A 56372-nucleotide genomic window follows, 5' to 3' on the forward strand; every position below is an offset into this window, starting at 1 on the left:
CGTCGAGATCAGCACCGCCGGCACCACCATCAGCACCGAGTTCATGAAGAAGGGCTTCAGGCCGCCGCAGTCGGTGCCGGTGCAGGCGCTGGTCCAGGCCTTGGACCAGGCCTCCAGCGACGGGCTCAGCGGCAGCGACAGCAGCGTGCCATTGCGCACCTCGTCCATGCTCTTGAGCGAGGTGCTCAGCATCACGTACAGCGGCGCCAGGAAGAAGGCCGCGAACACCAGCAGCACTGCCCACAGCAGCAGGCGCTGCGCGGTCAGGCCGCGGCCGCGGACGGGAGAGGAAACAGAGGCACTCATGTCGCGTCGCTCCGGCTTACTGCTTCGAGCGGAGCTCGGAATAGAGATAGGGGACGACGATGGCCGCGATGGTGGCCAGCATCATCGTGGCGCTGGCCGCGCCCAGGCCGATCTGGCCGCGCGAGAACGCCATCGTGTACATGAAGGTCGCCGGCAGGTCGGTGGCGTAGCCGGGGCCGCCGGCCGTCAGCGCCATCACCAGGTCGAAGCTCTTGATCGCGATGTGCGCCACCACCATCAGCGTCGAGAAGAACACCGGCCGCAGCGTCGGGATGATGATGCGCCAGTAGATCCGCGGCAGCGACGCGCCGTCGACCTGCGCGGCCTTGATGATCGAATCGTCGATGCCGCGCAGCCCCGCCAGGAACAGCGCCATCACGAAGCCCGACGACTGCCACACGCCGGCGATGACGATGCAGTAGATCGCCATGTCGGGATCGACCAGCCAGCCGAAGCTGAAGTGCTCGAAGCCCCATTGCTGCATCAGGTGCTCGATGCCCAGGCCCGGGTTGAGGATCCACTTCCACGCGGTGCCCGTGACGATGAAGGACAGCGCCATCGGGTACAGGTAGACGGTGCGCAGCACGCCTTCGCCGCGGATCTTCTGATCCAGCAGGATCGCCAGCAGCAGGCCCAGCGCCATCGCGCCGCCGATGAACAGCGCGCCGAAGAGGCCCAGGTTGGTCAGGGCCAGCCACCAGCGTTCGTTGTCGAACAGCGCGCGGTACTGCGCCAGGCCGACGAACTCGTAGTTCGGCAGCAGCCGCGACGCGGACAGCGACAGGTAGCCGTTCCAGGCCATCAGGCCATAGATGAAGAGGAAGGAGACGAGGAAGGTCGGCGCGACCACCAGCTTCGGAAGCCAGGGACTGCGCGGGGCTCGGGAGGCGGACATGCGGAGCGGGCCTGCAAGGGCGCCGGCGTGGCGCGTGGGAAGGAACGTGGCGAAACGCGGCCAAACCTGGCCGAACGCGGCGAGATACGGGCGCGGGCCCGTGAACGCCCTCTCCCGCGCGCGGGAGAGGGCAGGGGGCCTTACTTCGTCTTGGCGGCGGCCACCAGGCGGGCCTGCGCGTCCTTGGCGCTCATCTTGTCACTGTTCCAGAACTGGCTCACGACGTCCTTCATCGCGCCTTCGGCCGCGGCCGGGACAGCCATGCCGTGCGCGATCGAGGGTACCAGCGTGCCGGACTTGGCATCGGCGGCGAAGTCCGTGGCGGACTGCTTGGCGCAGTCGTCGAACTTGTCCATCTTCATGCCGGTGCGCACCGGGATCGAGCCCTTGTTCAGGTTGAACAGCTCCTGGAACTCCGGCGACATGATCGCCGTGGCCAGGTCCTGCTGCGCCTTCTCGTTGGCGGCGTTCTTCAGCTTGAACAGCGCGAACGAGTCGATGTTGAAGGTGAAGGACTTTTGCGTGCCGGGCGCGGCGACGCACAGCACGTCCTTGCCCGGCGTCTTGCCGGCGGCGACCCATTCGCCCTTGGCCCAGTCGCCCATCAGCTGCATGCCGGCCTCGCCCTTGATCACCATCGCGGTGGCCAGGTTCCAGTCACGGCCGGGCGCGTTCTTGTCGGTGTAGTCCTTGATGCGCTTGAAGGTGGTGAGCACCTTCTCCATCTGCGGACCGGACAGCGTCGCGGGGTCGAGCTGCACCAGCGCCTTCTTGTAGAAGTCCACGCCGCCCACGCCCAGCGCCACCGATTCGAAGGTGGTGAAGTCCTGCCAGTTCTGGCCGCCGTGCGCGACCGGCACGATGCCCGCCTTCTTCAGCGCCTCGGCGGTGGTGAAGAACTCGTCCCAGGTGGTGGGCAGCTTGGCGCCCGCCTTCTTGAGCGCTTCGGGATTGACCCACAGCCAGTTCACGCGGTGCACATTGACCGGCGCGGCGATGTAGTGGCCCTGGTACTTCATGATGCTGGCCACCACCGGCGGGATCACCTCATCCCACTTGCCGGCCTTGGCGACGCTGTCGACGTTGGTCAGCACGCCCTCGGCCGCCCATTCCTGCAGCGAAGGGCCCTTGATCTGCGCCGCCGCGGGCGCGTTGCCCGAGACCACGCGCGACTTCAGCACCGTCATCGCCGAGTCGCCGCCGCCGCCGGCGACCGCGAAGTCCTTCCAGGTGTGGCCCTGCTTCTGCAGCGTCGCCTTGAGCGCGGTGGCGGCCTTGGCCTCGCCGCCGCTGGTCCACCAGTGCAGGACCTCGACCTCGCCGGCCTGCGCCGCGCCGGCGGCCATCAGCGCGCACAGCGCGGCGGCCCGGGAAAGTTGCTTGAATTGGTGCATGCCGTTGTCTCCGTGTCGTCGGGGGGTTGGAGCGAATGTTGTCATGGGATGTCGGACGAGCCGGGGCGGGAGGCCGCCCATCGGACTCGCGCGGCGCAGCGTCAGAACCAGACCTCGACCTGGGCGCCGAAACTGGTGCCGGAGGTCTGGCCGTCGTAGCCGGGCTCGCCGGTCACGTTGCCGGCGGCCTTGTTCCACTTGGCGTGGGTGACGTAGAGACGGAACTCGGGTCGGTCCATCAGGCCCGGACCGGTCGACAGCGTCGGGGCGAAGGTCACCTTGGTCAGGCGCGCGCGCTGGCCGCCATCGGGCTTGTATTGCGACACGCCGGCCTCGGTGAGCAGCTTGAAGTTGCGGGTGACCCCGTAAGACACGCGACCGCCGATGGAGGTGGACACCGTGGCCTTGCCGGCGTTGTCCTTCTCGTTCGCCCACAGCAGCATGCCCATGCCGCCCCAGGCGCCTTGCTGGAAGTTGACCGATTCGACGATGCGGAACTTCTTGGCGGCCGAGGTATCGGTCTGATTGCCGAAGTTGGAGTTCAGTCCGGCCGAACCCTGGGCGTACTGCACCCACAGCACGTTGTTCAGGGAGCTGCCGAAGAGCTTCTCCTGCACATGCTTGGCGGTCAGGCCCCAGCCGTTGGTGCCGCCGCTGAACTGCGACTTGGTGACGGTGCCGAAGAAGTTCAGCGTGCCGCCCGGGTTGGTGGGCAGGTCGACGTATTCGACGTTGCCGCGATGGCCGGGACGCTGGTTGTTGTCCTTGTCGTTGGTGTAGTACGCCACGCCGAGCTTGCCCGGGCCCAGGGCCAGGCCCTTGATGCCGGCGCCGATGCCGGCCATCTCGGTGAAGTAGGTGTCGACGATGTGCACGTCGCCGCGGCGGCCGCGCTCCTTGCCGGCCCAGACGGTGGCCTCGGGAGCGAAGTCGAAGCCCTTGGCCTCGGCGTACATCTGCGCCAGGCGCATGTGCTTGGCGTCGTCTGCGTCCGAGTGGGGGTTCCAGTAGTCCGTCATCAGCACGACCTTGTAGTCGATGCCGTCCTTCTTGAAGCCCTGGGCGAGCTGGAATTCGCCGTAGATGTCGCACTCGTTGCCGAGGCGGTACTTCATGCCGCTGGTGCCGCCTTGCAGGGCGTAGCAGGCGCGGCTGACGCCGCCGTCGGTGGTGCCGCCGGGGCCGGCGCGGAAATAGCCGGTGAAGTCGACGGCGTGGGCGGAGCCGGCGGCCAGCAGCAGGCCGGCAGCCGTGGAAAGCGTTGCGCGCAGGCGCGGGGTGCGAGTCATGTTCAGTCTCCGGTGTGGTGTCCGATCAGTGGCGCTCCGGGCGTGCAGCCGTTAATCAGACGTTCATTTTTCTTGCATGCGGGCTGAACTTTAATTTTCCATTAATGAAACTATATTGGTGCTTACCACTAGCGATGTCGCCCCTGAAAGGGATGTCGTCCGGGCGAAACGCACGCGCGCCGCGCCGCCTTGGGGCGTGTGGGCGATCTGCGAATGAGGCGGTGGGAAGCCGGCCCAGGCGGACCGGGGCAGATCCAGGCAAGAAGAAGCAGGCCGGAAGAAACAGGCAGAGACGGCGGAGCGCCGCTCAGCCCGCCAGCGGCAGGCTGATGGAGGCCCGCAGGCCGCGCGGCTGGGCGCCGGAGAGCGCGATGTGGCCGCCATGGCGCTCGACGATCTCCTTGACGATCGCCAACCCCAGCCCGCAGCCGTTGCCCTCATGGGTGCCGCGGAAGAAGCGCTCGAAGGCCTGTTCGCGGATCGCCTCCGGAATGCCGGGGCCGTTGTCGGTGACGACCAGTTCGGCGCGGCCGCGCGCGCGGTGCACCTGCACCGTGATGCGCGCGCCGCGGCCGGCGTAGCGCAGCGCGTTGTCGACCAGGTTGACCAGCGCCTCGCGCAGCAGCAGCGGGATGCCGACGATCTCGACGGGACGCTCGGGCGCGTCGTCGAGCGGCATGCCGGCCTCGCGCGCACGTTCCTCGAGCTGCGAGGCGGACAGGCAGTCCGGGTCGCCGTCGGGTCCGTCGTAGCCGAGGTCCACGTTCTGCTGCAGCGCGCGCGGCACCAGCTCCGCGGTGACCTCGCGGGCGAGCCGGCCCAGGTCCACGCGGACCGGCGTCTGCCGGGTCACGGACTCCGGCTCGGTGCGCGCCAGCGCCAGCAACTGATTCACCAGGTGCGCGCTGCGCGTGGCGCTCTCGTGCACGCGGGCCAGCCGCATCGTCAGCGGGCCGGGCGGCGCCTCGGCCAGCGCGAGTTCGCTCTGGCTCTTCAGGCCGGCCAGCGGCGTGCGCAGCTGGTGCGCCGCGTCGCTGATGAAGCGGCGCTGGCCCTGCACGTTGTGCCGCACCGCCTCGAGCAGATCGTTGATCGCCTGCGCCAGCGAGCGCAGTTCCTGCGGCGCCGCGTCGAGCTCGATCGGACGCAGGTCGTTGGGCTTGCGGCCCTCGACCAGGCGGCGCAGCCGCATGATCGGTGCCAGGCCCGCGCCCACGCCCGCCCACACGATCATGCTCATCAGCACGATCAGCACCGACAGCGGCAGCATGGTGTCGATCAGCAGCCGGCGCGCCAGCAGCTCGCGGTTGGCGCTGGAGCGCGCCACCTGCACCAGCATGGTCTGCTGGGCCTTGGGGTTCTCGCCGAACTGCAGATAGAGCGCGGCCACGCGCACCGGCGCGGCGGGGCGGCCGTCATCGGCGTCGAGCTCGCCGTCATAGAACTGCGCCTGGCCCAGCGGAGGGCTCGCCGGCATGGCGGGCGGACTGGGCAGGTTGCGGTTGCCGAGGATGAACTGCCCGGGCGGCGAGCTGACGGTGTAGAGCAGCTTGTCGCTGGGATCGGCCTCGAGCACGTCCTGCGCGGCGCGCGGGAAGTCGATCAGCAGGCCGTTGCCCATCGGCTTGACTTGGCGCGCGAGCGAGCGCGTGGCCTGCAGCAGCGCGGCGTCGACGGCCTCGTTGGCATAGCGGCCGGCGAGCCGGTAGCTGAAGACGGCGCCGGCCAGCCACAGCACGATCTGCGGCAGCAGCAGCCACAGCAGCAGCTGGCGCTTGAGCGAGAAGCGCGAGGGGGCCATGGGTCGATCGGGGCGGACGGGGCGGACGGAGCGGGGCGTGGGCCAGGGGCGGGGCGCGCGCCGTCAGGCGCGTTCCAGCTCCAGCAGATAGCCCAGGCCGCGCACGGTGCGGATGGCCACCTGCGCGCCCTCGAGCTTGCGGCGCAGGCGATGGATGTAGACCTCGACGGCATTGGTTGCCGCGCCGCTGTCGCTGACGGCGTTGCCGGCGCGGTCGCCCGACCAGGCCTGGTTGATCTGCTCCTTCGTGATGACGCGGCCCTGGTGCGTGAGCAGCAGGTCGAGCAGGTCGAACTCGCGCGGACTGAGCTCCAGCATCTCGCCGCGCACCTGGGCGCTGCGGGTTTCGCGCTGCATGCTGAGCTGACCCAGCTCGGTGCTGGCCTTGGAGGCGCGGCTGCGGCGCAGCAGCGCGCGCAGCCGGGCCTCGAGCTCGGGGAAGTCGAAGGGCTTGGTCAGGTAGTCGTCGGCCCCGGCGTTCAGGCCGGCGACGCGGTCCTCCAGGCTGTCCAGCGCGGTGAGGATCAGCACCGGCAGCGAGGCGTCGGTCTGGCGCAGCTGCTTGAGCACCTCGATGCCGCCGACCATCGGCAGCCCCAGGTCGAGCACCACCACGTCGAACTGCTGCTTGGCCAGCAGGTATTGCGCGACCGCGCCGTTGGGCGCGTGCTCCACGGTGAAGCCGCTGGCGCGCATCTGTTCGCACAGGGCGTCGGCCAGGATCGCATCGTCTTCGGCGAGCAACAGGTTCATGAAAGGAAGATTAACAGGGCGCCGCGGGGCACCTCCCTGGGGCAAGCCCGGGTCGGCAGTCCTGCACGGGGCCCGCGGATGTAGGGCAATGCCCGACAGGCGCTGGCGAAGAACACCTCTCGCGCGGGAGCGGGGCGCTTCGGAATACTCCGGCCCAACCATGAATGCCGCCGACCTGAAGCAGACGCTGTGGCGCGTCGTCTACACGAAGAACGCGAACCTGCAGAGCGCAGGGGACGCGGCGGGGCCCTGGCATCCCGACAGGCGGCACATCGAGCAATGCGCCCGGCTGCTGCAAGGCCTGGCGCAGGAGGTCGGCATCCAGAGCAATGCGCAGGCGGCCAAGAACGCGTCGACCTGGCCCTCGCAGGGCTGATGAAAGACCCCAGGACCTCGCGGCCCGCATAAGCACAGTCGAATATCTCGCTTCGGTTCACGCCGGGCGGCGGGAACACTCGGCGGCATCGCGCTTTCCGCGCCTGATTGCCACCGCCGATGACCGCCTCCACGCTGCAGCGTCCCGATGACGCGCCCGCTGTCCCCGCATCGCCCTCGCTCGCGCAGGTCCTGGGGCCGGGCCTTGACCAGCTCGCCGATCAACTGGCCGCCACGGCGGTGCAGCGCGACCGGCAGGGCGGCCACGCCGCGGAGCAGCGCGAACTGATCCGCGCCAGCGGTCTGCTCGCGCTGACCATTCCCGAGGCCCACGGTGGTCTGGGCGGCGGCCTCCCAGAGTTCTACGAGGTCGTGCGCCGGCTCGCGCGCGTCGACAGCGCGCTCGCTCACGTGCTGGCCTTCCATCACCTTCAGCTCTATGGCGTGAGCCTGTATGGCGGACCCGCCGCGACGGCCCATGGCGCGCGCCATCTGCGCGAGACCGCCGAGCAGCGCCTGTTCTGGGGCAATGCGCTGAACCCGGCCGACACGCGGCTGACGGCGGTGCGCGAGGGCACCGGCTGGCGCCTGGAGGGCGTCAAGAGCTTCTGCTCCGGCGCGCTGGGCTCGGACCGGCTGACCGTGTCGGCGGCCACCGACGACGGCGGATTCCTGATCGGCATCGTGCCGACGCGGCGCGAGGGCGTGCAGGTCGAGCAGGATTGGGATGCCTTCGGCCAGCGGCAGACCGACAGCGGCACGGTGCGCTTCGAGGCCGTGCGGCTGGACGACGACGAGCTGCTGCAGCAGCCTGGCCACGGACCCACGCCGCGCGCGACGCTGCGCTCGCAGATCGCTCAACTGATCATGACCCAGCTGTACCTGGGCATCGCAGAAGGCGCGTTCGACGAGGCGCGCCGCTACACGGCCACGCGCGGCCGTCCCTGGTTCGCGTCGGGCGTGGACCGTGCGGTCGACGATCCGCTGCTGCAGCACCGCTACGGCGACCTGTGGCTGAAGGTGAGGGCGGCGCAGGCAGTGGCCGGCGAGGCCATCGGGCGGCTGCGCGCGGCGCTCGATCGCGGCGACGCCCTGACGGCGCGCGAGCGCGGCGAGGTCGCCATCGCGGTCGCCGAGGCCAAGGTGCTGGCGCATCGCGCCGGCGTCGAGGTCAGCAGCCAGCTGTTTGAGCTGACCGGCGCGCGCAGCACGGCGGCGGCCTTCGGGCTCGACCGCTTCTGGCGCAACGCGCGGGTGCACACGCTGCATGACCCGGTCGACTACAAGCTGCGCGACCTGGGCCGCCATGCGCTCGAAGGCCGGATCCCCGATCCGACGGCCTACTCCTGATCGCGGAGGGACAGATGAGCGATCCGCTGATCCGCCTCGACGGTGTTTCCAAGTCCTTCGCGCTGCCCGGCTGCGGCCGCTTCGACGCGGTGAGCGAGCTCAGCCTGTCGGTGCAGGCGGGCGAGATCCTCGGCCTGATCGGCAAGAGCGGCGCGGGAAAGTCCACGCTGCTGCGGCTGATCAACCTGCTCGAGCGGCCCGATGCGGGCCGCGTCCAGGTGGGGGGCAGGGACCTGACCGCGATGAATCCGGCCGAACTGCGCCGCGAGCGTCAGCGGCTGGGCATGATCTTCCAGCAGTTCAATCTGCTGCAGAACGCCACGGCGGCCGAGAACGTCGCGTTCCCGCTGCGGCTGCATGCGGGCCGCTCGCGGCGCGAGATCGCCGAGCGGGTCGAGGAATGCCTGTCGCTGGTCGGCCTGGCCGACAAGGCGGACCACCATCCGGCGCAGCTCAGCGGCGGCCAGAAGCAGCGCGTGGCGATCGCGCGGGCGCTGGCGCCGCAGCCCGACGTGCTGCTGTGCGACGAGCCGACGTCCGCGCTCGACGCGGAAACCACGCGCGAGCTGCTCGCGACGCTGGCCGGCATCAACGCGCGGCTCGGCGTCACGATCGTGATCGTCACGCATGAGCTGGAGGTGGTGCAGACGCTGTGCCGGCGCGCCGCGGTCATCGCGCAAGGCCGCCTGGTCGAGACCTTCGACGTCGCCGACGCCTCGCGCCACGCGCGCTCGCCGCTGGGGCTTGAACTGGTGCGGCTGCAGCAGCAGGCCGCGCGGCTGGCGGCGCTGGAGGCCTCGGCGCGCGAGACCTCGCAGGTCATCGCCTCCATCGGACGCCGCGAGGTCCGCCATGCTTGAAAACCTTGTCGAGCTGTTGCCCGAGATCGGACTCGCGCTGGGCCAGACCGCGCTGATGCTGGGCATCGGACTGAGCGCGGCGGTGTTGCTCGGCGGTCCGCTGGGCGTGCTGCTGTTCCTGCTGAGTCCTGGCCAGTCGCTGTCGGGCCACCGTGGAGCGGCGATCGCGCATCGCCTGATCGATGCGGTGGTGAACACCGTGCGCAGCTTCCCCTTCATCATCCTGCTGGTGGCGCTGGTGCCGCTGACGCGCGTGGTGGCCGGCACCTCGATCGGTCCGCTGGCCGCCGCGGTGCCGCTGTCCTTCGCGGCGATCCCGTACTTCGCGCGCCTGGTGGAGCAGTGCCTGCGCGAGGTGCCGCGCGGCGTCATCGAGGCGGCCCAGGCGATGGGCGCGTCCGAGACGCAGATCGTGCTGCGCGTGCTGGTGCGCGAGGCGCGCGCCGGACTGGTGGGCGCGCTCACGGTGCTGGCGATCAGCTTCCTGTCCTATTCGGCGGTGGCTGGCGTCGTCGGTGGCGGCGGCATCGGCGACCTCGCGATCCGCTACGGCTATTACCGCTTCCAGACCGACGTGATGGTGCTCACCGTCGCGATCCTCGTCGCGCTCGTGCAGCTGATCCAGTTCACCGGGCACCGGATCGCGCGGCGGCTCGACAAGCGCTGAGCCGCGAGCGCCGGCAGCTTCCCTTTCCGCTTCCAGCTTCCCGCTTTCCCTTCCTCCGGACCTCAAGGACCCCCATGACCATTGCCCGCCGCGCGCTGCTCACCCTGGCGCTGTCCGCCGCCGCGCTGTCCGCGCCCGCCGTTCACGCGCAGGACAAGAAGGAACTCACGATCGGCGCCACCGCCGGCTCCAACATCGAGGTGCTGAGGCTCGGCATCAAGCCGCTGCTGGAGAAGCGCGGCTACAAGGTCAAGCTGGTCGAGTTCAACGACTACGTGCAGCCCAACATCGCGCTGGCGCAGGGCGCGCTCGACGCCAACTTCTTCCAGCACATCACCTACCTGAACCGCTTCCGCGAGGACCGCGGCCTCGACATCGTGGACGTGGTGCAGGGGCCGATGGCGCCGTTCGGCATCTATTCGAAGAAGCGCAAGAGCCTGGCCGAGGTCAAGCCCGGCGACCGCATCACGCTGGCCAACGATCCGGCCAACCTCGCGCACGGGCTGGCGCTGCTGGCTGATCAGAAGCTGCTGACGCTCAAGCCCGGCGCCGACGCTATCCGGGTCACCGAGAAGGACATCGCCAGCAACCCGCTGCATCTGAAGCTCCAGCCGATCGAGGCGGCGCAGATCCCGCGCACGCTCGACGACGCGGAGTACGCGATCGTCAACGGCAACTTCGCGATCTCGAGCGGGCTCAAGCTGACCGACGCGCTGCTGCTGGAGAAGACGCCGGATCACTACATGCTGGTGCTGGCGGTGAAGGGCAAGGACCGCGCGCAGCCCTGGACGCAGGCGCTTGCCGACGCGTTCCGCGCCCCGGAGTTCAAGACGGTGCTGGACCAGAAGTTCCCCGGCTACGCCCGGCCGGCGTTCCTGCAATGAGCGCCGCCGGGGCGAGGGCGCCCAAGCCCGTGCGCTTCAACGCCTTCGCGATGAACACGGTGGGCCATCAGTCGCCGGGGCTGTGGACGCATCCGCGCGATGAGTCGCACCGCTACACCGATCCCGATTACTGGATCGAGCTGGCGCGCCTGCTGGAACGCGGCGGCTTCGACAGCGTCTTCCTGGCCGACGTGCTCGGCGTGTACGACGTGCACGGCGGCACGCCCGACGCGGCGCTGCGCCATGCGGTGCAGGTGCCGCTGAACGACCCGCTCGCGCTGGTGCCGCTGATGGCGGCGGTCACCAGGCACCTGGGCTTTGGCGTGACGGCGGCGCTGACCTACGAGCCGCCGTACAGCTTCGCGCGGCGGATGTCGACGCTGGACCACCTGACGCGCGGCCGTGTTGGCTGGAACATCGTGACCGGCTACCTCGACAGCGCGGCGCGCAACCTGGGCCACGACGCGCAGCGCGCGCACGACGAGCGCTACGACCTGGCCGACGAGTACCTGGACGTCGTCTACAAGTTGTGGGAGCTCAGCTGGGAGGACGGCGCGGTGAAGCGCGACAAGACCGGCCGCGTGTTCGCCGATCCGGCCAAGGTGCATGCGATCGGCCACCGCGGGGAGCACTACCGCGTGCCTGGCGTGCATCTGTGCGAGCCCTCGCCGCAGCGCACGCCGGTGCTGTTCCAGGCCGGCACCTCGAGCCGCGGCCGGGCCTTCGCGGGCCGCCACGCCGAGTGCGTCTTCGTCAGCGGGCCCAGCGTCGCGGTGGTGAAGGGCTATGTCGACGGCCTGCGCGCCGCGGCGGCCGAGGCCGGCCGCTCGCGCGATGACGTGCTCGTCTACGGCCAGGCCTTGATCGTGACCGCGGCGACGAGCGCCCAGGCGCATGCCAAGCATGAGGACCTGAAGCGGCACGTCGACATCGAGGCGGCGCTGACGCTGCTGTCGGGCTGGACCGGCGTGGACTTCAGCCGATATCCGCTCGACGCGACGATCGACTATCTCGACACGCAGGCGGGCCGCACGGCGTTGGCCTCGTTCAGCAGCGCGGATCCGACGCGGCGCTGGACGGTGGGCGAGGCGGCCGCGTTCATCGGCCTGGGCGGGCGCGGACCGGTGTTCGTTGGCGATCCGGCGGAGATCGCGGATCAGCTGATCGCGTGGCAGGACGCCACGGGCCTGGATGGATTCAACCTCGCCTACGCGCTGGCGCACGAGACTTTCCGCGACGTCGTCGATCTCGTGGTGCCGGAGCTGCGGCGGCGCGGACGCTACCGGCCCGGGCAGGGGCAGGGCGCCGATGACGACACGGCCGCGCGGACGCTGCGGGCCCGGCTCTTCGATCGCGGCGACCGGCTGCCCGCGAATCACGCGGGTCGGCAGGTGCGCCTGGGCGGCCCCGTCGATGCCTCCTTGCCCTCACTGACCATTCCCTTGACGGAGCCTGTTGCATGACCCGTGAGACTTCTCCGACGCGCCGTGAGGCGCTCGCCCTCGGACTTGGCATCGCCGCCGGCCTGGCCGCGGGCCCGGCGCGCGCGCAGGGCGCGGGCGCGCCCAAGGAGCTGCGGCTCGACTACGCCTATTACTCGCCGACCAGCCTGGTGCTGCGCCGCTTCGGCTGGCTGGAGGAGGACCTCGGCAAGGACGGCATTCCGGTGCGATGGGTGTTGAGCGCCGGCAGCAACCGGGCGCTGGAGTACCTGAATGCCGGCAGCATCGACGTCGGATCGACCGCCGGCCTGGCGGCGCTGCTGGCGCGCGCGAACGGCAATCCGATCCGCGCGCCCTACATCTTCTCCAGGCCGGAATGGACCGCGCTGGTCGTGCGCGGCGACTCGGGCATCCGCTCACTGGCGGACCTGAAGGGCCGCAAGGTGGCCGCGACCAAGGGCACCGACCCGTATCTGTTCCTGCTGCGCGCGCTGCACACGGCCGGCCTTCAACGCGCCGACATCGAGCACGTGGCGCTCCAGCACGCCGATGGCCGCGCCGCGCTGGAGCAGGGCCGCGTGGACGCCTGGGCCGGGCTCGACCCGCTGATGGCGGCGAGCGAGCTCGACGCGGGCTCGCGGCTGCTGTATCGCAACGTCGGCTTCAACACCTATGGCTTCCTCAACGTGCGCGAGGAGTTCCTGACCCGCCATCCGCAGGTCGTGCGCCGCGTGATCGCGGCCTACGAGCGCGCGCGGGCATGGACGCTGGCGAATCCGTCCGAGGCCGCGAGGATCCTGTCCGAAGAGGCCAGGGTGAGCCTGCCGGTGGCGCTGCTGCAGGTGAAGTTGCGCACCGACTTCTCGCATCCGCAGCCCTCGGACGAGCATGTGAAGGCGCTGCAGGCCGCGGCGCCGATCCTGAGCGCCGAGCAACTGGTGCGGCCCGGCGTCGACCTGAACCGCACGATCGCGGAGCTGGTCGACACGCGCTTCGCGAATGGGCTGATCAAGGCATGAGCGGACCATGAGCGCGGATCCTGATCTGATCGCGCGGGCGATCGCCTCGCTGGGGCCGGTGTTGCCGGAGCAGCCGGCGCTGTCCGGCGCGCCGTCCTGGCGCTGGCCCGCGTGGCTGCTTGGCGCGCTGCCGCCGCTCGCGGCGCTGGCGCTGATCGAGGCGGCCGTGCGTCTGGGCTGGATCGCGCCGCATCTGCTGCCGGCGCCCAGCGAGGTGGCCCTCGCGCTGGCGCGGATGGTGCGGGACGGCCAGCTCGCTCAGCATGTGCTCGCCAGCTCGCTGCGGGTGGCGGCCGGCTTCGCGCTTGGCGCGGCGCTGGCGGTGCTGTTCGGCGCGCTCGTGGGGCTGTCGGCGACGGCGGCCGCCGTGCTGACGCCGAGCTTCCAGGCGCTGCGCGCGATTCCCTCGCTCGCCTGGGTGCCCTTGCTGCTGCTGTGGCTGGGCATCGATGAAGCGTCGAAGGTGGCCCTCATCGCGATTGGCGCCTTCTTCCCGGTCTACATGGGCGTGGCCTCGGGCTTCCGGGACGTCGACCGCAAGCTGGTGGAGGTGGCCCGGCTGCGCGGGCTGGGGCGCGTGGCGCTGGCGCGGCGCGTGCTGCTGCCGGCCGCGCTGCCGGCGCTGCTCACGGGGCTGCGCAACGGGCTGAGCCTGGCGTGGATGTTCATGGTGGCGGCCGAGCTCATCGCGGCGAGCCGCGGGCTGGGCTACCTGCTCACGGATGGGCGGGAGACCGGGCGCGCCGACCTGGTGCTGGCGGCGATCGTGCTGCTGGCCCTGCTGGGCAAGCTCAGCGATGGCGGCATGGCGGCGCTGGAGCGGCGCGCGCTGCATTGGCGCGACAGCTTTGGAGGGGCGGCATGAGCCTGCTGACGGTGACGGTGCGGGAGAAGCGTTTCGCGCGCGAAGCGGTTCACGCGATCCAGGGGCAGGCCGGAGAGCGGCCACCGGTGTTGCAGGACGTCCGCTTCGAGCTGGTGCCGGGCGAGGTGCTCGGCGTGGTCGGTGCGAGCGGCTGCGGCAAGAGCACGCTGCTGCGCATCGTGGCGGGGCTCGATCCGGACTTCGACGGCGAGGTGCGTCTGGACGGGCGCGCGCGGCGCGGGCCGGACCGCGACATCGGCGTCGTGTTCCAGGAGCCGCGGCTGTTCCCGTGGCTGACGGTGGCCGAGAACGTCGGCTTCGATCTCGGCCAGGGGCATGACGAGGCGTGGGTGGCGACGCTGCTGCGCGAAGTCGGGCTCGGCGATCTTGGGCAGGCGCTGCCCCGGCAGCTCTCGGGCGGCCAGGCGCAGCGCGCCGCGATCGCCCGCGCGCTGTACACGCGGCCACGGGTGCTGCTGCTGGACGAGCCGTTCTCGGCGCTAGACGCGTTCACGCGGATGCGGCTGCAGGACCTGGTGCGCGACGTGGCCCGCGCGCATGGCACCAGCCTGCTGCTGGTGACGCACGACATCGAGGAGGCCGTGCTGCTCGGCGACCGGGTGCTGGTGCTGGGCTCGGCGCCCGGACGCATCGTGCGGGAGATCGGCGTGGCCCTGCGTCATCCGCGAGGCCGAGGCAGCGCCGAGGTCTCCGCGCTGCGCAGCCGGGTCCTGTCGGCCCTGGAGTCGGTGGGATAGCCGTTTTACGCCTATCCATCGGCGTTCTGCTTCGTTCATGAGAGGGGGGTTGATTCGCAGAATGGATCCGTTCCTGCTTCAACCCCCGCCATGACCGCCACCGCTTCTCCCGTCCTCCTCCTCGCCGCGAGTCCGAGCCTGCACTCCCGCTCCGGCGCGCTGCTCGGCGCCGCCGCCGAGAAGCTCCACCACCACGGCCTGGGCACCCGCGCCCTGCGCCTGCGCGAGCTGCCGGCGGCGTCGCTGCTGCACGCGGATGTCGACGATCCCGCCATCCGCGGCGCCTTGGCCGCGGTGGCCGAGGCGCGCGTCGTGGTCCTGGCGACCCCCATCTACAAGGCGGCCTACAGCGGGCTGCTGAAGGTCTTCCTCGATCTGCTGCCTCAGGACGGGCTGGCCGGCAAGACCGTGTGGACGCTCGCGACGGGTGGCAGCCTCGCGCATCTGCTGGCACTGGACTACGGCCTGCTGCCGGTGCTGTCCGCGCTCGGGGCGCGCTCGCACATCGATGGCGTCTATGCGAGCGACGCGCAGATCGTCAAGGACGCCGCCGGCGAGTACCGCGTCGGCGACGACATCGCACGCCGTCTGCTGGCCGGCGCGTCGCAGGTGCTCGACCGCGTGCCGGCCCCCGAGCGCGCCGCGCCCCTGGCCCCGCTTGCACGTCCCGCGCTGGTCCTCTGAGCGCCGGCACCGTCCGTCGCTCTTCCCCCTTCCTCCCACTCCGCGACCTCCTCATGAAGCTCTTCCTCGATCGCCGGGCGGCGCTGATCCGCGCCGCCACGCTCTCCGCCGCGCTGGGCGCGACGCTCGGCCTGCATGCCGGCGCCGCGCTCGCGCAGGCCCCAGCCAATCCCGCCGAGCTCCGCATCGGCTTCCAGAAGTACGGCACGCTGACGGTCCTCAAGGCCAAGGGCGATCTGGAGAAGCGCCTGGCGCCGCTGGGCATCACGGTGAAGTGGACCGAGTTCCCCGCCGGGCCGCAACTGCTGGAGGGCCTGAACGTGGGCTCGCTCGACTTCGGCACCGTTGGCGAGGCGCCGCCAATCTTCGCGCAGGCCGCCGGGGCGGATCTGGTCTACGTGGCCAACCAGCCGTCTGCGCCGGCCGCGGAGGCGCTGGTCGTGCAGAAGGACTCGCCGATCCAGTCGCTGGCCGATCTGAAGGGCAGGAAGATCGCGCTGAACAAGGGCTCCAACGTCCATTACCTGCTGGTCAAGCTGCTGGAGAAGCAGGGCCTGAAGTACACCGACATCCAGGTCGTCTACCTGCCGCCGGCCGATGCTCGCGCCGCCTTCGAGCGCGGCGCCGTCGACGCCTGGGTGATCTGGGATCCGTTCCTGGCCGCGGCGCAGCGCCAGCTTGGCGCGCGCGTGATCGCCGATGGCAAGGGCGTCGTCGCGAATCATCAGTTCTATCTGGCCGCGCGCGGCTACGCGGAGAAGCATCCGCAGGTCGTGCAGGCGATCGTCGACGAGCTGGCCAGACTGGACCGCTGGGCCGAGGGCAACACGCAGGCGGTGGCTGCGCTGCTGGGGCCGCAGATCGGGCTGGACGCCGCGACGACCGAGCTCGCGGCGGGCCGCTTCGCCTACGGCATCCAGCCGATCACGCCGGCCATCGCGGCCGAACAGCAGAAGATCGCCGATGCCTTCCACGCGCTGAAGCTGATCCCCAAGCCGATCCGCATCGCCGACGCGCTGCCGAAGTCGGTCCGCACCGCCGCGAAGTGAGGGAGACCCGGCCATGAAGATCCTCTGGTTCATCCCCACGCACGGCGATTCGCGGTATCTCGGCACCGCCAAGGGCGCGCGCGTCGCGGACTTCGACTACTACCGCCAGGTCGCGATCGCGGCCGACAGCCTCGGCTACGAAGGCGTGCTGCTGCCCACCGGACGCAGCTGCGAGGACAGCTGGATCGTCGCGGCCAGCCTCATCGAGGCGACGCGGCGCTTGAAGTTCCTGGTCGCGCTGCGGCCCGGGCTGGTGCAGCCGGTGCAATCGGCGCGGATGGCGGCGACGCTGGACCGGCTCTCGGGCGGCCGGCTGCTGGTCAACCTGGTCACCGGCGGCGACCCCGACGAGCTCGCCGGCGATGGGCTGTTCCTGCCGCACGAGGAGCGCTACGCGCTGTCGACCGAGTTCCTCTCGATCTGGCGCGAGGTGCTGCGCGCCAGCCATGACGGCGAGGCGATCGACTTCGACGGCGACCAGCTGCGGGTGAAGGGCGGCAAGCTGCTGTACCCGCCGGTGAGCCGGCCCTATCCGCCGGTGTTCTTCGGCGGGTCGTCGGCGCCGGCGATCGAGCTGGCGGCCGAGCAGGTCGACACCTATCTGACCTGGGGCGAGCCGCCCGCCGCCGTGGCCGAGAAGCTCGGCGAAGTGCGGCAGCGCGCCGAGGCCAAGGGGCGGCGCCTGGAGTACGGCATCCGCCTGCACGTCATCGTGCGCGAGACCGAGGAAGCGGCGTGGGCCGCCGCGGGCGAGCTGGTGAAGCACCTCGACGACAACGTCATCGCCGCGGCCCAGGCCAAGTTCGCCGCGATGGATTCGGTGGGGCAGCGCCGCATGGCCGAGCTCCACCAGGGCCGGTTCAACAAGGACGACATCCGCAGCGGGCTGGAGATCTCGCCCAACCTGTGGGCCGGTGTGGGCCTGGTGCGCGGCGGCGCCGGCACGGCGCTGGTCGGCAATCCGCAGCAGGTGGCCGATCGCATCCAGGAATACGCGGCGCTGGGGCTGGAGTACTTCGTGCTCAGCGGCTATCCGCATCTGGAAGAGGCCTATCGCTTCGCGGAGCTGGTGTTCCCGCTGCTGCCGCTGGACGTCCGCGAGAAGCTGAGCGCGCCCAAGCTCACCGGGCCGTTCGGCGAGATCGTCGCCAACAGCTATGTGCCGGGCCAGCTCAAGCTGGCGTCCGCGAGCTGACATGGCGGCCGCCGCGATCAAGGGGGCCGCAGGGCGGCGCGCGCTCGACGCGCTGGTGCCGTGGCTCGTGCCGCTGGCGGTGCTGGCGCTGTGGCAGCTCAGCGCGCAGGCCGGCTGGCTGTCGACGCGGGTGCTGCCCGCGCCCTCGGCGGTGGCCCGGGCGGCCTGGGAGCTGGCGCTCTCCGGCGAGCTGTGGCGGCACCTGGCGGTGAGCACCGGACGCGCCTTCCTCGGCTTCGCGGTGGGGGGCGGGCTCGGTCTGCTGCTGGGGTTGTTGACCGGCTCGCAGCGCTGGGCGGAGACCGCGTTCGACACCACGCTGCAGATGCTGCGCAACATCCCGCCGCTGGCGCTGATCCCGCTGGTGATCCTGTGGTTCGGCATCGACGAGACGGCCAAGCTGTTCCTGGTCGCGCTGGGCGTGTTCTTCCCGGTCTACCTGAACACCTTCCACGGCATCCGCGGCGTGGACCGCGACCTGATCGAGATGGCGCGCTCCTACGGCCTGAGCGGCTGGGCGCTGTACCGCCAGGTCATCCTGCCGGGGGCGACGGCCTCGATCCTGGTCGGGCTGCGCTTCTCGCTGGGGCTGATGTGGGTGCTGCTGATCGTGGCCGAGACCATCTCGGCGCAGAGCGGCATCGGCTACATGACGATGAATGCGCGCGAGTTCCTGCAGACGGACGTGGTGCTGGTGGGCATCCTGGTCTACGCGCTGCTGGGCAAGCTCGCCGACGTCGCGGCGCAGGCGCTGGAGCGCGCCTGGCTGCGCTGGCATCCGGGGTACCAGACATGATGAGCGTGACCGAGATCGATGTGCTGTCCGAGTGGCAAGACTCCCAGCAGGACTCCCAGCAGGACGCCCGGCAGGACGCCCGGCAGGACGCCGCGAGGGACGATCGTTCCGCGGCGCTGCAGCGCGAGAACGCCGTCGCCGTGCCGCCTCGCGGCGGGCAGGCGGTGGCGCTGGATGGTTTGGGCAAGGCCTTCGGCGATCGGGCGGTGCTGCAGGGCATTGACCTGCGCATCGCGCCGGGCGAGTTCGTCGCCATCATCGGCCGCAGCGGCTGCGGCAAGAGCACGCTGCTGAGGTTGCTGGCCGGGCTCGAGTCGCCGAGCCAGGGGGCGCTCCACGCGGGCCCTGCGGCGCACGCGCGCTTCATGTTCCAGGACGCGCGGCTGCTGCCGTGGGCGCGGGTGCTCGACAACGTGGCGCTCGGACTCGACGGCGCAACGGCCGATGCGCAGGCGCGCGAGGCGCTCGCGCAGGTGGGGCTGGCGGATCGCGCGGGCGAATGGCCGGCGCGCCTGTCCGGCGGCCAGCGGCAACGCGTGGCGCTGGCGCGGGCGCTGGTGCATGCGCCGCGGCTGCTGTTGCTGGACGAGCCGCTCGGCGCGCTGGATGCGCTGACGCGCATCGACATGCAGCGCCTGATCGAGACGCTGTGGACGCGGCATCGCTTCACGGCGCTGCTGGTGACGCACGACGTCGCCGAGGCGGTGGCGCTGGCTGACCGCGTGCTGCTGATCGAGGACGGCCGGCTGGCGCTCGACCTGCGCGTGGATCTGCCGCGTCCGAGGCGCCGCGACGCGGCCTTCGCGGCGCTGGAGCAGCGCCTGCTCGACCGCGTGCTGAGCACGCCGGGCCGTGAGCCCGAGGAATCCAAGGCGCGCCTCGTGGAGCCGGTGCCGGCCCCGATGCTGCGCTGGGCGGTGTAGCCGCCCGCACCAGGTGTTGCGCGGGCCTTCGGCAGGGAGGGGCTGGGGGGCTCTCAACCGCCGAAGGCCTCGCGCAGCCTTCTGTGCCGCTCAAGCGCAAGGTGCAGCGGCCGCAGACGCGGACGCAGGCGCTGGACGAGGGCCTGGCGGACGGGCCCTGGGACTTGAGCGAAGCGCTGTGCGTGCAGGCGCTCGCACGTGGCGCTGGATGAGCCCGGGCCCGCGTTACTCCAGGAAGTCGATCGCGTCGATCGAGAACGAGGGGCTCAGGTACCCCGTCGACGGGCTGCCGCCCGCGACCTTGATCGTCAGCGTGTTGGTGCCCGCGACCAGCGCGCTCGCGGGAATGGCGAACGTGAAGGTCTTGTTGTTGCCGCGATAGGTTCCCACCGTCAACGAGCGCGTCGTGGGCTGCTCCGAGGCGGCCGGGATGCTCGACGACCAGCCGTTGACTTCGATCGCCGGGCGGCCGTGGGCGAAGGCCGTCGTGATGCCGATGCGCAGCGTGGCATCGCGCAGCTGGGCGCGGCTGAGGTTGAAGCGCACGATCTGCCGGTCGTTCACGTCACGCCAGAGATACGCGGGAAAGCTGCTCGCCTCCGAGCTGCCGACGGTGAAGACGCCGGGCGACCAATCGGCCATGCGCACGTCGGAGGGGTGCATCACCGTCACCTTGGCGCCGTTCAGCAGCTCCGTCGGCGCGCCATCCCAGCGGCCGATGCGCCAGACCGGCGTATCGGCTTCCGGGTCCTCGTCGATCGCGACCGCGTGCAGCGAGGTGACGTCGCCCGCGGTGACCTGGACCTGCGTCTTGGCGACCGCCAGCTCGTTCTTGTAGACCGTCATCACATAGGAGCCGGGCAGCATGCCGGTGGCGCGGAACGCGCCCTGATGCGCCATGTCGGCCGTGGCCCAGTACTGCGCGAGGTGATTCGAGAACCCCACGGTGTAGTCATAGCCCGGCACCGTGCCGCTCAACGCCATGCCGCAGACGCCGCCGCGTCCCGACGCCGGCACGTAGCCCTGCATGCCCATCAGCGAGAACCAGCGCGTGTCCGGCGCGGCGGGCGCGCTGCCGTCGGTGAACATCAGCGTGTAGGTGTCGAGCACGCCGAGACGGAAGGGCTCGGTCTGGCTCTCGCCGTAGTTGACGATGTAGGTCAGCTCGTTGTCTTCGGTCGTGATCTGGTTCAGCAGCGACCGATAGAACGGACCGCCCGAGCCGCCTTCCTGGCTGTCGCGATGGATCCAGAGACCGGCGGTGCCGCCGCGATTGCGGCCGCCGAAGTAGGTCCAGTCCTTGAGCCGCATGTTGGCGTAGTGCTTGGAACGGGTCTGGCCGGCCCAGCGGCTGCTGCTGGGGAAGCCGAAGACGTCTCTGGCCTCGACGGCCTTGTCGGCGCCGCGGCGGTCCTGCGGCCAGCTGTCGTTGGACGCCAGCCCGCCGGGCACGCCGGCGCTGGGGCCATTGGGCAACGCGCCGATGGGCACGCGCACGATGTAGCGGACCATCCCCAGCGTGTCGGGCTCCTCGGTGAAATAGGTGGCCATGTAGACACGAGGCTCGCCCGACTTGATCAGGTAGTAGTGCTTGAGGACGCCGCCCTTGGCGCTGCGGCTGGTCACCGTGACCTTGATGTACTCGCCGCCGCCGAGCGTGCCGTTCTGCGCCGTCGAGGCGGGCTGCGCGATGCCGGCGGCGGAGAGCATCTCGGCCGAGACGCTCACGCCCGGGGCATTGCTGTAGAGCCCGTGGAATCCGGAGTTCAGTTGCGAGCCGCGCGTCTGGTCCTGGTACTGCACGCCATTGAAGACCAGGCTGGAGATGTCGCCGGCGGACTGCGTGTGGGCGCCGGTCTCATAAGCGCGGATCTTGAGGACGAGGCCGGCGTTGGTGTCGATCTCGTACTGGACCTTGGACGGGTGACCGCCGTCCCAGCGTGTGGTGAGGCTGAAGGCCGCCATCGCGGCATGTGGCACGGCCACGGCGGCGGTGACGAGGGCTAGGCGCGCCAACTGCGCGCGCCAGTTCCTGAGGGGGGACATGAGGGCTCCTGGGAAACGCGGCCGGTGCTCGCGCCGCGGCGAGCGGAACCAGCCAGGGGTGCGCAAATTCTCAGAGGCAGGCGTGGGGGCTGTCCTCTCGATTCCCTCACCGCGGATCGCCATCACAACGCGATGCCCCAGCACCAGCCGCAGTAGGCGTCCATCACGTAGACGACGGCCCTGGCGGGAAGGTCGGCCCGGTTCATCGCTGGCGCCGTCGATTGCCCGCTCACCACTTCATCTCGCCCTTGGCGACCTTGGCGCCGATGTCCAGCGCGATGCCCAGGCCGGCGCTCGGATAAGCGGCCTTCATCGCGCCGATCAGCTCGGCGCTGTTGTTGGCCTTCTTCAGCTCCGCGTCCCAGCGCTGCAGGTAAGCCTGGGTGTAGGCCACCTGCGAGACATCCCGCGCCGAGCCCGGCGCCGAATGGCCCGGCACCACCACCGCCGGCTGCAGCGCGGCGATGTCGCTGAGCTTCTTCGACCAGGCGGCGCGGTCCTCGGGGCTGGCGGCGTCGGCGGTCCAGACATGCAGGCCGGCGAAGACGTTGACGCCGCCGACCACCGCCTTGATCGACGGAATCCACACGTAGCTGCGATGCGGCAGCCGGTCATCCAGGCCGCGGATCTCCAGCGTCTGGCCTTCCAGCGTCAGCGTGTTGCCGGTCAGCGGCTCGGGCAGGCTCACCCCCTTGGGGGCATTGGCGCCCATCTTGGGCGGCCAGAAGGCGAGCTTGGCGGGCAGTGTCGCCTCGATCTTCCTGATCGTCGGCGCGGTGGCCACGACCTTGGCCTCCGGGAAGAAGGACTTCAGCACGTCGATGCCGAAGTAGTAGTCCGGGTCGGGCTGGCTGATGTAGATGGTCTTGAGCGTCTTGTGGCTGTCCAGGACCATGGCCGCGATGCGCAGCGCGTCGGCACGCGTGAAGCCGGCATCCAGCAGCACGGCATCGGTCTTCCCGGTCACCAGCACCGAGTTGACGTTGAAGCTGTCAGCGTCGGCTTGATAGACCTGGAGGCTCAGCGGGGCCGGCGGGGTCTGGGCCTCGGCGGAGGCGGCGGTGACGGTCAGCGTGGTCACGGCGGCCACGTGGGTGAGGGTGCGGACGAGGGACATTCGGTTCTCCGGTGAGGGCAGGGATCTGCCATGGAGAGAACTCTATTGATTACCCAATCGTCGATAAACTCCATTTTGATTGAATATTTGTCTACTGAATCGAGCAGATCATGGACCGTCTCACCGCGATGCGGGTGTTCGTGGAGATCGTGGACCGCGGCAGCGTCAGCGCTGCGGCCGAGGCGCTGGACATGTCGCGCGCGATGGCCAGCCGCTACCTCGAAGGGCTCGAGGACTGGCTCGGCGCGAGGCTGCTGCATCGCACGACGCGCCGGCTGGCGCTGACCGACGCCGGACAGCACGCGCTGGCGAGTTGCCGCGAGATGGTGGGCCTGGCCGAGGACGTGGTCGCCCAGGCGGGGCATGGCGCCGCGCAGGCACAGGGGCGGCTGAGGCTGACCTCGTCGCCGTCGTTCGCGACGGCCCAACTGGCGGCAGCGATGGTGGACTTCCAGCAGCGGCATCCCAAGGTCGAGATCGATCTGGTGATGGTCGATCGCACGGTCGATCTCGTGCAGGACCGCATCGATCTGGCGATCCGGTTGAGCAACCGCGTCGATGAAGGTCTGGTGGCGCGCCGGCTCGCGCTCTGCCATTCGGTGCTTTGCGCGTCGCCGGCCTATCTCGCGCGCGCCAGCGCGCCGCAGACGCCTGACGATCTTCGCGGACACCAATGCCTGATCCACACCACCGGCTTCGCGCCGGAGTACCGGCTGCTGCGCGGCGGCGAGGCGGTGACGGTGCCGGTGGGCGGGGCCATCACGGCCAACGAGACGGCGGTGATCCGCGCCGCCGTACTGGCCGGCGCGGGCATCGCCATGCTGCCGACCTACTTCGTGGGCGAGGACCTGGCGCAAGGCTCATTGCTGCGCGTGCTGCCGGAATACGCGCTCGAGCCGCTGGACATCCAGGCTGTCTACCTGTCACGGCGCCATCAGCCGATGCCGCTGCGGCTGCTCATCGAGTTCCTTGCGGAGCGGTTTGGCGGGGAGGTGGCGCCGTGGGACAGAGAGACCCAGTCGCTCATTCACGCATGAATGTGGTTCATGAAATTTTGAATTAATACCGTTTTACTTCATGGACTTGAGTTTCTACGCTTGCGCCCTTCGCAGTTCCCATCTCGAAAGAGCGCTTTCCCATGACCAAGATCCACAACCTCGGTTTCCCCCGTATCGGCGCCAAGCGCGAATTGAAGTTCGGCCTTGAGGCCTACTGGAAAGGCCAGAGCGGCCGCGATGAACTCAAGGCCCTGGGCGCGCGGTTGCGCGCGCGGCATTGGGCCGATCAGCAGGCGCTGGACCTGGTGCCGGTGGGCGATTTCTCGTTCTACGACCAGGTGCTGGACATGAGCTTCACGCTGGGCAACCTGCCGCGGCGCGTGCGCGACTTCCATGGCGATCCGCTCGACAACTACTTCCGCGTCGCTCGGGGCCGCTCGGCCGAGAGCGCCGAGGCCCACGCCCAGTGCTGCGGCGGCGTCGCGGCCGGCGAGATGACCAAGTGGTTCGACACCAACTACCACTTCATCGTGCCGGAGTTCGACGCGGCGACGAGCTTCTCGCTCGACGCCTCGCGCCTGCTGGAGCAACTGGCCGAAGCCAAGGCGCAAGGCGTCAAGGCCAAGCCGGTGATCGTCGGTCCGGTGACCTATCTGGCGCTCGGCAAGGTCAAGGATGAATCGGACAAGCTGGCCCTGTTGCCGAAGCTACTGCCCGTGTACGCCGAGTTGCTGAGGACGCTGGCCGGGGAGGGCGTCGAATGGGTGCAGATCGACGAGCCCATCCTCGTCACCGAGCTGGAGGCCGGATGGGATCAGGCCTTCCAGACCGCCTACGCGGCGCTGTCGGGCAACGGCGTGAAGCTGCTGCTGGCCACCTACTTCGGCCAGCTCAAGGAGAACCTGCCGCTGGTCGCCGGCCTGCCGGTGCAGGGCGTGCACCTGGACGCGATCAATGCGCGTGACGAGGTGGCTGCGCTCATCGCGGCGCTGCCGGAAGACTGCGTGGTCTCGCTGGGCGTCATCAACGGCCGCAACATCTGGAAGTCCGATCTGGACAGCGTGCTCGACTGGCTGGAGCCGGTTGCGAAACAGCTCGGCGACCGCCTGTGGATCGCGCCGTCGTGCTCGCTGCTGCATGTGCCGGTCGACCTGGCGAGCGAGCAGAAGCTCGATGGCGAGGTGAAGTCCTGGCTCGCCTTCGCGCTGCAGAAGCTGGCGGAGCTCGACGTGCTGGCGCGGGCGCTGAAGGGTGGCCGCGTCTCGGTCGAGGCGGAACTGGCGGCCAATCGTCAGGCGGTGACCGCTCGCCGCAAGTCGCCGCGCGTGAACAAGCTCGCCGTCAAGGCGGCCGTCGCCGCGATCGATGCCAGGCTCGGACAGCGCCAGACCGCGTATGCGGTGCGCGCGTCCAAGCAGGCCGCGCTGCTGAAGCTGCCGGCCTTCCCCACGACGACGATCGGCTCCTTCCCGCAGACCGGCGAGATCCGCCATGCCCGCAGCGAGTACAAGGCCGGGCGCCTCGACGAGGCCGGCTACCGCGCTGCGATGCGCGCCGAGATCGCGCGCAGTGTCGAGGAGCAGGAGGCGCTGGGGCTGGACGTCTTCGTGCATGGCGAGGCCGAGCGCAACGACATGGTCGAGTACTTCGGCGAGCAGCTCGATGGCTACGCGTTCAGCCAGTTCGGCTGGGTGCAGAGCTACGGCTCGCGCTGCGTCAAGCCGCCGATCCTGTTCGGCGACATCAGCCGCCCGAAGGCGATGACGGTCGAATGGATCCAGTACGCGCAGTCGCTGACGAGCAAGCCGATGAAGGGCATGCTGACCGGCCCGGTGACGATCCTGAACTGGTCCTTCGTGCGTGACGATCAGCCGCGGTCGGTGTCGTGCCGGCAGCTGGCGCTGGCGATCCGCCAGGAGGTGCTGGACCTGGAGCGGGCCGGCGTGCGCGTGATCCAGATCGACGAGGCCGCGCTGCGCGAGGGCCTGCCGCTGCGGCGCGCGCAGTGGAAGGAGTATCTCGACTGGGCCGTCGAGTGCTTCCGCATCACGGCCAACGGCGTGAAGGACGAGACGCAGATCCACACGCACATGTGCTACTCGGAGTTCAACGACATCATCGCGTCGATCGCGGACATGGACGCGGACGTGATCACGATCGAGACCTCGCGCTCGGACATGGAGCTGCTGGATGCGTTCGACAGCTTCAACTACCCCAACGAGATCGGGCCGGGCGTGTATGACATCCACTCGCCCAACATCCCGACGCAGGCGCACATCGTCGACCTGATGAAGAAGGCGGCGCAGCGCATTCCGGCCGAGCGGCTGTGGGTGAACCCGGACTGCGGACTGAAGACCCGTCAATGGGGCGAGGTGATCCCGGCGCTGACCAACATGGTGGCCGCGGCGAGGACCTTGCGGCAGGGCGTCTGATCGACTCAGTTCGAGGCAGGGGCGGCCGGGCCGTACATGACGTCGGAGCGCAAGACGTACTTGTGTCCTTCGATCACCTGGCAGCCTTCGTGCCAGGTGTCATGGAGGAAGAGCAAGGCCTGGCCCGTCTCGGGCTGGACGACGAAGTCGCGGAAGTCGGTCGCACCTCCCTGGAAATCGTCGTTCAGATAGACGAGCAGGGTCAGTTTGCTGACCCGCCCGTCCTCTCGCCAAGGTCCATCCTTGTGCATCTTGAAGCGCTGTCCGGGAGAGTACCGGTAGAAGCGCAAGGCCCTCGGCAGCCCGAGGGCCTCTTCGCCGTGGACGACCGGAAGCGGCAGTGAGCGCAGGCCCTGCCACAGGCGCTCGACCCAGTGGGGGTGCTCGACCAAGGCCTTGTCGTTGTTGCGGATCGTCTGCATGAATCGTTCGCCCTGGTCGGTGCGAACGGCTGCGGCCACGAAGGTGTTCCGCTGGGCGATCTGGATGAGCTCCCTGCACTCCGACTCGGAGAGAAAGCCTGTCACGCTGAACGCGCGATCACTGTGCGCATGAATCTTCATCGGCCCTGGAGGATCACTGAAACGCGCCGAGGGTATCAGGCTGCTTTCCCGCCCGCTCGGCGTGGTCCCCGCCGCCTACTTCCTCGCCTTCGCCTCCAGCGTGAAGTACGCGGCGGCCGCGATCACCAGGGGGGCGAGGTAGTACAGCGCCCGGTACGCGATCAGCGCCGCGAGCACCTTGCCCGGACCGAGCGCCGGCCCCAGCAGCGCGACGAACACCCCCTCCAGCACGCCCAGCCCCGCCGGCACATGCGTGACCACACCGGCCACCGCCGCGACCAGCAGCACCGCCAGCGTGTGTCCGTAGTCCACGCGCTGCTGCAGCAGCACCCACAGCACCGCGCCCATCGTCAGCCAGTTGGCGCTCGAGATCGCGAGCTGCATCAGCGCGAGGCGCAGGCTCGGCACGAAGAACTCGTGGCCCCTGAGCGTGAGCTCGCGCCTGCGGGCGAAGGCGCACAGCGCCAGGTAGCCCGCGACGAGCACCCACATCAGCGCGCCCAAGCCGCGCAGCGCGGTGCCGCCGATCTTCCAGTCCGGCGGCGGTGAGAGCCATCCGAACAGGAACAGCCCGCCCGCCAGCAAGCCGTAGCCGAGCCAGTTGGACGCCATGCTCAGCGCCAGGATCTTCGTCGGCACGGGATGCTTCAGGCCCTCTCGGGCATACAGCCGCAGCCGCATGCCGATGCCGCCGACCAGCGAGCCGAGATTGAGATTGAACGCGTAGCTGATGAAGGTGATCAGCATCACCCGCCGCGCAGGCACCTCGTGACGCGCCCACTGCTTGCCGATGAGGTCATAGCCGCTGTAGATCAGATGGCTGAGCGCGCACAGCGCCGCGCCGGCCGCCAGCGCGCTCGCCGGCAGTTGCCGCAGCGCGCCGCTGACATCGTCCCAGTCGACCTTGTGCGCCGCCCAGGCGAGCAGCGCCACCACGGCCACCGCGAAGACCGCGCTCAGCCATCGGCTCCAGCGCCGGCCGCCGCGGCGCGCCGCATCGCCGCTGGCGTCGCGAGGGGCGGGTGGCGTCACTCCGCGGGTTCCTCGCTCAATCGTTTCTCGGTGTGCCATTGCCAGGCCTGTGCGGGCGGGGACTGCGGCGCGCTCACCACCACCGGGGTCTGCGCCACCGGCATCAGCGGCTGCGTCGCCCGGGGCAGCCGCGCCAGCCAGCGCGGGAAGTGCCGCATCACGTGGAAGACCAGCGCGCCCACGCCCAGCCGCCACCACCAGCGCCGCGACGCGGTCTCCTCGATCGTCAGCAGGCGGCACTGGTCGCGCATCAGCGGCTGCAGCTTCCCGCGCAGCGCGCGGTTGAAGGCGCGATCCTCGACGATCAGGTTGGCCTCGAGGTTCAGCGACAGGCTGAGCGGGTCCAGGTTGCTCGATCCCACCGTCGCCCACGCGTCGTCGACCAGCGCGACCTTGCCGTGCATGGGACGCTCGCAGTACTCGTGGATGTGCACGCCTGATCGCATCAACTGGCCATAGACCATGCGCGCGGCCCATCGCGCCCAGGCGATGTCGGGCTGTCCCTGCAGGATCAGGTGGACGTCGACGCCGCGCCGGGCCGCCCGCTGCATGCTCCGCAGCAGCAGGAAGCCGGGGAAGAAATAGGCGTTGGCGATGATCACCTCGCGCTTGGCCGCGTGCAGCGCGAGGCGGTACATGCGCTCGATGTCGTCGCGGTGCCGGTGGTTGTCGCGCACGACGACCACGGCTTTCGCATGGCCGGCGGGCGAGGGCGTCGCGGTGACACCCGGCGGCGGTGCGCGGGGCGCCGTGGGGCGGCTCGGCCACCAGTGGCGATGCGCCGCCGAGAGCGTCTCGACCGTTGCGTGCCGAAGCTGCGCGACCACGGGTCCACGCACGCGCACGGCGTAGTCCTGCTTGGCTTCGGGGCCGTAGTCGATCAGGTGATCGGCCGAGAAGTTGATGCCGCCGATGAAGCCCGTCTCGCCATCGACGACGACGATCTTGCGATGCAGCCGCCTGAAGGGGCGCAGCCGCCGCGACAGACGCGGTGGCGGATCGAAGACGTGCAGCCGCACGCCCGCGTCGGTGAGCCCGCGCACGAAGTCCTCCGACAGCATCGGCGATCCGAAGCCGTCCACCGTCATGTCGACGCGCACGCCGCGCCGCGCCGCGGCGATCAGCACTTCGCGCAGGGCCAGGCCGATCTTGTCTTCGAAGAGGATGAAGGTCTCGATCAGCACCTCGTGCCGCGCGGCCTCGATCGCCTCGAAGACGGCGGGGAAGAACTCCTCGCCGTTCTCGAGCAGCGCGAGCTGGTTGCCGCCGGTCCAGTGCGGGCGCCTCATAGCCGGATCTCCGCGGCCAGCGGCGCATGGTCGGAGAGGTGGGACCACGGCTGGCGCGGCAGCACGATGGGATGTTCAACCGACGCGCCGCGCACGTAGATGCGGTCCAGCGGCAGCAGCGGGAAGCGCGCAGGAAAGGTCCGCGCGGCGGCGCCGTAGGCCTTCACGAAAACCTCCCCCAGACCCGCGCAGCGGCTGAGCATGCGATGGGCGCGCTGACGCCAGTCATTGAAGTCGCCCGCGACGATCACCGGATCGTCCGGCGGCAGGCTGTCGATGAGCTGGCAGAGGCGCTCGCACTGGCGCTGGCGGTGCGACTCGCGCAGGCCGAGGTGGACGCAGATGGCATGCAGTTCGCGGCCGTCGGCGACCTTCAGCACGCTGTGCAGCAGGCCGCGGCGCTCGGGGCCCTCGACCGAGACATCGTGGTTGGTGTGATGGGCGATCGCGAACTTCGAGAGCAGCGCGTTGCCGTGGTGCCCCTGCGGATAGACCGCGTTGCGGCCATAGGCGAAATCGCTCCAGAGGCTTTCCGCGAGGAATTCGTAGTGGGGTGTCTGCGGCCAGGTCGGGACGCGGGCGGCATGGAGTTCATGCTCGCCGAGGACTTCCTGCAGGAACACCACGTCGGCCGACACGGCGCGTACCGCTTCGCGCAATTCGTGCAGGATGAAGCGGCGGTTGAAGAAGCCGAAGCCCTTGTGCAGATTGACGGTGAGGACGGTGACCTTCATGGGCTGCCATAGCGGCAAGCCCTGTGCCTGTCAGGGGCTCTGGGCCGGCGTGCGGCTCAGAGGTCCTCGGTGCCGAGCATCATGGGGCCGATGCACAGGACCCCGAAGGTGAGGGCGAACGCGCCCACGAGAATCGCGCCGATCAGTTCAAGCATGGGGTGCTCCTGGAAGGCGGTTGGCCGCATGGCGGCGGACTCCCGGCTCCCCGGGCGCGAGGCCCGGAACGCCGGGTGGGAGCGATCAATACTAGACCTGTCCCGGCGGGCGCCGCAATCGCGGGAAGCGGTGACCCACCGCTGATTCGGGGGATTCGCGGCGGCGTTTGCGGAGTCGTGCCGGGCGTGCTCGCCCTGATCCCGGGAGGAAGCCAACGCCGCTGGAGGCGGAGGCAGCCATCCGGGTGGCGACAAAGGGGGGCTTCACCGATCTGCTACGACCAGACGCGCAAAGGGCTTCTTGGCATGACGACAAGGCGGTGGGGCTTGGTCATCGAGAGGGACGGCAAAGACGTATTCAATCCGGCGTTGATGTGGGACTCGAAACTAAAGTGCAACTCTTGATCGGTGTTGCTCCTGAGTTATCGCTTTGTGGCGAGTCGACGGACAGCTGGGTATATTGCTAGCGTGGAGTTATGGTATGCGGGTGGGGAAACTGCGATGAAACGTCAGGTATTGGCTCAACTCCGACACTGGATCATGGTCCTTGGTATAGAGCCGGTGAGACTGGGCGGGCCAAAGCCAAGGTCAGGTCACCGCCTACCGCAGTCGCATGTGCGGAGGGGGGATTGTTACCCGCCGTGAACCGATGCCTTGTTCGTGATTGGAGCAAGGCCGCACCGCCAAGCGAATGAGTTACTAGAACGGAATGTCGTCGTCGAAATCGAAATCCTCATAGCGGGGAACTGCGTCGAGTCGCGTATGAAGATTGGCGAAGACAACCCTTTGTTTTTCAACAGGCGCGCTGCGAAGGAGACGCAGAAAGGCAAGGAGCGTCCACGTCTGGAATCCTTTGGTCTTGTAATGGAACGCACCGGCTAAAATCGTTCTAAGAATGGGTGCGCAGTCCGGGGCTTGTGGTTCCAGCATGCAGTTGCGGTAAGCTGCTTCGAGTTGCGCCCTGATTACGTCGAGATCAGTTGTGTACCTCGTTCCGCGCTTAATTTTGCTGACATGCGAAATTACCGCGTTGGCAAAGTGTAGATACGCCTCGTGCTCCTCTTTAGAGAAGTCGATGTCGTCGGCGCGCTTGATCAGCAACTCATTTGTCGCGTCTGCGAAGGAGCCAATGCGTTCGACTGGATCTCGCTTGCACATTTTCTCAAGAAGTGCGGAATGCTTAAATTCCTCTATGCCAAGATCCTGAATTAGCTTTTCGAAAAGTTTGCCAACGAAGTACACCTCAGTAGATTTATCGTAAGTGTCGATCGAGAATTCGTTCGGAGGTTCACACCACCAGTTAAGGCTGATGCTCTTGTCGTAATCTGTGCTGGCTTGAATCCGCTTGCCAAAGCCAAGATCTATGATCTTGACGATCCCGTCCTGGCGGACGAGAAGGTTGCCGGGCCGGATGTCGCGATGGAGGATGCTGCACTGCTCCAAGTGAGTAAAGCCGTCTAATGCTTGTCGAAAGACGTCATTAATGGCCTCGGGTTGCGTGCGGAGATGCTCTTCAATATTCATCCCGTCGATGTACTCCATCAGAATGTACCCGGCGTGTTTGTCGGGGTAGACGAAATAGTTGAACACCCTGACGACATTGTGATGATTTACTTCGTGAAGGAGTTTGATTTCACGAAGGAAGTTGGCGTAAAGCTCTTGCTTCAATAGATTCGAAGACGGTGCATATTTCTTGCATACAAGCAGTCTATCGATCAGATCGTCGCGAAGTAGTACTGTTTCGCCACAGGCACCCCGGCCCAATGGCTTCACAAGAACGTAATCCTTGCGACGAAGAAAAGGGATTACCGTTCCAGCAGCCAAGTTGGTCGTCATATTGCCTCGTGCAAAGTCTTCTGGTTGAGCGCAGTCGTGAAGTAGGCTGATTCGGGATTCTGACAGAATGTAGCCATTCCCTGGTGAAAGGCGATGGGCACCTGACATGTTGTAGCTCGGGACCAGCTCACCAGTCCCCGGAGTCGACTCACTCGTTCCAGATTCCGGTGAGCATGCACGAGGGACCATTGGCCCTCCGTGTGCGCCGCTAGCTGTTGTGTCGGTTTCCCAGTCCGGCGTGGTACCACCCGGCAGGCACCAAGCAGCACATCGCTTCGTTCCACGCAGGGCGGAATTTGGGTGAGGTCGCCACGGTCTCAGCGCCCGCGTTGTTGCTTGTTCTTGCGCAAGGTGCGGGATACCATGCCGGTCGCTAGGGCGTGCTGTAATCGTCGCCGAACTGGGTCAGTGGCGGGTATGCCGGTGCGGGAAGCTTGTGCAAGAATCGACCCAGGCGCCTGGGCCTAACCCGTTCTCGGATTAAAGCAGACATGCAGAGTGGGCCTACGGGTTTCCTCTCAGGTCGATGCGTAATCGGGAAGCATGGATAATAAATGGAGCGCCGCATGGCCGCTACGTCCCTTTGCGAAATCCCTCCTGATACCCCAAGAACTGTCTCGCGATATGACCACAATTGAAGACTTGGCGGGGCTTGGTAAGGCCACCGAGAAGTTATTGGATGTCGTAGCGAAAGGGATCGGTGTTCTCTACAAGCCACGGGCGATTCGAGCCGAAGCCGAAGCTCGCGCATACGAAATTCGAGTGCTCGGTGAGGCTAACATCCATATCGAGCGGACCAAATCGGAATGTCAACTTGCTGCGGCCATCAACTCGAAGATTCAAATGGCCGACGCCGAGCAGCAACTTGCTGAGCGCGCTCGGATGAGGCTAGTTCAAACTGAGCTTCAGCGCCAGCGCAACGTCGAGGCAATCGTCCATTTGGCTCTGGAGGACCCGCCTAAGATTGTGGCAGATGACCCTGTTAATTCGGATTGGACGCGCACTCTTTTTCGCTTGGGGCAAGAGGTTTCTGACGCTACGATGCAGAAGCTCTGGGCTAGCGTCTTAAATGCTGAGGTGGCGAAGCCTGGTAGCTTCTCCATTCGTTCGCTACAGACGCTGGCGACGCTCAGCAGAGACGAAATTGAGGCGTTTCAAAGGCTTTGTAGCCTCAGTAATGGAAGTGGTAATGTGCTGACCCCGGTGCAGACGGGCTTGGCAGATTTTGTCGAGCGACGCCATCAATGGTTCTTGCCATGGGGGCTTTCAGATACGGCACTGGAGCTCTTGCAGGAGACGGGACTGCTGGCGGAGGGTGTAAACATTTTTGCGAGTGCTAAGTTGTCCCCCCAAGCTTCGTCGCCGACTGATCCGCTGTCACTTAGGTTGGCTTTCCCTGGCTGTATGGCGGTATTCACCTGCATAGAGAAAAAGCGGCGCGAGCTGATTCTATGCAGCATGAAGCTGACGTCCGTCGGTCGGGAACTCAGGCGGCTTGCCCCAGCCACATTCGACCGTTCATATCTGACTACTCTGGCTGCCGCATATGACGTTTCACTTCGTCTTGAGTGATTGATCAGCGGTGATGTGGGTGAGAGGGCTAACAGGCTGCTGAAATACAGCCTCGATTCACATGCCTCTGCCTTGGCCTCAGCGGCACTTCGGAGAATCTGATTCAAAGTGGGGCCGATCCAGTCCCTTGCAGGTCACAAAACGACCGTTTGACGGCGTTTCGCGCGCCCTTGCCGCTCATCCAGCGGCCTGCGGACGGATTTGCCCCCGCGAGCGCATGTGCACCAAGTTGTAGGCCGCCATGTTCAGCACGAACAGCTGGTCCAGCTTCTTGAGCCCGCGCACCATCATCTAGCGAATCGAGCCGATGGTCTTGGCCCAGCCGATGCCTTGCTCGATGCGTTTGCGGCACTGCATCGACACCCCGTAGCCCGGCTCTCGCGCGATCTCGTCAGGCACTGCCGAGCGGCGCCCCGATTTGTTCTGCGCCACATGCGGCACGACCCGCAACTCCTGCAGGTCCTGCACGAACTCCCTGGCGTCATATCCCTTGTCCGCCCCCAGCGTGATCGTCGCCTGGATCGATCTGGCGCGTGTCGCTCACCATGCTCAAGGCCGCTTGCCGCTCCGCGTGGCCATCGGCCTTTGCGACCCTGGCGTTCACGATCAAGCCGTGCTGGTTATCCATCAACGTGTGCCCCATGAAGCGCAGTTCGCTGGCCGTCTTGCCCTTGCGATACAGCCGGCTGTCCGGATCGCTCTTGGATTCGTGCGTGTCGTTGCTGCGCGGCTGGCCGCGGAAGTCTTCGCCTCCGGCCTGACCATCCCCGTCGCTATCGTCGCCTGCGCCTTTGCGCACAAAGCTCTTGTGGCTGGCCCACGCCTGGATCAGCGTCCCGTCCACGCTGAAGTGCTCCTTGGACAGCCAGTTCTTACGCTCGGCCTGCGTCAGCACTTCGTTGAAGAAGGCCGCCACCGCGTCATGCTCGATCAAGCGCTGGCGGTTCTTGCTGAACACCGTGGGCACCATCGACAGTCCGATGAACCAGCGAAACAGAACGTTGTATTGCACCTGCTCCATCAGCAGCCGCTCCGACCTCACCGAGTACAGCACCTGCAGCAGCATCTGCGGCGCGAAGGGTGCCTCGCTGGGTGACGAGCTGGTCATCGGCGAAGGTGGGGCGCCGGGGCGAGGCGGGCGCTACTTCATCGCGCCGAAGCGGAGCATGCGCTCAAGGAGTATCGAGGCGCTTTGAAGGAACCGGGGATGGACCGCCGCCGCGTCGAACTGATTGCTGTGGGGATCTCGAGCCTCCAATGAGGGAAGGGCTCCGGAAGTCGCTTCGCACTTGGCCGAGCGGCGCTACACCCCAGAAAGACAAAAGCCCCAGAGGTTTCCCTCTGAGGCTTGGATCTGTTGGTGGAGAGGAGGAGGATCGAACTCCCGACCTTCGCATTGCGAACGCGACGCTCTCCCAGCTGAGCTACCCCCCCAACGAAGACCCAGACTATAGCAGAGATTTCTCGCTCGCCAGCGTTTTGAATGGAACCGGGGCGCGAATCGCACGCGCCGGCCGTCACCACCGGCAGCCTTTGTCGCGCGCGGCATCGCGCACCAGTGGCACCACCGCCAGCAAACCCTTGTCCGCGTAGGCCTTGCGGCAGTCCTGTTGCCCGGCCTTGCGCATCTCCTCGGCCAGCGCGTCCTTGTCCTCCGGTGGCTTGGGCACCGCCGAAATCACGCCCGATGGCGTGCCTCGCGGCCGCATCGGGCCTCGCGATGGGTTCAGGTCGAGATTGAGCTTCGGCGCTGTCGGCGAGGCGGACGCCGGCGTCGCCACGTCGTGGCCCGTGCGCGCACCGGCGTCAGGCGCGCCAACGCTCGGCTGCGTGGTCGTCGCCGTCGTCGCGCCGTCGAGCGATACGCGATTCGGCGGCGATGGCGTTGTCGATGGCGTGGCCGTCGCGCGCGGCTGCGCCGTGGGAGCCTGCGTCGCGGCAGCGGCCGGCGTCGTCGGCGATGGCGTCGGTGCCGGCGTTGGCGTCGGCGGTGCAGGGGTGGGAGCAGGCGTCGGCGGAGCGGGAGTGGGCGCCGGAGCGGCCGCCGGCGCCGGCGCTGGCGTCAGCGGGGGCAGCTCCGCCGGGGCCTTCAACTCCGTCGGCACGGGCGGCGGCTGAATGCGCTCGATCGGATTGCGATCGATGCGGCGCAGCGTCGTCGGCGTCTCGCTGAGGATCGGCGCCGGGCGCTCCGGCAATTGCAGCGTGGGCGAGGGCGCTTGCAGCGCCTCGGTGGCAGGGGCGGGTCTCGCGGTGGCTGTCTCCCGCGACGGCGCGATGCGTGTCGGTGCAGCGATCGTCGCCTCGCCGGGGGTGGTCAGCGTCGTGATCGCGGGAGGCGGCTCGGGGGCCGGCGCTGGCGCCGGAGCGGGCGTCGGCGATGGTGCAGGCGTGGGTGAGGGCGTGGGTGCAGGCGCGGGCGGCGCGGGCGATGGTGTCACCGCCGGCGACGTGCTCACAGGCGGCGCGCTGCGGTCCGCAGGCGCATCTCCGGTGAGCTCGTCACCCGGCTGCGGCCGCCATTGCCCTTGGCGCGCGGCGCCCGGAGCCTTGCGCTCCTCGGGCGTCGGCGCCCGCTCCCGCACCGCTCCGCCGGCTCGAGGCTGCTTCGCCTCGCCGGGCGGGCCGCGCTCGGGCAGCACCGTCGCCGGCTCGCCCGAACCCGGTTCGAAACGATCCCCCTTCAGCCGCACGTTCAGCGGCCCCCAGGCGCCTTCGCCCGGCTTGGCGGAGCCGCCCGGCGCATTGCCCACCACCAGCACCAGCAGCACGTGCAGGAGCACGGCCAGCAGCAGGGCCTGCCCCATCTGGTCGGGGGCTCGATGCAACGGGGTCGTGGCGGGATCGAGGACGGCGGACAAGGTGGATCGCGGAAGGCCGCGGCGGACGAGCCGGGGCGCAGCATAGCCGGGATCGGCAGACCGCCGGGTCAGGACTTGTCTCTGGATTCGCGCGCCCGGGGCCGGACAGCCGCCGGCGCCGCATGCGCTGCGGGGCTCAGCCGCCCGCGTTCGCCTGGTTCAGATCGGCGCGGCGCGCGCCGGTGAAACGCTTGGCCCAGTAGGCCTCGCGCAGGTCTTCGACGCGCACGGCGCCGCCGACACGCGGCGAATGGATGAACTTGCCTTCGCCGACATAGATGCCGACATGCGAGAAGGTCGCGCGCATCGTGTTGAAGAAGACCAGGTCGCCAGGCTTGAGGTCTTCCTTCTTGATCGGGACCAGGCTCGACATCTTGGCCTGCTCGTCGGCGCGGCGCGGCAGCACCAGGCCAACGCTCATCTCGAAGATGTGGCGCGTGAAGCCGCTGCAGTCGAAGCCGTTGTTCACCGAGTTGCCGCCACGCTTGTAGGGCACGCCCAGGAAGTTCATCGCCGACAGCACCAGGTCCGAAGCCTTGTCGCGCACCTGGTTCAGCAGGCCGGGCGAGGCCGTCTCGGCCGACGCAGGCAAGGCCTGGCCCTGCGCCTGCGCGACGATGCCGCGCTGCTGCAGGAAGCGGGCGACCGAGTCGCTCGCGTTGGCGTTCACGTTGCCGACGGCCGCGCCCATCAGCGCGGTGGGCGGCAGCGCGGTGGCCGGTGTCGTGGAGGCGGTCGTCGCCGCTGGCGTCGTGGCGGCCAGGGCCGCGGCGGCACCGGCGGTACCAGCGGCTGCGGCGGTCGCCGCCGCGGCCGCGGTGCCCGCTGGCGCGCGCATCAGGCTCTGGCCATACGCGCCCATCATCGTGCCGGCCGGCGGCGCGGCGTCAGTGCGCGTGTCGTTGCGGGCGTCGGTCTTGGTGTCGGCGGTCTTCGCGTCCGGCTTGGCCGTCGCGGCCTTGTCGGTGACGGGCGCCTTGTCGGACTTCTCGGCTTCGGTCGGCTTGGCCTTGGCGTCCTTGCCCGCGTCCTTCGCGGCCTCCTTGGCCGAATCCTTGCCGCTGTCCTTGGACGCTGCCTTCTTGCCGGCCTTCGCCTGCTTGGTGGAGGTCTTCGTCTCGGCCTTCTTCACCGCCGGCTTGGCGGCCTTGGCGTGCGCCTTGGGTTTGTCGCCAGCGGATGGGGTCGCCTGTTGCGCCCAGCAACTGCCGCTGGCCAGGACGCAGATCAGCCCCAGTGCGGCCATGGCGCGCTGGAGCGGTTTGCGTGAGGGAGCCGAGCGGGAAGGACGAACAGTTCTCATCGTTGTTGGGCGCGGAGACTAGGCACCATCTCCGTACCGGTCAAGCGCGAATGCCCTGGGGATCGCGCTTGGCTAGGGAAAGTCCGGGCGTGGCCACAGGACCCTTCCCAGGAAAAACCCGGATTGGACCACACGCCCATGCCGCAGCGTTGTGAACGAAAGTTTCAGAAAAGCTCACGGTGCCAGGATGCGTGCGTAATTCGCGCGCCGGGTCTTGCCGCCGCCGAACCCACACGACAAGGAGACCGCGATGACCTCCAGCCATGAGGACTTTTACCGGCGTTCGATCGACGATCCGGACGGCTTCTGGACCGAGCAGGCCCGGCTGATCGATTGGGAGCGGCCCTTCGACCAGGTCTGCGATGCGAGCCATCCGCCGTTCGCCCGCTGGTTCGTTGGCGGGCGGACCAACCTGTGCCACAACGCGGTCGACCGCCATGCCGCCCAGCGGCCCGGCGACGCGGCGCTGATCTGGGTGTCGAGCGAAGTGGGCCAGGAGCGCGTGATCCGCTTCGCCGAACTGCAGGCCGAGGTCGAGGCCATGGCCGCGATGCTGCGCGAGCAGGGCGTGGGCATCGGCGACCGCGTGCTCATCTACATGCCGATGATTCCAGAGGCCGCGTTCGCGATGCTGGCCTGCGCGCGGATCGGCGCGATCCATTCGGTGGTGTTCGGTGGCTTCGCGAGCCACGCGCTGGCCAATCGCATCGACGATGCCGAGCCCGTGCTGATCGTCAGCGCCGACGCGGGCAGCCGCAACGGCCGCATCGTGCCGTACAAGCCGCTGCTGGACGAGGCCATCCGGCTGGCCGCGCATGCGCCGGCCAAGGTGCTGATGGTTGATCGCGGGCTGAGCGCCTTCGAGCGTGTCGCCGGCCGCGACCTCGACTACGCCGGGCAGCGGGCGCGCCTGCTCGGCACGCGGGTGCCCTGCGAGTGGCTGCCCTCCGAGGCGATCAGCTACACGCTCTACACCAGCGGCACGACGGGCAAGCCCAAGGGCGTGCAGCGGGACGTGGGCGGCTACGCGGTCGCGCTCGCCGCGAGCATGGTCCACATCTACGACGGCCGCCCCGGCGAGACCTTCTTCTCCACGAGCGACATCGGCTGGGTCGTGGGCCACAGCTACATCGTCTACGGACCGCTGATCGCGGGCATGGCGACGCTGATGTACGAAGGCACGCCCATCAGCCCCGATGCGGCGATCTGGTGGAAGCTGGTCGAGCAGTACCGCGTGACGGTGATGTTCAGCGCGCCGACGGCGGTGCGCGTGCTGAAAAAGCAAGACCCGGCGTGCCTGACGCGTCATGACCTGAGCTCGCTGCGCGCGCTGTTCCTGGCCGGCGAGCCCCTGGACGAGCCGACCGCCCGCTGGATCGCCGAGGCCCTGGGCAAGCCCATCATCGACAACTACTGGCAGACGGAGACCGGCTGGCCGATCCTGACGCTGGCGCGCGGCGTCGAGCCGCTGGCGCCTCGCTTCGGCTCGCCCGGCAAGCCGATGTATGGCTATCGCGTGCAGCTGCTGGACGAGCGCACGGGCGAGCTGCTCACCGAGCCCAACCGCAAGGGGCTGCTCGCGCTCGGCTTTCCGTTGCCGCCAGGCTGCATGCAGACGGTCTGGCGCGACGACGAGCGCTTCGTGCGGACCTACTGGAGCGGCGTGCCGGGACGGCAGGTCTACTCGACCTTCGACTGGGCCTTGCGCGACGAGGACGGCTACTACTTCATCCTCGGCCGCAGCGACGACGTCATCAACGTCGCCGGCCACCGGCTCGGCTCGCGCGAGATCGAGGAGTGCATCGCCGGCCATCCGGCCGTGGCCGAGGTCGCGGTGGTGGGGGTCGCCGACGCGCTCAAGGGTCAGGTCGCGCGAGCCTTCGCGGTGCTGAAGGATCCGGCCCGCACGGCCACGCCCGATCAGGCGCTGGCGCTCGAGGGCGAGATCCTGCGGCGCGTGGACCAGCAGCTCGGCGCGGTCGCGCGGCCGTCCAGCGTGAGCTTCGTGGGCCTGCTGCCCAAGACGCGCTCCGGCAAGCTGCTGCGGCGCGCGATCCAGGCGGTCTGCGAGCAGCGCGATCCCGGCGACCTGATCACGCTCGACGATCCGGCCGCGCTGCAGCAGATCAAGGCAGCGGTCGAGCGCTGATGGCGCGCCAGTCGTCGCGGATGAAGCGCACCACCGCGTCTTCGTGGTGGGCGCCGATGATGCGGTGCGCGGCCTGCTTGACGTCGTCGCTGGCATTGGCCACGGCGATGGCGTGGTGCGCCGACTTGAGCATCGTCAGGTCGTTGACCTGGTCGCCGAAGACCACCAGCTCGCGCTCGTGCAGCGCGTAGCGCTGGGCCAGCGTCGCGATGGCCTGGTCCTTGCTGGCGCGGCGGTCGTGCACGTTCAGCCAGGGCCAGCCCGGCATGTAGAGGTCCTCGGCCAGATGCGTGGTGACGAGATCGCCGCAGGTGGCCAGGATCTCGGCCTGCAGCGCTTGCAACGCCTCGGTCTGGCCGACGACCAGCAGCGTGACCATCGGATCCTTCAACTGGTCCTGCAGCCGGGCGACCTGGCGCAGGCGCGGATCCGCATTGCGCTGGCGCTCGGCGACGAAACGCTGCTGGCCTTCGTTCTGCACCTCCTGCCAGAACAGCTGGTCGCCCTTGGCGCCATGCGTCGCGATGAAGGGCATCAGCCCGTGTCGCCGCACCAGCGCGAAGATCGACTGGCCCAGCGCCGGCTCCATCGCGTTGACGAGCTCATGACGGCCGGTGCGCAGATCGCTGATGTAGGCGCCATTGGACGAGACCACCGGCAGCGAGATCGGCAGCCCGTCCAGGATGCGGGCGATCGACACCACGTGCCGCGCGCTGGCGACGGTGAAGGCCAGGCCTTCGGCGAGGAGTTCGGTCAGGCCCGCGCGGGTGGCGTCGGAGAGGCGGGCCTGCGGGTCGAGCAGGGTGCCGTCGAGGTCGGAAACGTAGAAGCGCATGGGTCTTGAGGCGGGCGATCATCGTGATCACCGCGATAGGCGCACATCCTACGCTGGCGCGGTTCGATACTTGCCGGATGCCGCCCATGCCTCCTTCCTCGACGACACCGCTCGACGTCCTCGGCCGCCCCGTGCTCGACGACGCCACCCGCCGCTGGCTGCCCTGGGTGGTCGCGCTGGCGTTCTTCATGCAGACGCTGGACACGACCATCCTCAACACGGCGCTGCCGGGCATGGCCCGCGATCTCGGCGAGGATCCGCTGCGGATGCAGTCGGCCGTCGTGGCCTATCTGCTGACGGTGGCCTTGCTGATTCCGGCTTCCGGCTGGCTGGCGGATCGCTTCGGCACGCGCACCGTCTTCCTGTGGGCGATCGCGCTGTTCAGCCTGGGGTCGCTGGCCTGCGCGCTGTCGCCCAGCCTGCACGTGCTGGTCGCGGCGCGCGTGGTGCAAGGGGTCGGCGGCGCGCTGCTGGCACCGGTGGGGCGGCTGGTGGTGCTGCGGGCGTTTCCGAAGGCGGAGTTCCTCGCCGTGATGACCTTCATCAGCCTGCCCGGGCTGGTCGGGCCGCTGCTGGGGCCGACGCTGGGCGGCGTGCTGACGGAGTTCGTCAGCTGGCACTGGATCTTCCTGATCAATTTGCCGGTCGGCCTGGCCGGCGCCTTCGCCTGCCGGCGCTACATGCCGCAGATCATGGGGCCCATCGGGCGGCGCTTCGACTGGGGCGGCTATGGACTCTTCAGCGTGGGGCTGATGCTGCTGTCGCTGGCGCTGCAGGGCTTTGGCGAGCACGTCGTCAGCACGGCCGTCTGCTTCGTGATGCTGGTGGCCGGCGTGGCCAGCATGATGGCCTACTGGCTGCACGCCACGCGCGCCGAGGAGCCGCTATTCTCGCCCGCGCTCTTCAAAGTGCCGACCTTCCGCATCGGTTTGCTGGGCAATGTGTTCGCGCGGCTGGGCAGCGGCGCGACGCCGTTCCTGACGCCGCTGTTCCTGCAGGTGGGGCTGGGCTTCACGCCCAGCGAGGCCGGCCTGTCGATGATCCCGTCGGTGCTGGGCGCCATGTTCACCAAGACGCTGGCGATCCGCCTGATCCGGCGCGCCGGCTATCGCCGCGTGCTGATCGTCAACACGCTGCTGCTGGGGCTGCTGATCGCGAGCTTCGCGCTGATCCCGCGCGGCGTCGGTCATGTGTGGCTGGCGATCCATCTGGGGACCTTCGGGATGATCAACAGCATGCAGTTCACCGCGATGAACACGCTGACGCTGGGCGACCTCGACGAGCGCACCGCCAGCGCCGGCAACAGCCTGCTGGCGGTGGTGATGCAGCTCTCGATGAGCCTGGGGGTGGCGACCTCGAGCGCCTTCCTGCTGCTGTTCTCGCACGGCCTGCCGCGCACCGAGGGCGCCGCGGTCGTGCCCGCGTTCCATGGCACCTACCTCGCGCTGGGCGCGATGGCGGCGATGGCTTCGTTCATCTTCTATCAGCTGCGGGTCGACGAGGGCGCGGCCGGTGAAACCGTGCAGTCCAAGCTCACGCCGGAAGAGTAGGGCGCGGGGCGGCAAGGGCGCGCTCGCGGAATGAAAAAGGCCACCCCGAGGGGTGGCCTTGCCGCGGAGCGCGTCAGGCTCAGAGCACTTCGGAGGCGAAGTCCGCGAGCCGCGAGCGCTCGCCGCGCGCCAGCGTCACATGGCCGCTGTGAGCCCAGCCCTTGAACTTGTCGACCGCGAAGGTCAGGCCCGAGCTGCCTTCCGTCAGATACGGCGTGTCGATCTGCGCCAGGTTGCCCAGGCAGACGATCTTCGTGCCGGGACCGGCGCGCGTGATCAGCGTCTTCATCTGCTTGGGCGTCAGGTTCTGCGCCTCGTCGATGATCACGTACTTGTTCAGGAAGGTGCGGCCGCGCATGAAGTTCAGGCTCTTGATCTTGATCTTGCTGCGCACCAGGTCGTTGGTCGCGGCGCGGCCCCATTCGCCCGCCGTGCTGTCGCCGCGCGCCAGCACCTCGAGGTTGTCGTCGAGCGCGCCCATCCACGGGCTCATCTTCTCTTCCTCGGTGCCGGGCAGGAAGCCGATGTCCTCGCCCACCGGGACGGTCACGCGCGTCACGATGATCTCGCTGTAGCGGCGCTCGTCCAGCACCTGCGACAGGCCGGCGGCCAGCGTCATCAGCGTCTTGCCGGTGCCGGCCGAGCCGGTCAGCGTGACGAAGTCGCAGTCCGGGTCCATCAGCAGGTTCAGCGCGAAGTTCTGCTCGCGGTTGCGCGCGGTCACGCCCCACACCGAATGCTTCTGGTGGCCGTAATCCTTGAGCGTGCGCAGCACCGCGGTCTTGCCGGTGATCTCCTGCACCTTGGCATACAGCGGCGCGGCGCCGGGCGCCTCCAGGAAGACCAACTGGTTCACCAGCAGCGTGGGCACCAGCGGGCCGCTGATCCGGTAGAACGTGAAGCCGCCTTGCTGCCAGCTCTCCATCGTCTTGCCGTGACGCTCCCAGAAGTCCGCCGGCAGCGCCTGGACACCGGTGTAGAGGAGGTCGGAATCCTCCAGCGTCTTGTCGTTGCGGTAGTCCTCGGCCGGCAGACCCAGCGCGCGGGCCTTGATGCGCATGTTGATGTCCTTGGACACCAGCACCACCTCGCGGCCCGGCTGCTGCGCCTTGAGCGCCTGCACGACACCCAGGATCTGGTTGTCGGCCTTGCCCTGCGGCAGGCCTTGCGGCAGCGGGGCCTCGAACAGCGTCGTCTGGAAGAACAGCTTGCCGCCGGCCTCGCGGTGGCCGGTCTGGTCCAGCGGCAGGCCCTTGGACATCTCCTCGATCGAGCTCGACTTCAGCGAGGCGGCCAGCGCGTCCAGGTCACGGCTGACCTGGCGCACGTTGCGCGCGACTTCGGTCATGCCCTTCTTGTGGCCGTCCAGCTCCTCGAGCGTGATCATCGGCAGGTAGATGTCGTGCTCCTCGAATCTGAAGAGCGACATCGGGTCGTGCATCAGCACGTTGGTGTCGAGCACGAACAGCTTGGCGTCGCCGGCCGGCTTGCGCGCTTTCGCGCGGCTGGCGGCGGTCTTCTTGGCCGGGGCCTTGGGCGCCGCCGGAGACACAAGGGCGAGCGATGGTGAGCCGGTGCCGCGCGCTTCGGCCGGCTCGGCGCGCGACCGGGCGCTCACCGAGGGCGGCTGCGCCGCGGGGGCGGCGGGGAGGCCGGCCTCGGCGAGGTTTGAGGCGAGGTTCGACGAGCCGAGAGAAGCGGCGGTGGGGGCCTCGAGCGCGGGAGGGCGTTTGCTGGGCGACAGATTGGTCGCGAAGGCGTCGGGATCTAGGCGGCTGGCGCGCTTGGTCGGAGGCTTGGGCAGTGGCATGTGCGGGAAGGACGGGCTTGCGTGGTGAGCCTGGGTCGGTGCGGACCAGGGGTCATGCCCCGGGCCTGACGGGCGGTGGCGATGCCGGAGGTGTCGGCGGCATCGGCGGCCTCGAAGTCGCCAGCGGACCCCAGAAGACAAAAAGCCGCACCGGGGGCGGTGCGGCTCGTCCTTCGGGATTCAATCGCTGCGATCAGGCACAGGGGCATGCGGCCGATTATGCACAACTCACCGTGTGTGCCCGTGACGGACGGATGGCGGCGTTGCTGTCGGACGGCGCCTCGTCGCGGTCGGTGAAAACCCGGGATGCGCAATGCCGGCCGCGGTGGTCCGATCCAGGGTTTCCGTCCGATGCGACGATCAGGCGGCTTCCTTCTTGAGCGCCTTGACGGCCTTGAGGACTTCGTCGACGTGGCCGGCGACCTTGATGCCGCGCCACTCCTCGCGCAGGATGCCCTGGGCATCGATCAGGAAGGTCGAGCGCTCGATGCCCTTGACCTTCTTGCCGTACATGATCTTGTTCTTCACGACGCCGAACATGTGGCAGAGCTTCTCTTCGGTGTCGGCGATCAGCTCGAAGGGGAGTTCCAGGTTCTGCTTGAACTTGTCGTGCGAGGCCATGTTGTCGCGCGAAACACCCAGCACGACGGCGCCGGCCTTCACGAAATCCTTGTGGCGGTCGCGGAACTGCATCGCTTCGGTGGTGCAGCCCGGGGTGTTGTCCTTCGGGTAGAAGTACAGCACCACGGCGTGGCCCAGGAAGGCCTGGGGTGTGAACTTCACGCCTCCCGTGGCAAGAGCTTCAATATCCGGAAGGGGTTTGTTGAGCGCTGGCGTCATGTGGCGTTCTTCAGAGAGATGTGCCCCGGCGGGCATAGCCAGCGATTATACGTTGAATGGGTCGTTCCCTGGCTTGGACGACACGGGCGAGTCGGTGCGCTCCCCCAGAGAGGGAGGGTATCCGCGCCAGCGCCACCCTCCATGGGGGTGGCCCGTGGCGATCGCGTGCCGTTCAGTCCTCGATCAGCAGCGCCGCGAGCACCGCGCGCCCTTCGCTGGCGAGCACGTTGTAGGTGCGGCAGGCGGCGCCGATGTCCATGGTCTCCATGCCGATGCGCGCATCGATCAGGCCGCGGTACAGCGCCGGCTTGACGAAGCGGATCTTCGCGCCGCTGCCGAAGATCACCAGTTCCGGCTTGAGCCGCAGGATGCGTTCGAAGTGGGCGTCGACGAGGTCCTCGAAGCGGCGCACGTTCCAGTCCTCGGGCTGGCCCTGCCACGGCACGAGGACGCTGTGGGCGCGCTCGACGCCGTTGACCCACACGTGGTGCAGGTCGTGCTTGGAGATGCTGTTGCCGCCCAGCGGCAGGTCGGGTTGAAATTTCATTGAGGCTGATTTTGGCAGCGACGCAGGGTGGCATCGGACTCGCGTGCGATTACCCGCGATAACCCTGTGTTTAAATCGACGCTCCCGATTTTCCCTCTGGGAACCCGCGAAACCCTGATCCGGAGCCATCTTGAGAACCGTCACCAAGTCCAGCAAATTGGCCAATGTCTGTTACGACATCCGCGGACCCGTGCTGGACAAGGCCCGGCAGATGGAGGAAGAGGGTCAGAAGATCATCAAGCTGAATATCGGCAACATCGCCGCCTTCGGCCTGATGCCGCCCGACGAGATTGTCCAGGACATGATCCGCAACCTGCCCGACGCGGCCGGCTACACGGATTCGAAGGGCCTGTTCGCGCCGCGCAAGGCGGTGGTTCATTACTGCCAGGAAAAGGGCATCCGCGGCGTTGCCATCGACGACGTGTACCTGGGCAACGGCGCCTCCGAACTGATCGTGATGGCGCTCAACGCGCTGCTGGACAACGGCGACGAGGTGCTGCTGCCCGCGCCGGACTACCCGCTCTACACGGCGGCCGTCGCGCTCTCGGGCGGCAATCCGGTGCATTACGTCTGCGACGAATCGAGCGACTGGTTCCCGGACATCGCCGACATCAAATCCAAGATCACGCCGCGCACGAAGGCGATCGTCGTGATCAACCCGAACAATCCGACCGGCGCGCTTTATCCGGAGCCGCTGCTGCGCGAGATCGTCGAGATCGCGCGCCAGCACCAGTTGATCATCCTGGCCGACGAGATCTACGACAAGACGCTGTACGACGGCAACGTGCACACCAGCATCGCGGCGCTGTCGGACGACGTGCTGACGCTGACCTTCAACGGGCTGTCGAAGAACTACCGCAGCTGCGGCTACCGTGCCGGCTGGATGGTGGTCTCCGGCGACAAGCGGCATGCGCTGGACTACATCACGGGCCTGAACATGCTGGCCTCGATGCGGCTGTGCGCGAACACGCCGGGCCAGCTCGCGATCCAGACCGCGCTGGGCGGCTACCAGTCGATCAAGGACCTGGTGGCGCCGGGCGGCCGGCTGGCGCGCCAGCGCGACCTCGCCTACGAGCTGCTGTCGCAGATCCCGGGCGTGAGCGTCGTCAAGCCCAAGGCCGCGCTGTACATGTTCCCCCGCCTCGACCCCAAGATCTATCCGATCGAGGACGACCAGCAGTTCGCCTACGAGCTGCTGGCCGAGGAGAAGGTGCTGATCGTCCAGGGGACGGGCTTCAACTGGAAGGCCCCCGATCATTTCCGGCTCGTGTTCCTGCCCAACACGGACGATCTCCGTGAAGCCGTCGGCCGCATCGAGCGTTTCCTGGCGACCTACCGCAAGCGCCACGGACGCTGACCTCTCGACCTTCTGAAAGACCCATGACGATGAACCCGATCAAAGTTGGCCTGCTGGGCATTGGCACCGTCGGCGGCGGCACGTTCCAGGTGCTGCGCCGCAATCAGGAAGAGATCCGCGGACGCGCCGGCCGCGGCATCGAGATCGCGATGGTGGCCGACCTGGACGTCGAGCGCGCCAGGAGCATCGTCGGCGATGCCTGCACCGTGGTGGCGGACGCGCGCGAGGTGATCGCGAATCCGGAGATCGACATCGTCGTCGAGCTGATCGGCGGCTATGGCGTCGCGCGCACGCTGGTGCTGGACGCGATCAAGGCGGGCAAGCACGTGGTGACGGCCAACAAGGCGCTGCTGGCGGTGCATGGGAGCGAGATCTTCGCCGCCGCGCGCGAGCAGGGCGTGATGGTCGCCTTCGAGGCGGCGGTGGCCGGCGGCATCCCCATCATCAAGGCGCTGCGCGAGGGCCTGACCGCCAACCGCATCGAGTGGATCGCCGGGATCATCAACGGCACGACCAACTTCATCCTGTCGGAGATGCGCTCCAAGGGCCTGGACTTCGCGACGGTGCTGAAGGAGGCGCAGCGGCTGGGCTATGCCGAGGCCGATCCGACCTTCGACATCGAGGGCGTCGATGCCGCGCACAAGGCCACGATCATGAGCGCGATCGCGTTTGGCATTCCGGTGCAGTTCGAGCAGGCCCATGTCGAAGGCATCACCGCGCTGCAGGCCACCGACATCAAGTACGCCGAGCAGCTCGGCTACCGCATCAAGCTGCTGGGCATCGCGCGCCGGCGTGACCGGGGCATCGAACTGCGCGTGCATCCGACGCTGATCCCGGCGAACCGCCTGATCGCCAACGTCGAGGGCGCGATGAACGCGGTGCTGGTGCAGGCCGACGCGGTCGGCACCACGCTGTACTACGGCAAGGGCGCGGGCGCGGAGCCGACCGCCTCGGCCGTGATCGCCGACCTGGTCGATATCACGCGCCTGGCCACGGCCGATCCGGACCACCGCGTGCCGCACCTGGCCTTCCAGCCGGACGCGATGAACGACACGCCGATCCTGCCGATGGAGCAGGTGCAGACCGCGTTCTACCTGCGCCTGCGCGTGGCGGACCAGGCGGGCGTGCTGTCGCGCATCACGACCATCCTGGCCGAGCACGAGATCAGCATCGATGCGGTGCTGCAGCGCGAGTCGGCCGAAGGCGAGAGCCAGACCGACCTGATCATCCTGACCCACGACACGCAGGAAGGCCGCATGAGCGAGGCGCTGGCCAAGATGCAGGCGCTGGAGACGGTGCTGGCGCCGATCGTGAAGCTGCGCAAGGAAGAGCTGGCGTGACGGAGAATTCCCAGGCCTCTTCGCTAGAGTTCCCATGAGCACGACCGACCTCTCGACCCTGTTGGATGACTTTGCCAAGGTTCTGGCCAATGATCCTGGCGCGCTGGACTACGACAGCAAGTTGTATGTCCACAACTTGCATGGGAAGGGTGCCGAAGATGTCGTAGCCGTGCTCACCCGGACGATCCAGCGCAGCGAGGATCCGGGCCAGCTGTATTACTTCAGCGGCCAGCGGGGGACCGGTAAGAGCACAGAGCTCAAGCGCCTGGGAAGCCTGCTCAATGCCGAACCCAGGACGCGGGCCTTCGTCGTGGACGCCCTGGAGTACCTCGTCGACACGCACCCCCTTGACACCATCGACTTGTTGCTGGTGATCGCGATCGCCTTCGCGGACCGTCTCGGTCAGGCCGACGGGCTGGGGGAGGCGCAGCCAACCCGAGACGGGCTGATAGCGCGCTTCACGAGTTGGTTGCAATCGGATGTGAGCATCACCGGCGCGACCGTGGGCGGCGTGAAGGCGGAGTTCCGGGCGCAGCAGCAAAGCATCGTCGCCCGTCTTCGCGAGTTCGATCTGTCGCGCCAGGAGCGCGTGATGGCGGACTGTCGCAAGTACATCTGCGAGATGGCCGATGCCGTGCGCGAGAAATGGCAGTGCGACAAAGTCGTGCTGATGGTCGACTCGCTGGAGCGCCTGCGCGGGATCGGCGTGCAGGCTAAGGAGATGTTCGATCGCATCGTCAAGGTATTCGACGGCGATCTGAATCAGCTGCGCATTCCGCGCCTGCATTTGATTCTCGCGGTACCGCCCTACCTGCCTTATCTCACCAACGTGAAGGTACTGGTGCAGTTGTTCGTACTGGCTTCGGTGCGGGTCTGCGAGCCACCGGCCAAGGCACGTCGCAAGCCCCGAGAAGACGGCGTCGCCGTCATGCGCAGCGTCGTGGAGAAGCGCTTCCCGCGCTGGCGGGAGGTGATCGAGCAGGCAGCGCTGGACCGCCTGATCCTGGCGTCGGGCGGCGATGTGCGGCAACTGCTGCGCCGGCTGCTGCTGGATGCGTTGGACGAAGCCTACTACGCGCAGGAGTCGCTGCCGCTGAAGGCGGATGATCCGATCGTCGAAACAATCCTTGGGCGGCACAAGGCGGAGTTGCAGAGTCTCGTTGTCAGGGAAGAATTCCCGTTGCTCAAGGGCATCGCCGAGTCGAATGCGCTGACGCTCGAGCGCCGGGAGGACCTGCCGGTGGCGGCCTTCTTCTTCAATGTCCGCGCCGTCTTGAATTACCGCAACGGCAAGGAATGGCTGGACCTCAATCCGCTTTTGTGGGATCTCATCGAGAGTTGGTCTTCAACGGATCAGTCGCTGTCGCCCCATGCCTCCTCCAGTGGCCATTGAAAAAAGTGTCGAGAGCGCGTGGCGAAAGATTCGCCGGCGACTGTCGCAAGTGGAGGGCTTTGCGTTCATGGTGGTGTTCGTCGAGGACATTCAGCTCATCGCGCCACTCAAACGTAGCGTTCAGCATTGGCTATTGAAGCAAGGGTCGACGCTAACGGTGATTTCCGACCGCAACCCCGATGGCTTTGCCGATCGCTCCATCTCTGAATTGTTTGGGGCGATCGAAAGAGCATCACATGGCGTTTTATGGCTAGAAGCGCACCGCGGTGCTGGCCAGACGAGTTGGGACCAGTCGCGATCAGAGCTTCTTGGGCTCCTGAACGAGCGCCGCAGTCGATTGGAGAGCGAAGCAAAGGGACCTCTGGTTCTCTTGTTGCCTAAAGGTGCCGAACGGGAGGTCGCGGCAAGAGCGCCGGACTTGTGGCATGCGCGCTATCTCTCAGAGGTGTTGCGTGCTTCCGGAGTCACCGAGGTCGCAGGGTGGATTGATCGCTACCTGACTGACCAGGGACTACGTCTGGGGGTGGTCTCTGCTACGCCTGACCAAGCGGATCAGGCCAAGAGATGGTTAAAGGAGTGGCGTAAGTACTTCGGGGATCTTCAGCATTCCCCGAATGTGATCGTGGACGACTCAGCGTATCGCATTGATGTTGACGCGGGTCTCGTCGCAGCGGAGGGCGCTCTTGAAGAAGGAAGTCTTGCTGACGCAGTTGCAATCTCTGAGCGCCTTGTTTTTCTGACGCGCGCGCGCGAAGCAGCTGCTAGCGCAATCCCGACTATTTCGCCATCGCTTCAGGCCTTCGAAGCCCATAGATTGCGCTCTCGAGTGTTGGATGCAATGGGAGAGCACAAGGAAGCTCTCGTAGCTGCGCTCGATGCTCTTGAATCCGCCAAACGTGCGACGTCGGCGATGCGAGATCGACGCACCGGCCTGCGTTTGTTGGGAATGGCATGGGAAGGCCTCAGATTCAGTGCCATCGACGCGGGCGATCTCAAACTGGCAGGCGAAGCTGCGTCGGAGGCACTTAAGATCTGGACGCAGATGTTGAAGGAGTTCGGGGCGGCTTTGGAGGTGCTTGAGGCCCTGAAGATGGGTGTCGAAGGCGCGGGCCTGGTCGCGCAGCGTCAGGGGAATCTCGCTGAGGCTGAGCGTCATTTCTCTGAGGGTCTGTCAATTGCTCGGCGGTGCATAGGGATGGCGTCGGACAGTTCTCGCAGCAGGCTTGACGCTGGTCTTGCGGTATCGCTCTTGAACCTCGCGTCGACCTTCTATCTGCAGGGTGAACCGAACGAGGCAATTCCGCTGATGAAGGAAGCGATAGAGACCTTCGAGCGCCTGATTGAGGAGCAACCGGGCGATCAGCGTGCCACCGCCGACCTTGTGAGCACGATCTCTGTCTACGCCTCAATACTCCAAAGCGCCGGTCAAGAGGAAGCGGCCATTGCGGAGTTTCGAAGGAGCCTGCTTGTGGCGAGTACCAGTATTGAGCGCGGCATCGACACAATGTCGTTCTTTATTGCGTACAAGCGAGCCGTCGACTTGGCGCGCGCCTCGGGCCTGCTTGCTGACGAGGACATTGAACAGCACGTGGCGACGTATATTGGCCACGTGGAGCGTCGCTTTCCCGGTGTGGCGAATCTGATGCCCAGTCAATTGGATTAGCCAGGCTGCTGAATAAGCTTTCTGCCATCAAACACATCTCAGACGTGAAATATCTCAGCACCCGCGGCGACCAGGCCGAGCGCCACTTCTGCGACATCCTGCTGGAGGGCCTGGCGCCCGACGGCGGGCTGTACCTGCCCACCGCCTATCCGCGGGTCGATGCCGCGACGCTCGCGCGCTGGCGCGGCCTGCCGTACGCCGACCTGGCCTTCGAGATCCTGTCGCTCTACATCGACGACATCCCGGCCGCGGACCTGAAGGCGATCGTGCATCGCACCTACACCGAGGCGGTCTTCGGCACGCCGCAGATCACGCCGCTCAAGCCGCTGGAGCCGGGGCTGGCGCTGGTCGCGCTGTCCAACGGGCCGACGCTGGCCTTCAAGGACATGGCGATGCAACTGCTCGGACAGCTGTTCGAGTACGAGCTGCAGCGCCGCGGCGAGACGCTGAACATCCTGGGCGCGACCTCGGGCGACACCGGCAGCGCCGCCGAGTACGCGATGCGCGGCAAGGCCGGCATCCAGGTCTTCATGCTGAGCCCGCACGGCCGCATGAGCCCGTTCCAGCAGGCGCAGATGTTCAGCCTGGCGGATCCCAACATCCACAACATCGCCGTGCAGGGCGTGTTCGACGACTGCCAGGACATCGTCAAGGCGGTCTCGAACGACCTCGAGTTCAAGCGCGGCCATCGCATCGGCACGGTCAACTCGATCAACTGGGCACGGCTGCTGGCGCAGGTCGTCTACTACTTCGCGGCCTACTTCCAGGCGACGAAGGGGGAGGGCGAGTGCGTGGCCTTCACCGTGCCCTCGGGCAACTTCGGCAACGTCTGCGCGGGCCATGTGGCGCGCATGATGGGCCTGCCGATCGAGCGCCTGGTCGTGGCCACGAACGAGAACGACGTGCTCGACGAGTTCTTCCGCACCGGCGTCTACCGCCCGCGCGGCGCCGAGCACACGCTGGAGACCTCCAGCCCGTCGATGGACATCTCCAAGGCCAGCAACTTCGAGCGCTTCGTCTTCGATCTGCTGGACCGTGACGCCGCGCGCGTGAAGCGGCTGTTCGGCGAGGAGCTGGCCTCCAAGGGCTTCTTCGAGATCAGCGCCGAGGAGCGCGCGCGGATCTCGGCGCGCTATGGCTTCATCTCGGGCCGCAGCACGCATGAAGACCGCGTCGCGACGATCCGCCAGTGCCACGCGCAGTACGGCGTGATCATCGACACGCACACAGCGGACGGTCTCAAGGTCGCGCTCGCGAACCGGCAGCCGGGCGTGCCGATGCTGGTGCTGGAGACGGCGCTGCCGGCGAAGTTCGCCGCGACGATCGAGGAAGCGCTTGGCTTGGTGCCGCCGCGGCCCGCCGCGCTCGCCGACCTGGAGTCGCGCCCGAAGCGCGTGACGGTGCTTCCGGTCTCCGTCGAGCAGGTCAAGCAGTTCATCGTCGAGCATGTCTGAAGCCGCATCGGGATCCAGGTCCGACGCCGGGCCGGCGCCGGCCGCTGGCGCGCGCGCGCCGATGATGCCGATGGAGGAGGCGCTCGAGCGCCTGCTCTCGCAGGTGTCGGCGCTGGGCCGGACCGAGTCGGTGACGACGCCGCTGGCGCGCGGCCGCGTGCTGGCGCAGGACCTGGTCTCGCCGCTGGACGTTCCCCCGTACGACAACAGCGCGATGGACGGCTACGCGATGCGCGCGGCCGACGTGGCTGAGCTGGCGGCGCAGGGCGGCGAGGGCGCGGTGCTGCCGGTCTCGCAACGCGTGCCGGCGGGCTCCGTGCCTGTTGCGCTGCAGCCGGGCACGGCGGCGCGGATCTTCACCGGCGCGACCGTGCCGGCGGGCGCCGATGCCGTGCTGATGCAGGAGCAGTGCGAAGCGATCGCCGATCCCGCGGGCGCGAGCCTCGGGCAGGTCCGCATCCGCGGAGCACTGACGCCGGGCCTTCACATCCGCCGCCGCGGCGAGGACCTGCGAGTCGGTCAGACGGTGCTGAGCGCCGGATCGCGCCTGAATGCCGCGTCGCTGGGACTGGCCGCCACCGCGGGGGCAGCTGCGCTGACGGTGGCCGCGCGGCCGCGCGTGGCGCTGTTCTCGACGGGCGACGAGCTGGTGCTGCCGGGCCAGCCGCTCGGCCCGGGCCAGATCTACAACTCCAACCGCACGACGCTGCATGCGCTGCTGCTGGCGATGGGCTGCGAGGTGCGGGACCTGGGCATCGTGCCCGACACGCTGGATGCGACGCGCGCCGCGCTGCGCGACGCGGCGAAGGACGCGGACCTGATCCTCAGCTCCGGCGGCGTGTCCGTCGGCGAGGAGGACCACCTGAAGCCGGCGCTTGAGCGCGAAGGCCGGCTGGACCTGTGGCAGATCGCGATCAAGCCGGGCAAGCCGCTGGCCTTCGGCGAGGTGACCAGCGTTGGTGGCCGCACGTGGTTCATGGGGCTGCCGGGCAATCCGGTGTCGAGTTTCGTGACCTTCCTGCTGTTCGTGCGGCCGGTGCTGCTGCGGATGCAGGGCGCGACGCAACTGGCGCCGCGCGGCTTCCAGCTGCCGGCCGAATTCACCTGGACCAAGGCGGACAAGCGCCGCGAGTTCCTGCGCGCGAAGCTGAGCGACGCGGGCGGACTGCAGCTGTTCGGCAACCAGAGTTCTGGCGTGATGAGCTCGGCCGCCTGGGCCGACGGCCTGATCGACCTGCCGCCGGGCAGCACGGTCGAGCCCGGGCAGCTGCTGCGCTTCCTGTCCTTCAACGACCTGTTCTGATCCGGGATCCCGCGTCCTGATGAGACCTGACGAGCTGTATTGAGATGACGATCACCGTGCGCTACTTCGCCTCGCTGCGCGAGGCCCTCGGCACCGACGAGCGCATCGCGCATCACGCGGGCGCGACGCTGGGCTCGATCCGCGATGCCTTGATCGCCAGCGATGAGGCGCATGCGCAGGCGCTGGCGCGAGGCAAGGCGATCCGCTGCGCGCTGGATCAGCAGATCCTGCCGGAGGACACGCCGGTGAAGGACGGCTCGGAAGTGGCGTTCTTCCCGCCGGTCACGGGCGGCTGAACGGGCGGCCGAGCGCCCGGCACGCGGGATGCGTGCCTCGGCGAACACCGACACCCCCTTCGGGGTGCCGCCTTCAGCACGAAGTCAAAACGGTCAAAACCTGGCACTGTCCTGCATTGCCGTGATGCAGGGAGTGGACATGGCCGGATTGGTATTCGTGATCGATGGCTTTCTGCGCTGAATGCGAAAGCAGGGGCTGCGGAGACAGCGACCTGTGCGATGCCGTGGCTGAAATGGCACGGGGTCTGATCGATGCAGATCTTGGTAGTGGACTCGTCAAGAAGCGGATCGCACGATGCGGCGCCGGCAAGCGAGGCGGGTACCGGGTGTTCGTTGCCAATCGACGCGGCGGTCCTTGGTTCTTCATCAAGGGTTACGCGAAGAACGTGATGGATGACGTGGATGCCGAGACCTTGCTCCTGTGCCGGACCGCCGCTCGCGAGCTGACGGCCATGTCGGAAAGGACGCTGGCGGAGTCAGTGGCGGATCGACAACTGAAAGAGGTGTGTTGTGATGCGCAAACGGAAGAATGAGACCGTCAAGGAGATCTTGAAGATGAGTCGGGCGCTGCATGAGTGCGGTGCTTTCGACGACGATGCGATCCGGCGGATCGAGCACGCGGGGATGTTGCCGCCGGAGCCCATGACGCCGAAGGATTTCCGGCTGATCCGGGAGCAGTCGTCCTACAGCGTGTACACGCTGGCGCGCATGCTCAATACGACCGCCAAGCGCCTTCGGCGCTGGGAGCTCGGGCAAGGCAAGCCGCATGGCGCGGAACTGCGGCTGCTGCGCATGATGCGGGAACGTGGCGTCGACGCGGTCTTCCCGTGACGGAGGGGCGGGATCAACGTCCCGCGCGGTCGCTCTTGAGCAGCCTGGCCGCCACCGTCTCTCCCTGCGTGAACGCTTCCTCGAACACCGAGTAGCCCGCCAAGTCCGCATGCGCGAAGTGCAGCCGGCCCTGTGCGCGCTCGCGCAGCGCACCCAGCGCCGCCGAGCCCCGCAGCCCCGGATGCGGAATGCTCATCGCGTGCCCGTAGCGCATCAGCTCGATGCGCTGCAGCCGCTCCGGCAGGTCCGGATGCAGCGGCGCCATGTCGGCCAGCACGCGGCCGGCCCAGGCGCGCCAGTCGTCCTGAAGCAGATCCTTGCGCTGCGACTCGCGCAGCGCGCGATAGGCCGTCAGCACCAGCGGTCCGCGGCTCGGGTCGAGGTCCTGCTGGTCCGCGTTCACGTAGCCCAGCGCCTCGCCCCCATAGACGACGTTGTCCCACGACAGCGGTGCGCCGAGCCGCTCCAGCGGCGGCGCGTCGAGGAGCAGATTGGCGACCAGCCACGGCGCGTAGCGCATGCCGCGCGCCGCTTCGGTCAATGCGGCCGGCGGCTGCTCTGGCAGCCGCGCGCCGATGAACAGCGGCATCGCCATCACGACCTGGTCCGCTTCCCAGCGCTCGGCGGTCTGCTCCCGGTCATTCCAGACCAGCACCTGAACGCCATGCCGTTCCTCGCGAAGACGCACCGCGGTGCGGCCGCCGTGGAAGGCGTCCGACAGCGGCGCCGCCAGGCGCTCCGACAGCCAGCCATTGCCTTGCGGCCAAGTCAGCACGGCCTCGCGTTCCTCGCCGCTCATGAAGCCATGCCGGCTGCCGAAGTAGTGCAGCCCCGCCCAGGCCGACACCTGCGAGGCCTCGGCGCCATAGTCGTCGCGGCAGCAGTAGTCGAGGTACCAGCGCAGCGGCGCGGCTGTCAGCCTCTGCTCGTCGAGCCACGCCGCGAAGGTCTTCGCGTCCAGCGCCTGATGCGCGGGCGACCAGGCATGCTTGGAACTCGGCATCGAGAAGCCGATCTCGCGGCGCGCTTGCTCCACGAGCTCCCCGAAGCGGCGGTACTGCGCCTGCAGCTCGGGTGTCTCCGCCGGCGGCAGCAGGCCGTCGACCCATTGATCGTTCCACCAGAGCCGCTCCTGGGGGCTGTGGCAGAGCCAGCGCTCGTCGTAGACCCAGCGGCCGTGCTCGAAGCTGGCGAGCCCGAGGTCCTCCAGCAGCGTCCGCACTTCCACGGCGTCGGGGCCGGGCGTCGGCAGGTAGTGCGCGCCAAGCGGGCAGCGAAGACCCTCGCCAAGCGCCGGGCCCGCGCCGATGCGATGGCCGCGGCTGTTGCCACCGGGGCGATCCTCCAGATCGAGCAGCGCGACCTCGATGCCGCGCAGCCGCAGCCGGCGCGCGCAGGCCAGCCCCGCGATGCCGGCGCCGAGCACCAGCACCTGTGCCCGCTTCGGCCAGCCCGCCGCCGCCGGCCACGCGGGCAGGGCACCGCGCAGGCGGTGTCCGCGTTCCCAGTTCGCGCCGGTCCATCCGCCGGGGATCTCCGCCAGGCGCGCGGCCAGCCGGTCCGCCACGGGCCGCGCGTCGCGCCCGCAGGCGGACAGCAGCGGCACCAGCGAGCTCGCCAGCGCCCGCGTCAGCAGCCCACGCCGATTCAATGCAGCTTGCCCCATTCGCGCTCGAACTCGTGGACCAGCACCTGGTTGGAGAGCCGGTTCACTTCCAGCCCTTCGGGCCGTGCCATGTCGGGCGGGAAGTTCATCAGCGC

At 68.1% G+C, this 56372-nt stretch carries 50 protein-coding genes, 1 tRNA gene and 1 pseudogene (2 of these 52 cut by a window edge); 29 read left to right on the forward strand and 23 right to left on the reverse strand.

What is annotated here, in order from left to right; all coding sequences use genetic code 11:
• The 6 genes from ABDW61_RS17510 to ABDW61_RS17535 all read right to left on the reverse strand — a co-directional run.
• Positions 1–306, reverse strand: partial view of a carbohydrate ABC transporter permease gene (locus ABDW61_RS17510; RefSeq protein ID WP_343640461.1) — the 5' portion only. Its footprint begins 579 nt before the window's first position; only the first 306 of its 885 coding nucleotides appear in the window; the start codon lies at positions 304–306; its stop codon lies off the left edge, out of view.
• 16 nt (positions 307–322) lie between these two features.
• A complete protein-coding gene (locus ABDW61_RS17515) occupies positions 323–1201 on the reverse strand; it encodes a sugar ABC transporter permease (RefSeq protein ID WP_343640462.1) in 879 nt (292 codons plus the stop codon).
• A 140-nt stretch (positions 1202–1341) separates the two neighbouring features.
• The gene (locus ABDW61_RS17520; RefSeq protein ID WP_343640553.1) at positions 1342–2547 is read right to left on the reverse strand and encodes an ABC transporter substrate-binding protein; all 1206 of its coding nucleotides are present in this window, start codon (positions 2545–2547) and stop codon (positions 1342–1344) included.
• A 149-nt stretch (positions 2548–2696) separates the two neighbouring features.
• Complete coding sequence (locus ABDW61_RS17525; protein WP_343640464.1) at positions 2697–3884, reverse strand: carbohydrate porin; 1188 nt, start codon at positions 3882–3884, stop codon at positions 2697–2699.
• A 307-nt stretch (positions 3885–4191) separates the two neighbouring features.
• Positions 4192–5685: a sensor histidine kinase gene (locus tag ABDW61_RS17530; protein ID WP_343640465.1), complete on the reverse strand. Its 1494-nt coding sequence runs from the start codon at positions 5683–5685 to the stop codon at positions 4192–4194.
• Between the two features lie 63 nt (positions 5686–5748).
• A complete protein-coding gene (locus tag ABDW61_RS17535) occupies positions 5749–6438 on the reverse strand; it encodes a response regulator transcription factor (protein ID WP_343640466.1) in 690 nt (229 codons plus the stop codon).
• A gap of 160 nt (positions 6439–6598) precedes the next feature.
• Between ABDW61_RS17535 and ABDW61_RS17540 the strand changes: the two genes are divergently transcribed.
• From ABDW61_RS17540 to ABDW61_RS17610, 15 genes are all read left to right on the forward strand, one after another.
• Positions 6599–6814 (forward strand): hypothetical protein, encoded by a 216-nt coding sequence (locus ABDW61_RS17540; protein ID WP_343640467.1) that lies wholly within the window; start codon positions 6599–6601, stop codon positions 6812–6814.
• Positions 6815–6933: 119 nt separating this feature from the next.
• On the forward strand, positions 6934–8163 hold the full coding sequence (locus ABDW61_RS17545) for an acyl-CoA dehydrogenase family protein (protein ID WP_343640469.1): 1230 nt from the start codon (positions 6934–6936) through the stop codon (positions 8161–8163).
• 14 nt (positions 8164–8177) lie between these two features.
• A complete protein-coding gene (locus ABDW61_RS17550; RefSeq protein WP_343640470.1) occupies positions 8178–9023 on the forward strand; it encodes a methionine ABC transporter ATP-binding protein in 846 nt (281 codons plus the stop codon).
• Entirely contained in the window at positions 9016–9690 is a 675-nt protein-coding gene (locus ABDW61_RS17555; RefSeq protein WP_343640471.1) for a methionine ABC transporter permease, read from the forward strand. The genes ABDW61_RS17550 and ABDW61_RS17555 overlap by 8 nt, the downstream gene beginning before the upstream one ends.
• 74 nt (positions 9691–9764) lie before the next feature.
• Entirely contained in the window at positions 9765–10574 is an 810-nt protein-coding gene (locus ABDW61_RS17560) for a MetQ/NlpA family ABC transporter substrate-binding protein (protein WP_343640472.1), read from the forward strand.
• Positions 10571–12037, forward strand: a complete 1467-nt coding sequence (locus ABDW61_RS17565) for an LLM class flavin-dependent oxidoreductase (protein WP_343640473.1) — start codon at positions 10571–10573, stop codon at positions 12035–12037. The genes ABDW61_RS17560 and ABDW61_RS17565 overlap by 4 nt, the downstream gene beginning before the upstream one ends.
• Positions 12034–13035: an aliphatic sulfonate ABC transporter substrate-binding protein gene (locus ABDW61_RS17570; protein ID WP_343640474.1), complete on the forward strand. Its 1002-nt coding sequence runs from the start codon at positions 12034–12036 to the stop codon at positions 13033–13035. Before ABDW61_RS17565 ends, ABDW61_RS17570 begins: the two co-directional genes overlap by 4 nt.
• Positions 13036–13042: 7 nt before the next feature.
• On the forward strand, positions 13043–13900 hold the full coding sequence (locus tag ABDW61_RS17575; RefSeq protein WP_343640475.1) for an ABC transporter permease: 858 nt from the start codon (positions 13043–13045) through the stop codon (positions 13898–13900).
• The gene (locus ABDW61_RS17580; RefSeq protein ID WP_343640477.1) at positions 13897–14658 is read left to right on the forward strand and encodes an ABC transporter ATP-binding protein; all 762 of its coding nucleotides are present in this window, start codon (positions 13897–13899) and stop codon (positions 14656–14658) included. The genes ABDW61_RS17575 and ABDW61_RS17580 overlap by 4 nt, the downstream gene beginning before the upstream one ends.
• A 90-nt stretch (positions 14659–14748) precedes the next feature.
• Positions 14749–15342 (forward strand): NADPH-dependent FMN reductase, encoded by a 594-nt coding sequence (gene ssuE, locus ABDW61_RS17585; RefSeq protein WP_343640479.1) that lies wholly within the window; start codon positions 14749–14751, stop codon positions 15340–15342.
• A gap of 53 nt (positions 15343–15395) precedes the next feature.
• Positions 15396–16391, forward strand: coding sequence for a sulfonate ABC transporter substrate-binding protein (locus ABDW61_RS17590; protein WP_343640481.1), 996 nt, complete (start codon positions 15396–15398; stop codon positions 16389–16391).
• A 13-nt stretch (positions 16392–16404) separates the two neighbouring features.
• On the forward strand, positions 16405–17586 hold the full coding sequence (gene ssuD, locus ABDW61_RS17595) for an FMNH2-dependent alkanesulfonate monooxygenase (RefSeq protein ID WP_343640483.1): 1182 nt from the start codon (positions 16405–16407) through the stop codon (positions 17584–17586).
• A gap of 1 nt (position 17587) precedes the next feature.
• The gene (gene ssuC / locus ABDW61_RS17600; protein ID WP_343640485.1) at positions 17588–18382 is read left to right on the forward strand and encodes an aliphatic sulfonate ABC transporter permease SsuC; all 795 of its coding nucleotides are present in this window, start codon (positions 17588–17590) and stop codon (positions 18380–18382) included.
• A gap of 140 nt (positions 18383–18522) precedes the next feature.
• Positions 18523–19305, forward strand: coding sequence for an ATP-binding cassette domain-containing protein (locus tag ABDW61_RS17605; RefSeq protein WP_343640554.1), 783 nt, complete (start codon positions 18523–18525; stop codon positions 19303–19305).
• 83 nt (positions 19306–19388) lie between these two features.
• Positions 19389–19517 carry a hypothetical protein gene (locus ABDW61_RS17610; protein WP_343640487.1) on the forward strand — a complete coding sequence of 43 codons (129 nt, stop codon included), beginning with the start codon at positions 19389–19391 and terminating at the stop codon, positions 19515–19517.
• Between the two features lie 13 nt (positions 19518–19530).
• Here the strand turns inward: ABDW61_RS17610 and ABDW61_RS17615 are convergent, their stop codons facing one another.
• Together ABDW61_RS17615 and ABDW61_RS17620 are read right to left on the reverse strand one after the other, a co-directional pair.
• A complete protein-coding gene (locus ABDW61_RS17615; RefSeq protein ID WP_343640488.1) occupies positions 19531–21351 on the reverse strand; it encodes a rhamnogalacturonan lyase B N-terminal domain-containing protein in 1821 nt (606 codons plus the stop codon).
• 229 nt (positions 21352–21580) lie between these two features.
• Positions 21581–22468, reverse strand: a complete 888-nt coding sequence (locus tag ABDW61_RS17620; RefSeq protein ID WP_343640490.1) for an MBL fold metallo-hydrolase — start codon at positions 22466–22468, stop codon at positions 21581–21583.
• Between the two features lie 110 nt (positions 22469–22578).
• On the opposite strand from ABDW61_RS17620, the gene ABDW61_RS17625 reads away from it, so the two are divergent.
• Complete coding sequence (locus ABDW61_RS17625) at positions 22579–23505, forward strand: LysR family transcriptional regulator (protein WP_343640492.1); 927 nt, start codon at positions 22579–22581, stop codon at positions 23503–23505.
• 101 nt (positions 23506–23606) lie between these two features.
• Positions 23607–25898: a 5-methyltetrahydropteroyltriglutamate--homocysteine S-methyltransferase gene (gene metE, locus ABDW61_RS17630; RefSeq protein ID WP_343640494.1), complete on the forward strand. Its 2292-nt coding sequence runs from the start codon at positions 23607–23609 to the stop codon at positions 25896–25898.
• Positions 25899–25903: 5 nt separating this feature from the next.
• Here metE and ABDW61_RS17635 read toward each other — a convergent pair whose 3' ends face one another.
• The 5 genes from ABDW61_RS17635 to ABDW61_RS17655 form a co-directional block, all read right to left on the reverse strand.
• On the reverse strand, positions 25904–26461 hold the full coding sequence (locus ABDW61_RS17635) for a 2OG-Fe(II) oxygenase (RefSeq protein ID WP_343640495.1): 558 nt from the start codon (positions 26459–26461) through the stop codon (positions 25904–25906).
• Positions 26462–26536: 75 nt separating this feature from the next.
• Positions 26537–27493 carry a lysylphosphatidylglycerol synthase domain-containing protein gene (locus ABDW61_RS17640; RefSeq protein WP_343640497.1) on the reverse strand — a complete coding sequence of 319 codons (957 nt, stop codon included), beginning with the start codon at positions 27491–27493 and terminating at the stop codon, positions 26537–26539.
• The gene (gene clsB / locus ABDW61_RS17645) at positions 27490–28782 is read right to left on the reverse strand and encodes a cardiolipin synthase ClsB (RefSeq protein WP_343640498.1); all 1293 of its coding nucleotides are present in this window, start codon (positions 28780–28782) and stop codon (positions 27490–27492) included. Before clsB ends, ABDW61_RS17640 begins: the two co-directional genes overlap by 4 nt.
• The gene (locus tag ABDW61_RS17650; protein WP_343640499.1) at positions 28779–29516 is read right to left on the reverse strand and encodes an endonuclease/exonuclease/phosphatase family protein; all 738 of its coding nucleotides are present in this window, start codon (positions 29514–29516) and stop codon (positions 28779–28781) included. The genes clsB and ABDW61_RS17650 overlap by 4 nt, the downstream gene beginning before the upstream one ends.
• 854 nt (positions 29517–30370) lie before the next feature.
• Entirely contained in the window at positions 30371–31507 is a 1137-nt protein-coding gene (locus tag ABDW61_RS17655) for a protein kinase family protein (protein WP_343640501.1), read from the reverse strand.
• A 624-nt stretch (positions 31508–32131) separates the two neighbouring features.
• On the opposite strand from ABDW61_RS17655, the gene ABDW61_RS17660 reads away from it, so the two are divergent.
• On the forward strand, positions 32132–33079 hold the full coding sequence (locus ABDW61_RS17660) for a DUF2806 domain-containing protein (protein ID WP_343640503.1): 948 nt from the start codon (positions 32132–32134) through the stop codon (positions 33077–33079).
• Between the two features lie 177 nt (positions 33080–33256).
• Here ABDW61_RS17660 and ABDW61_RS17665 read toward each other — a convergent pair.
• From ABDW61_RS17665 to ABDW61_RS17680, 4 genes and pseudogenes are all read right to left on the reverse strand, one after another.
• Positions 33257–34145 (reverse strand): annotated as a pseudogene (locus ABDW61_RS17665) (IS5 family transposase); the annotation flags it as partial.
• Positions 34146–34437: 292 nt separating this feature from the next.
• Positions 34438–34513 (reverse strand) — tRNA-Ala (locus ABDW61_RS17670).
• 83 nt (positions 34514–34596) lie between these two features.
• Complete coding sequence (locus tag ABDW61_RS17675; protein WP_343640505.1) at positions 34597–35940, reverse strand: hypothetical protein; 1344 nt, start codon at positions 35938–35940, stop codon at positions 34597–34599.
• A gap of 136 nt (positions 35941–36076) precedes the next feature.
• A complete protein-coding gene (locus ABDW61_RS17680; protein ID WP_343640507.1) occupies positions 36077–37186 on the reverse strand; it encodes a C40 family peptidase in 1110 nt (369 codons plus the stop codon).
• Between the two features lie 307 nt (positions 37187–37493).
• Between ABDW61_RS17680 and ABDW61_RS17685 the strand changes: the two genes are divergently transcribed.
• Positions 37494–39392 (forward strand): propionate--CoA ligase, encoded by a 1899-nt coding sequence (locus ABDW61_RS17685; RefSeq protein ID WP_343640509.1) that lies wholly within the window; start codon positions 37494–37496, stop codon positions 39390–39392.
• On the opposite strand, the gene ABDW61_RS17690 is transcribed toward ABDW61_RS17685, so the two are convergent.
• On the reverse strand, positions 39370–40227 hold the full coding sequence (locus tag ABDW61_RS17690) for an HAD family hydrolase (protein ID WP_343640511.1): 858 nt from the start codon (positions 40225–40227) through the stop codon (positions 39370–39372). The two genes, ABDW61_RS17685 and ABDW61_RS17690, sit on opposite strands and share 23 nt — an antisense overlap.
• Before the next feature lie 86 nt (positions 40228–40313).
• Between ABDW61_RS17690 and mdtD the strand changes: the two genes are divergently transcribed.
• Positions 40314–41777, forward strand: a complete 1464-nt coding sequence (gene mdtD, locus ABDW61_RS17695) for a multidrug transporter subunit MdtD (protein WP_343640513.1) — start codon at positions 40314–40316, stop codon at positions 41775–41777.
• A 79-nt stretch (positions 41778–41856) separates the two neighbouring features.
• Here mdtD and ABDW61_RS17700 read toward each other — a convergent pair whose 3' ends face one another.
• The 3 genes from ABDW61_RS17700 to ABDW61_RS17710 form a co-directional block, all read right to left on the reverse strand.
• Positions 41857–43587 carry a PhoH family protein gene (locus tag ABDW61_RS17700; protein ID WP_343640514.1) on the reverse strand — a complete coding sequence of 577 codons (1731 nt, stop codon included), beginning with the start codon at positions 43585–43587 and terminating at the stop codon, positions 41857–41859.
• 360 nt (positions 43588–43947) lie between these two features.
• Positions 43948–44427 (reverse strand): peroxiredoxin, encoded by a 480-nt coding sequence (locus ABDW61_RS17705; RefSeq protein WP_343640515.1) that lies wholly within the window; start codon positions 44425–44427, stop codon positions 43948–43950.
• A gap of 172 nt (positions 44428–44599) precedes the next feature.
• On the reverse strand, positions 44600–44974 hold the full coding sequence (locus ABDW61_RS17710; RefSeq protein WP_343640516.1) for an Mth938-like domain-containing protein: 375 nt from the start codon (positions 44972–44974) through the stop codon (positions 44600–44602).
• 130 nt (positions 44975–45104) lie between these two features.
• Between ABDW61_RS17710 and ABDW61_RS17715 the strand changes: the two genes are divergently transcribed.
• The 9 genes from ABDW61_RS17715 (at position 45105) to ABDW61_RS17755 (ending at position 54611) form a co-directional block, all read left to right on the forward strand.
• Entirely contained in the window at positions 45105–46331 is a 1227-nt protein-coding gene (locus ABDW61_RS17715) for a pyridoxal phosphate-dependent aminotransferase (RefSeq protein ID WP_343640517.1), read from the forward strand.
• Between the two features lie 29 nt (positions 46332–46360).
• Positions 46361–47671, forward strand: a complete 1311-nt coding sequence (locus ABDW61_RS17720; RefSeq protein ID WP_343640518.1) for a homoserine dehydrogenase — start codon at positions 46361–46363, stop codon at positions 47669–47671.
• A gap of 34 nt (positions 47672–47705) precedes the next feature.
• Complete coding sequence (locus ABDW61_RS17725; RefSeq protein WP_343640519.1) at positions 47706–49064, forward strand: hypothetical protein; 1359 nt, start codon at positions 47706–47708, stop codon at positions 49062–49064.
• Positions 49065–49131: 67 nt separating this feature from the next.
• Complete coding sequence (locus ABDW61_RS17730) at positions 49132–50727, forward strand: tetratricopeptide repeat protein (RefSeq protein ID WP_343640521.1); 1596 nt, start codon at positions 49132–49134, stop codon at positions 50725–50727.
• A gap of 44 nt (positions 50728–50771) precedes the next feature.
• Positions 50772–52181, forward strand: a complete 1410-nt coding sequence (gene thrC / locus ABDW61_RS17735; protein WP_343640523.1) for a threonine synthase — start codon at positions 50772–50774, stop codon at positions 52179–52181.
• A gap of 61 nt (positions 52182–52242) precedes the next feature.
• Positions 52243–53484, forward strand: coding sequence for a gephyrin-like molybdotransferase Glp (gene glp / locus ABDW61_RS17740; protein ID WP_343640555.1), 1242 nt, complete (start codon positions 52243–52245; stop codon positions 53482–53484).
• A gap of 44 nt (positions 53485–53528) precedes the next feature.
• Positions 53529–53780, forward strand: a complete 252-nt coding sequence (gene moaD, locus ABDW61_RS17745) for a molybdopterin converting factor subunit 1 (protein ID WP_343640524.1) — start codon at positions 53529–53531, stop codon at positions 53778–53780.
• Between the two features lie 164 nt (positions 53781–53944).
• Positions 53945–54313 carry a type II toxin-antitoxin system RelE/ParE family toxin gene (locus tag ABDW61_RS17750; protein ID WP_343640526.1) on the forward strand — a complete coding sequence of 123 codons (369 nt, stop codon included), beginning with the start codon at positions 53945–53947 and terminating at the stop codon, positions 54311–54313.
• A 22-nt stretch (positions 54314–54335) separates the two neighbouring features.
• Positions 54336–54611, forward strand: a complete 276-nt coding sequence (locus tag ABDW61_RS17755) for a hypothetical protein (protein WP_343640527.1) — start codon at positions 54336–54338, stop codon at positions 54609–54611.
• A 13-nt stretch (positions 54612–54624) separates the two neighbouring features.
• On the opposite strand, the gene ABDW61_RS17760 is transcribed toward ABDW61_RS17755, so the two are convergent.
• Positions 54625–56262: an FAD-dependent oxidoreductase gene (locus tag ABDW61_RS17760; RefSeq protein ID WP_343640528.1), complete on the reverse strand. Its 1638-nt coding sequence runs from the start codon at positions 56260–56262 to the stop codon at positions 54625–54627.
• A protein-coding gene (locus tag ABDW61_RS17765) for a polyamine aminopropyltransferase (protein ID WP_343640557.1) crosses the window boundary here: on the reverse strand, positions 56259–56372 show its 3' end. Its footprint extends 1458 nt past the window's final position; the window shows 114 of its 1572 coding nt (coding positions 1459–1572); its start codon lies off the right edge, out of view — the gene reads right to left on this strand; its stop codon occupies positions 56259–56261. The genes ABDW61_RS17760 and ABDW61_RS17765 overlap by 4 nt, the downstream gene beginning before the upstream one ends.

The sequence above is a fragment of the Roseateles sp. genome (assembly GCF_039595595.1).
Taxonomy (GTDB): Bacteria; Pseudomonadota; Gammaproteobacteria; order Burkholderiales; family Burkholderiaceae_C; genus Roseateles.

What these genes read in the sequence shown, in the direction of transcription:
- ABDW61_RS17515 (WP_343640462.1), bottom strand. Translation starts at nt 1,201, where the DNA reads ATGTCCGCCTCCCGAGCCCCGCGCAGTCCCTGGCTTCCGAAGCTGGTG.
- ABDW61_RS17660 (WP_343640503.1), top strand. Translation starts at nt 32,132, where the DNA reads ATGACCACAATTGAAGACTTGGCGGGGCTTGGTAAGGCCACCGAGAAG.
- ssuE (WP_343640479.1), top strand. Translation starts at nt 14,749, where the DNA reads ATGACCGCCACCGCTTCTCCCGTCCTCCTCCTCGCCGCGAGTCCGAGC.
- ABDW61_RS17725 (WP_343640519.1), top strand. Translation starts at nt 47,706, where the DNA reads ATGAGCACGACCGACCTCTCGACCCTGTTGGATGACTTTGCCAAGGTT.
- ABDW61_RS17545 (WP_343640469.1), top strand. Translation starts at nt 6,934, where the DNA reads ATGACCGCCTCCACGCTGCAGCGTCCCGATGACGCGCCCGCTGTCCCC.
- ssuC (WP_343640485.1), top strand. Translation starts at nt 17,588, where the DNA reads ATGGCGGCCGCCGCGATCAAGGGGGCCGCAGGGCGGCGCGCGCTCGAC.
- ABDW61_RS17570 (WP_343640474.1), top strand. Translation starts at nt 12,034, where the DNA reads ATGACCCGTGAGACTTCTCCGACGCGCCGTGAGGCGCTCGCCCTCGGA.
- ABDW61_RS17555 (WP_343640471.1), top strand. Translation starts at nt 9,016, where the DNA reads ATGCTTGAAAACCTTGTCGAGCTGTTGCCCGAGATCGGACTCGCGCTG.
- ABDW61_RS17635 (WP_343640495.1), bottom strand. Translation starts at nt 26,461, where the DNA reads ATGAAGATTCATGCGCACAGTGATCGCGCGTTCAGCGTGACAGGCTTT.
- moaD (WP_343640524.1), top strand. Translation starts at nt 53,529, where the DNA reads ATGACGATCACCGTGCGCTACTTCGCCTCGCTGCGCGAGGCCCTCGGC.
- ABDW61_RS17560 (WP_343640472.1), top strand. Translation starts at nt 9,765, where the DNA reads ATGACCATTGCCCGCCGCGCGCTGCTCACCCTGGCGCTGTCCGCCGCC.
- ABDW61_RS17720 (WP_343640518.1), top strand. Translation starts at nt 46,361, where the DNA reads ATGAACCCGATCAAAGTTGGCCTGCTGGGCATTGGCACCGTCGGCGGC.
- ABDW61_RS17730 (WP_343640521.1), top strand. Translation starts at nt 49,132, where the DNA reads ATGGTGGTGTTCGTCGAGGACATTCAGCTCATCGCGCCACTCAAACGT.
- ABDW61_RS17650 (WP_343640499.1), bottom strand. Translation starts at nt 29,516, where the DNA reads ATGAAGGTCACCGTCCTCACCGTCAATCTGCACAAGGGCTTCGGCTTC.
- ABDW61_RS17520 (WP_343640553.1), bottom strand. Translation starts at nt 2,547, where the DNA reads ATGGCCGCCGGCGCGGCGCAGGCCGGCGAGGTCGAGGTCCTGCACTGG.
- ABDW61_RS17590 (WP_343640481.1), top strand. Translation starts at nt 15,396, where the DNA reads ATGAAGCTCTTCCTCGATCGCCGGGCGGCGCTGATCCGCGCCGCCACG.
- ABDW61_RS17525 (WP_343640464.1), bottom strand. Translation starts at nt 3,884, where the DNA reads ATGACTCGCACCCCGCGCCTGCGCGCAACGCTTTCCACGGCTGCCGGC.
- ABDW61_RS17755 (WP_343640527.1), top strand. Translation starts at nt 54,336, where the DNA reads ATGAGTCGGGCGCTGCATGAGTGCGGTGCTTTCGACGACGATGCGATC.
- ABDW61_RS17685 (WP_343640509.1), top strand. Translation starts at nt 37,494, where the DNA reads ATGACCTCCAGCCATGAGGACTTTTACCGGCGTTCGATCGACGATCCG.
- metE (WP_343640494.1), top strand. Translation starts at nt 23,607, where the DNA reads ATGACCAAGATCCACAACCTCGGTTTCCCCCGTATCGGCGCCAAGCGC.
- ABDW61_RS17615 (WP_343640488.1), bottom strand. Translation starts at nt 21,351, where the DNA reads ATGTCCCCCCTCAGGAACTGGCGCGCGCAGTTGGCGCGCCTAGCCCTC.
- ABDW61_RS17580 (WP_343640477.1), top strand. Translation starts at nt 13,897, where the DNA reads ATGAGCCTGCTGACGGTGACGGTGCGGGAGAAGCGTTTCGCGCGCGAA.
- ABDW61_RS17620 (WP_343640490.1), bottom strand. Translation starts at nt 22,468, where the DNA reads ATGTCCCTCGTCCGCACCCTCACCCACGTGGCCGCCGTGACCACGCTG.
- clsB (WP_343640498.1), bottom strand. Translation starts at nt 28,782, where the DNA reads ATGAGGCGCCCGCACTGGACCGGCGGCAACCAGCTCGCGCTGCTCGAG.
- ABDW61_RS17690 (WP_343640511.1), bottom strand. Translation starts at nt 40,227, where the DNA reads ATGCGCTTCTACGTTTCCGACCTCGACGGCACCCTGCTCGACCCGCAG.
- ABDW61_RS17680 (WP_343640507.1), bottom strand. Translation starts at nt 37,186, where the DNA reads ATGGCCGCACTGGGGCTGATCTGCGTCCTGGCCAGCGGCAGTTGCTGG.
- ABDW61_RS17550 (WP_343640470.1), top strand. Translation starts at nt 8,178, where the DNA reads ATGAGCGATCCGCTGATCCGCCTCGACGGTGTTTCCAAGTCCTTCGCG.
- mdtD (WP_343640513.1), top strand. Translation starts at nt 40,314, where the DNA reads ATGCCTCCTTCCTCGACGACACCGCTCGACGTCCTCGGCCGCCCCGTG.
- ssuD (WP_343640483.1), top strand. Translation starts at nt 16,405, where the DNA reads ATGAAGATCCTCTGGTTCATCCCCACGCACGGCGATTCGCGGTATCTC.
- ABDW61_RS17535 (WP_343640466.1), bottom strand. Translation starts at nt 6,438, where the DNA reads ATGAACCTGTTGCTCGCCGAAGACGATGCGATCCTGGCCGACGCCCTG.
- ABDW61_RS17750 (WP_343640526.1), top strand. Translation starts at nt 53,945, where the DNA reads ATGGCTTTCTGCGCTGAATGCGAAAGCAGGGGCTGCGGAGACAGCGAC.
- ABDW61_RS17625 (WP_343640492.1), top strand. Translation starts at nt 22,579, where the DNA reads ATGGACCGTCTCACCGCGATGCGGGTGTTCGTGGAGATCGTGGACCGC.
- ABDW61_RS17565 (WP_343640473.1), top strand. Translation starts at nt 10,571, where the DNA reads ATGAGCGCCGCCGGGGCGAGGGCGCCCAAGCCCGTGCGCTTCAACGCC.
- ABDW61_RS17540 (WP_343640467.1), top strand. Translation starts at nt 6,599, where the DNA reads ATGAATGCCGCCGACCTGAAGCAGACGCTGTGGCGCGTCGTCTACACG.
- glp (WP_343640555.1), top strand. Translation starts at nt 52,243, where the DNA reads ATGATGCCGATGGAGGAGGCGCTCGAGCGCCTGCTCTCGCAGGTGTCG.
- ABDW61_RS17705 (WP_343640515.1), bottom strand. Translation starts at nt 44,427, where the DNA reads ATGACGCCAGCGCTCAACAAACCCCTTCCGGATATTGAAGCTCTTGCC.
- ABDW61_RS17575 (WP_343640475.1), top strand. Translation starts at nt 13,043, where the DNA reads ATGAGCGCGGATCCTGATCTGATCGCGCGGGCGATCGCCTCGCTGGGG.
- ABDW61_RS17700 (WP_343640514.1), bottom strand. Translation starts at nt 43,587, where the DNA reads ATGCCACTGCCCAAGCCTCCGACCAAGCGCGCCAGCCGCCTAGATCCC.
- ABDW61_RS17530 (WP_343640465.1), bottom strand. Translation starts at nt 5,685, where the DNA reads ATGGCCCCCTCGCGCTTCTCGCTCAAGCGCCAGCTGCTGCTGTGGCTG.
- ABDW61_RS17655 (WP_343640501.1), bottom strand. Translation starts at nt 31,507, where the DNA reads ATGACGACCAACTTGGCTGCTGGAACGGTAATCCCTTTTCTTCGTCGC.
- ABDW61_RS17710 (WP_343640516.1), bottom strand. Translation starts at nt 44,974, where the DNA reads ATGAAATTTCAACCCGACCTGCCGCTGGGCGGCAACAGCATCTCCAAG.